Source organism: Caenibacillus caldisaponilyticus (genome assembly GCF_002003465.1).
Lineage (GTDB): Bacteria > Bacillota > Bacilli > Bacillales > Sporolactobacillaceae > Caenibacillus > Caenibacillus caldisaponilyticus.
In genome coordinates this window covers 1-57,052 of record NZ_BDDQ01000028.1, presented here as the reverse complement: position 1 = coordinate 57,052, position 57,052 = coordinate 1, and the positions used below count along the sequence as shown (strand labels likewise).

The window sequence follows — 57,052 nt, the reverse complement described above, 5'->3', positions numbered from 1 at the left end:
GGGAAGCCTCTTTTACGCGGCATCGCTTTTCAGTGTTAAAAGACCGCGTCCAATGATCGCACGGAGACTTCTCCGTGTTTTTTATTTTTTGCGGTGATTTCAATGTTTTAAGGAACGTTTTTCTTTAGAAAAGAACCATTTTTTGCAACATAGGACTTCCTTATCTCTGTGATGTGCTAAGATAGGGTTGATGGTTTGTGTTGACTTCGCTTCTTTGAGGTGAGAACATGTCAAGGTTCGATGCGGTGATCGATAGAAGAGGAACGAATTCGGTGAAGTGGGACGATGTCGAAAGAATTTTCGGCGAGCCCGATATTTTGCCGCTTTGGGTCGCCGATATGGATTTTTCCTGTCCGCCGGAAGTCGTGGAAGCCGTCGTGAAGCGGGCGCAACATCCGATTTATGGCTATCCCGGCAAACCTAAAGCCCTTTTTGAAGCGGCGAAAGGCTGGATTCGTCGGCGGTTTGGCTACGATCTGAAAACGGAGTGGATGACCGCGGTTCCCGGGGTGGTTCCCGCCATCCGGATGGCGATCATGGCGTTTACGAAACCGGGAGATAAAGTCGTCATCCAGCCGCCGATCTATCCGCCGTTCTTCTCAACCGTTGAAGACTTGGGTCGCCGGCTGGTCAAGAATCCGCTGAAAGTGGAAAACGGCCGCTATGTGATGGATTTCGACGATTTAAAGCGAAAAATTGACGAACGCACGAAGATGATTCTCTTGTGCAGTCCGCATAACCCGGTCGGTCGGGTATGGACGAAAGACGAGTTGCTTGAGCTTGGGGAGATCGCCATTCGCCACGACTTAATCGTCGTTTCGGATGAAATCCATTCTGATCTCGTTTATGAAAAAGGTGCGCATACGCCGTTTTACGCGCTGTCCGAAAGCCTCGCCGACCGATGTATCACATTCATTTCGGGGAGCAAAACGTTTAATCTCGCCGGGCTGTTTTCGTCGATCGCCATCGCGAAGAATCCGAAGATCATGAGGGCATTTAAAACCGCTGTCTCCCAAGCCGGTCTTGAACACATCAATTTGTTCGGCATCGAAGCGATGACCGCCGCATATCATCATGGTGACGCCTGGCTTGATGAATTAAACGTTTATTTAAAAGAAAACGCTGAACATATCAAACGCTTTTTATCGGAACGCGTGCCCGAAGTGAAAATGACGATGCCGGAAGCGACGTACTTGGCGTGGCTCGACTTTCGCGAATTGGGATTGGACAGCCGAAAGCTGCGGAATTTCCTCATTCGCGAGGCCAAGCTCGGTTTGAATAACGGTTATGATTTCGGCGAAGAGGGCGAAGGGTTCATGCGTTTGAATTTTGGTTGCCCGCGTTCGATCTTGGACGAGGCGCTCGAGCGTTTGGAAACAGCGGTCCACCGATTACGGGTGGAGAATGTGCGTTGAACCATTCGGATTTGTATACCCGCCTCCCGTTATTGGGGGAGACGATCGCAACGCAAGGCCGTGGTTCAAACCGGAGCGGGGCGTGTGTTTACGGCTGGGATTCTATCCTTGCGTGCATTCGGGTCTTGGGGCTCTACGGAAGGCGTGACGCGTGCGAAGGGCGGGCGCCGAGTGTGCGCCTCTTCTAGGTTTCATGGATGCGCGTCATGCCGTTAAATAACCGGGGAGATGAGGCATGCTCGATTTTTTGCTTTGGCACTTGCTGCTCGGGTTGATCATCGCCTTGCTGTTTGCCGTCATATTGTGGGACGATCCGCACGGGGCAAAGCGCTCCCGCCGTAAAGCCAAACTTCCTCGGTCGCCGGAAAGCGGGCAAGGGCCGCCCGGCACCGGGGACGAATTCGGAGAAGAGCCGTAGACGGGAAGCCGGGCCATCGGCCGATCTTGAATCGTGCTGTCCGGCCGCTTTGACGGCGGGCCTGTGTTTTGCCTTTTTGGATGGCGATGTTTTCAAACCCCGCTCAGCAGAAAGAGCGTTGGTGCGTTGTTTGACTGCGCGCAGGCTTGCTTTATCTTTTAGGAAAAGCGGTTTTGCAAGCCGTTTGGTTTCGAGACTTGAAAGGGGATGAGAATGGTAAAAAATTCCTTTAAATTTCTCCTTGCATTTTTCGAAGTGCTCGTCGTATAATATACCTTGTCATCGGGATCTGCGGACGTGGCGGAATTGGCAGACGCGCTAGACTCAGGATCTAGTGGTAGTCAAATACCGTGGAGGTTCGAGTCCTCTCGTCCGCACCATATGTAAATGGTATGGCCGTGCACGGGAAGCCGTGACCTATAACGGCTTCGTCGGAATGCGGCTTTGCTTGGAATCGGCGTCTCGTCGACCGTTGGCAAGCGTGACACAGCTTGCGAAGGGACAGACAGCCAAGCCAATTCAATACACAGATCGTCGGGAAGTGGCTCAGCTTGGTAGAGCACCACGTTCGGGACGTGGGGGTCGCAGGTTCGAATCCTGTCTTCCCGACCATTTTTATGCCCATTACAGCGCGGTTTTTCGGATTTCACCGAAATTCCGCGCTTTTTACGTGGGGCTCAATTGCAAACATTTTGCCAATCCAAATATATTCTCCATGACCAATAGTTTTTTAATTAATAGTATTATTGGTTTTCGTGATTGTACCCTCAATCATGCGGTCGGAAGTGTTCATTTTGGTGAATGCCTGAAGGCATTTGGAATGATGGGCAGAAACTTTCTTCACAGTTTTGGTCGGGAACGGTCCGATTCAACGATTGGCAGCAAGCAAATCGTTTGTATAAAATACCTTACGGGGGTATACTATTTACCAGCGAGGTGATGAACATGGCGCACCACCAAGCCCAAGAGGTTGACATGCAGCCGGAACGGAAGCCTTTGGTCCCGAGAACGGAGCAAGAGAAACAGCGTTTGCTCAACCGCCTCAAGCGGATTGAAGGCCAAGTGCGCGGCCTGCAAAAAATGGTTGAAGACGACCGCTATTGCGTCGACATTCTCGTGCAGCTTTCGGCGGTTCAGGCGGCGTTGCGGGAAGTCGGTTTCTCCTTGACGGAAAGACACGCGAAGATGTGCGTCGCCCATGCTATCCAAGAGGGTTCGGGTGAAGAACACATCGATGAATTGTTGAAAGTCGTCCGGCAGTTAACGAAATAAAGGCCGACCGGGGGTGAGAAGATGGGCAAAGCGTTGGAACTGTCGCTTGATATCACCGGCATGACGTGTGCGGCCTGCGCGAACCGGATTGAAAAAGTGCTCAATAAAATGGACGGCGTGACGGCTACGGTGAACCTTGCGGCGGAAAACGCCAAGATTACCTATGACCGGGAACAAGCCGAACCCAAAGCGATCATTGAAAGGATCGAGAAATTGGGCTACGGGGTGGCGCCGAAAAAAGCGATTTTCGACATCCGCGGCATGACGTGCGCGGCTTGCGCGAACCGGATTGAAAAAGTGCTCAATAAAATGGACGGCATCGAAAGCGCCGCCGTCAACCTGGCGACCGAAACCGCGGACGTGGCCTATCTGCCCGGTGTCGTCGAGATCGCCGACATCCGCGAGCGGGTGAAAAAGATCGGTTATGAGGCGATCCCGAAATCGGAAGGCGAAGAAGACGGCGCCTACAAGGAAAAAGAATACCGGGCGAAACGCGTCCGTTTCATGGTCTCCGCGGCGCTGTCCATTCCTTTCGTTTATATGATGATCGCGGATCGCACGGGGCTTTTCATGCCGATGATGCTGGAAAACCCGTGGGTTCAAGCCGTATTGGCAGGGATCGTGCAATTTTATATCGGGGCGCCGTTTTATGCCGGAGCGGTGCGCGCGCTCCTCAATCGGAGCGCCAACATGGACGTGCTCGTCGCGCTCGGCACCTCCGCGGCTTATTTTTACAGCCTGTACGGCACGATCCGCGCGCAAGCCCAACCGAGCTTTACGCCGGAACTTTACTATGAAACGAGCGCGATCCTGATTACCTTGATTCTTCTCGGCAAGCTCTTGGAGGCCCGGGCCAAGGGCCGGACGACCGAAGCGATCAAAAAACTCCTCGATTTGCAGGCGAAAGAGGCGACCGTTTTCCGCGACGGCAAAGAGATAAAAATTTCGGCGGAAGCGGTCGTGCCGGGCGATGTGCTCATCGTCAAACCCGGCGAAAAGATCCCCGTCGACGGCACCGTGATCAGCGGCGCTTCGAGCGTCGACGAATCGATGATCACCGGCGAATCGCTGCCGGTTGAAAAGGCGGCCGGCGACGCCGTCATCGGCGCCACCATCAATCAAACCGGCACGTTGAAAATTCGGGCCGATAAAGTCGGGAAAGATACGGTGTTGAGCGGGATCATCAAGATCGTAAAAGAAGCGCAAGGATCCAAAGCGCCGATCCAACGGCTCGCCGATGTCATTTCGGGCATTTTTGTTCCGATCGTCGTCGCGGTCGCGGCGGTGACGTTCCTGGTGTGGCTGTCCTTTGTCAGGCCCGGCGATTGGCCGGCCGCGCTCGATGCCGCCATTTCGGTGCTCGTCATCGCTTGTCCGTGTGCGCTCGGTCTCGCGACGCCGACATCGGTCATGGTGGGCACCGGAAAAGGCGCCGAACTGGGCGTCTTGTTCAAAGGCGGCGAGGCGTTGGAGACGGCCCACAAGCTCGACGTCGTCTTGCTCGATAAAACCGGTACCGTGACGAAAGGAAAGCCGGAAGTCGTCCGTTTTGTAGTCGAGGATGGTGAAGGCGACCGGATACTGAGAGCCGTCGTCTCCGCCGAAAACGCGTCGGAACATCCGCTCGCCCGGGCGATCGTCGCCTACGGCCTCGAGCGCGGCGTGGAGCCGCTCGAAGTCGATGCGTTTCGGGCCGTCCCGGGCCGGGGCATTGAAGCCGAGGTCGATGGCCGCGCCATTGTCGTCGGCACGCGTCGTTTGCTGAGTGACCATGGCATCCGATATGATTCATACCAACAAACCATCGCCGAGCTCGAAAGCGAAGGCAAAACGGCGATGCTCATCGCGGTGGACGGCGAGGCGAAAGGCGTCATTGCGGTGGCCGATGAATTGAAAGACACGTCGCGGCAAGCGATCGCCGATCTGAAACGGCTCGGCGTCGATGTCCGGATGGTCACCGGCGACAACGAACAAACCGCCCGGGCCGTCGCCGGGCAGGCGGGCATTGCGCATGTCTATGCGGAAGTGTTGCCCGAAGAAAAAGCGGAAATCGTCAAGGCGTTGCAGCGGCAAGGCAAGCGCGTCGCCATGGTCGGCGACGGGATCAACGATGCGCCGGCGCTCGCCGCGGCCGATATCGGCATGGCGATCGGCACCGGCTCCGACATCGCGATCGAAACCGCGGACATTACCCTCGTCGGCGGCGATTTGTCCCATATTCCGAAAGCGATCGCTCTAAGCCGCGCGACCATGCGCAACATTCGGCAAAATTTGTTTTGGGCCCTGTTTTACAATTGCATCGGCATTCCGATCGCCGCTTTCGGCCTGCTGTCGCCGTGGGTGGCCGGCGCCGCGATGGCATTCAGCTCGGTATCGGTGACGGCCAACGCGCTGCGCCTGAAACGCGTTCACATATAACGCGATCACCGGCGTCCGCTTCCGCTTGGCACCATCCTAAGGAGGTTCGCTGGTCAGCGGGGGCGAAAAAAGAGGATCGCCCTCCTGTTTCGATTCGGCGGGACGGCCGACGCCGGTGGGCGCTCAGCCGTTTGTTTACACCGCCAACCGATTGCTCTCTTGGGCAACGCTTATACTAATCAAAAAACTGAATGGAGGGTTTCATGATGGAAAATGTGGTCTTGGATGTGAAAGGCATGACGTGCGGGCATTGCGAGGCGGCGGTCTCCGGAGCGTTAAAAGCGCTCGACGGTGTGGCCGACGTCAAAGTCCATCTCGATACCGGTAAGGTGGATGTCCGCTATGACAAAGATAAAGTCAGCCTTGAACAAATGAAGGAAGCGATTGAAGAACAAGGTTACGACGTCGTATAAAAACGATGAACCCGTTCGGCGCACGTCCGGACGGGTTCATTTTCTATGATAAAGTTTCTTCGCGGGATCACTTCCTGATGTTGCTTTCTTGAATCTTTCGTCGGAGTGCAGGCAGCATGCCCAAAGCGGGCACGTGTCCGGTTGGGGATGTATTCATGAGCCAAGATTGATAATTATTTCAGAAAATATAGATATACTGAATGCCTGCCGTTTTTCATTGAATTCTTGGCGGTTTTCGTTGAATTCACCAGGATTTTTATTGAATAAGGGAAAGCAGGCGGCGCGGAAAAATATGATTCTTTTCATCGTAATGAAAACATTCTTTATTCATCGACGGCCAAGTTTGTTTATAATGGGGAATGAAAAGGTTTAGGAGGATCGAGATGAACAACGAACAATACCTTAGCAAGCGGCGATGGCGCTTGCTCATGCGAACCGCGCTCATCCTTCTCATCGCCGCGGCGGTCGGTTTTACCATTTATCAAGTCGTCAGGGACAAGCAAAACATTGATGTCGGCGATCAAGCGCCGGATTTCGCTTTGAAAACCTTGGACGGCAAAGAGGTCAAGCTTTCCGATTTTCGCGGCCAAGGGGTCTTGCTGAATTTTTGGGGATCATGGTGCGATCCTTGCAAAGAAGAGATGCCGTACATAAATGAAGTGTATGAAAAGCACTTGAAGAACGTTAAGATTTTGGCGGTGAACATCCAAGAGTCGCCGGTCGTCGTCCGCGGTTTTTTTGAACGCTACGGCTTAAAATTTACGACCGTTCTCGACCGGGACGGCGCGGTGACGCGGGCTTATCACATCGGGCCGATCCCGACGACCTTTTTGATCGACAAGAACGGGCGGATCGTGAAGAAGATTACCGGGGGCATGGATAGTCCCGAAGCGGTGGAAAAGAATTTGAAACTCGTTCAGCCGTAAGGTTCTCCGTTTGCCCGGACCGCCGTGGAGCGGTAGACTTCATATGATCAAACGGAGAGTGGACGCGCATGGAACCGGTGGGGTCCAGCACCGGTTGGCGGAAAAAAGGAGGTGCGCGCTTGGCTGCCAACGTTAATCTTTTTTTGGCTTTCGGAGCGGGATTCTTGTCGTTTGTATCGCCGTGCACGCTGCCGCTCTACCCCGGTTTTTTATCGTATATCACGGGGCTTTCGGTCGATGAACTGAAGGGGCTGAACGGCCGCCTCGAACGGCGTGTGATCGTTCATACGTTGCTTTTCATGCTCGGTTTTTCCGTCATTTTTCTCTCGCTCGGCGTGTCTACGACGGTCATCGCCCGGTTATTCGTGAATTACAGCGTTCTCATCCGGCAGATCGGCGCGATTTTAATCGTCGTTTTCGGACTCATGATCATGGGGGTGTGGAAACCCGGTTTTTTAATGAAGGATAAACGGGTGACGTTTCGCTCCCGCCCGGCCGGATACGTCGGTTCGGTGCTGATCGGCATGGGCTTTGCCGCCGGTTGGACGCCTTGCACCGGTCCGATCCTCTCCGCGGTCATCACGCTGGGCATAACGGATCCGGGCAAAGGGCTGTTTTATATGGCCGCGTACACGGCCGGGTTTGCTTTGCCCTTTCTCATTCTCGCTTTTTTCATCGGAAGGCTTGGTTGGATTCGCCGCCATCACGTGTTGATGACGAAAATCGGCGGCGTTTTGATGGTGGCGATGGGCGTTTTCCTCTATTTCGATTGGATGGCGAAGATTTCATCGTTTGTCAACCGCGTGTTCGGCGGGGTGACGGGATTTTAATACTAACACTCGCCGGTGCCTCCCGTCCGAATCCTTTGCGATCGCAGGCGAGGATTTTGGAAACCCGGGCCGGGCGATATATGGCGCCATGTGTCTTCCTGGTGGTAGGGGACTGTCGAATGCTCCAGGCAATAAAGAAAAGTGAACCCATCTATTCTCTCCGCTATGGCTAAACCCGTGCATGCTCCTGCACATGAAATCAAGTGTATTTCCGAGAAAACAGCGCTCCGCGGGCGACGCGGGGCGCTGTTTTGTCCGAAGCGCTGCTACTGAAGCATGGGCAGCGGCCGGAGAAATGTGCAGAAGGGTCGTCGAAATGATCGACGCCCGACGTCGCGGAAAGAAAAAAGTCTTTGTGCGGTGCGGGACGGCGGACCAGCTCGTCCTTTATTGTCAGGTGCGACGCTTGAAGGCGTGATGATGACCAAAAATCGCTGACTCTTCGACCGCATCTCCCTTCAAGCGACCGTTTGTGCGACGGTTGAGGCGGCGCTGGGAATCATGGGGTCGTATTTCGTGTTTAATTGTCAAACGATTTATACAAATTATTGAAAGGGTTTTCATAATCTTTTATAGAAATCCTTACTATCAATATTATGGGAGGGATGTTTCGTGGAACCCAACACCCTGGAGATCAGCAGGCGCTTGTCCGATTTCTTGACGGGAACGAAAAAGCTCTACATCGGCGGCAAATGGGTCGACTCGGCATCGGGAAAAACGTTTGATACCGTGAACCCCGCAACGGGTGAAGTGCTGGCGACGGTCGCTGAAGCCGGTCCGGAAGACGTTGACCGTGCGGTGAACGCGGCCCGGAAAGCCTTCGATGAAGGCCCGTGGTCGCGCATGAGCGCGGCGTCAAGAAGCCGCTTGATCTACAAGCTGGCCGATCTCATGGAAGAGCATAAAGAAGAGCTGGCGCAGCTTGAAAGCCTGGATAACGGCAAACCGATCCGCGAATCGCGGACGGCGGACATTCCGCTCGCGATCGAGCATTTCCGTTACTACGCCGGTTGGGCGACGAAGATCGTCGGGCAAACGATCCCGGTGGCCGGCCAATATTTTAACTACACCCGCCATGAGCCCGTCGGCGTCGTCGGACAAATCATCCCTTGGAATTTCCCGCTGCTGATGGCCGCGTGGAAACTCGGGGCCGCGCTTGCCACCGGTTGCACCGTCGTTTTGAAACCGGCGGAACAAACGCCATTGTCGGCCTTATATTTGGCGTCGCTCGCCGAAGAAGCCGGGTTTCCGGAAGGCGTCATCAACGTCATCCCGGGTTACGGGGAAACGGCGGGAGCGCCGCTCGTCCAACATCCTAAGGTCGATAAGATCGCGTTTACCGGTTCCACGGAAGTCGGCAAGCTGATCATGGCGGAGGCGAGCCACACTTTAAAACGCGTCACGCTCGAACTGGGCGGGAAGTCGCCGAACATCATCCTGCCGGACGCCGACATGTCGCGGGCGATTCCGGGGGCCATTTCGGGCATCATGTTCAACCAAGGCCAAGTGTGCTGCGCCGGGTCGCGTTTGTTCGTCCAGAAAAAAGCGTACGATAACGTCGTCAGCGATCTCGTCAGCTATTCGAAAAAAATCAAGCAAGGCGACGGGCTGAATCCCGAAACGGAAATGGGACCGCTCGTCTCTAAAGAACAGCAAGACCGCGTCGTTCGTTATATCGACCGAGGCAAAGCGGAAGGCGCGGAACTTCTCACCGGCGGGTCGTTCTCCGAACGCGGCTATTTCGTCGAGCCGACGGTGTTTGCCGACGTCTCGGACGACATGACGATCGCGAAAGAGGAAATCTTCGGTCCGGTCGTCTGCGCGATGCCGTTCGAAGACCTCGACGAAGTCATCGAACGGGCCAATAACAGTGAGTACGGGCTCGCCGCCGGCCTTTGGACGGAAAACATCCGCAACGCCCACTATGTCGCGAGCAAATTGAAAGCGGGCACCGTGTGGGTCAACTGCTACAACGTCTTCGACGCCGCCAGCCCCTTCGGCGGCTACAAGATGTCTGGCATCGGCCGGGAAATGGGCTCCTACGCGTTAAACAACTATACCGAAGTCAAAAGCGTGTGGATTAATCTCGCATAATAGAAGTGAGATGCGGTCCGCGGCAATACGCGCGCCCGTATTTCAGACGGACATCCGCCGGTAGGCGGATGTCTTTTTCGTTGAACGGGTCGTCCGGCTCCCGCAGCCTCTAAATGCGGCGTCAACGGCGTCAGGAAGGCCGGTGAGAGGGAAATCCCTTCAAACCCGTAAGACGTCATATCATTCAGCAGGATTATTCGTCCGCGTCACAATAAATGTATATTGACAATATACATATACTCATAATATACTTATAAAAAACGAATCAGAAAGGTTGGATGAACATGCCGAACAAGACGATTTATGTCACGGAAGATGATCTGCCGATTTTTGAACGGGCGCAGGAGCTTGCCGGCAACAACCTTTCGGCGACGATCGCCCAAGCGTTGAAGCGGTTTATCCGGGCGGAGGAGGCGAAGCGGGCGGGCTTTCAAGAAGTCGCCGTGAAAATCGGTGAAAACGGTACCTATGTACAAAAGCGTTTCATGGGCAAGGAGCTGGCCAGAACCCAGATCGCCGATCCTCATGAGGAAACGCTGACGGAGTATATCGTCTATGAGACGGCCAAACACCGCTATGCTCTCTACACGAAAACGCGCCATCATTCGCTCAGCGTTTTGATCAAATCGAAGGTAGAAGAAAAGCTGGCCGAAAAATTTAATTTTAATTTTAACCTGAACGATGGAATCGGGTTTTGGACGGTGCCCGACAGCTACCGCCTTGAAGTCTTTGAAACGAAGGAAGATTTGCGGGCCCACATTCCCGAGGTGCTTTATGAAACGTTAAACCAAAACATCTTCGGAGACGGAGACGACTTTCTCGATATTTAGCCCAATGCTTGCTAAGTGATCGTGTCGCCCTCAAGGACCGGATTTTTTCAACAGGACAAAGAGGAGAAACACGAGGCTGAGATAGCCGAACAAAGGGTAGAGGTTCGATAAAAGCGGGCCGTAACCGAATTGGCTGATGGGATAAATCAGCCCCAACAACAACGCGGTCAGCACCGGTTCCCGGATGGAAAAGCGTTGCGCCAAGTAGCGCTTGACGCCATAAATATTGCCGATCAAGGTCGTGAAAATTTCCCCGAAGATGACGGCGAGAAACAAAAGATGAATCCCCATTCCGAACGTTCGGATCACTTCGGCCATTGGGATTTGGAAAAACACCGTGTCCGGATGGCCGCTTAAAGTCCAATGGCTGACCAATAGTAAAACCATAAGGAGGAGGCCGCCGAGCCGGCCTCCGTTTTTGATGGCCTGTTTGTCGCGGATGTCGTGCCCGAGCGGGACGAGTACCGCCTGGGCGGCAAAAAGATTGAAGGAGGCGTACGACAGCGCGCTGATGAGCCAGGATAAGCGGCCGCTGTGAAAGGGAAAGGGCGGCGTGAGGGCGTTGTCGTGGGAGGCGGTCCATTGCACGCCCGCCGCAAATAACGTAAAAACGATCATCACCGGCACGACGAAGGCGTTGACCGCCATGACGCCTTTCAAACCGTTTAAGAGCGCGAGAAAACATAAAACGGTCGTGAGAAAGAGCCCCGCTTGCCACGGCCAACCGAGTTGTTCATGAAAGACGGCGCCGGCTCCCGAAAGCATGACGGCCGACGAACCGAACAAGACGAATAAGACGAGGCCGTTCATCACGGCCCCGAATACCGGACCGAAAAGGAACACGTTCAAGTCTTTATACGATCGGGCCCCGATGTTTTGCGCCGTGATCATCAGTTTGGAACCGGCAAAGATGAACAGGATGCCGCTGACCACAATGCCGTTCGTTCCCCAAGCGCCGTATTGCGTAAAAAATTGAACGATTTCCCTTCCCGTCGCAAAACCGGCGCCGACGACCGTTCCCACAAATGTCGCGGCGACTTGCAACGTCAGCCGTATATTCCCCATGCCCTTCCTCCTTCCGCCGCGGTGCCTTGAAGACGTTGGCGCCAGCGTGCATCGCTTTCCCGCGTCGTTTTAAAAAACGCCTGTCCACTGCAAGATGAGCACCGCCGCACCCAATACCCATACATAAACGGCAAAAATTCTTAAGGAATGCCTTTTTACGAAGTCGATCATCCATTGGATCGCGAGGTAGCCGAACAAGGCGGACGATAACGTCGCGATCAAAAGAGGAATGGGGGTGATCTGTTCGACGGTCCCCCGGAAAAGTTCGCGCGCTTGAAGGACGAGCGCGCCCGCGACCGCAGGCGTCGAGATCAAAAAGGAAAAATACGCGGCGGTATCGCGGTCGACTTTTCTCAACAAACTGGCCGCGAGGGTCGCACCGGAACGCGAAACCGCAGGAAAGATCGCCGTGGCTTGAAAGCAACCGATAAAGAGGGCATCCCATGCGGTCAGATCATCGATTTTTCGATGCCCTTCCTTCACGCTTTCCGAGAGCCAAAGCAGCCCGCCGGTGAATAAAAATTCCCAACCGATCGTTTGTCCCGTTTTCGAGAGCCCGTCAAAAAAGTCCTTAAATAAAAAACCGAAAACAATAGCCGGGATGGTGGCGACGATGATAAGGAGCGACTTTCGGCCGAACGGCCGGCGCAGGATGGCCAGCCACTCCTCTTTATAGAAGACGATGATGGCGATCAACGTTCCGAAATGAAGCATCGTGTCCAAAAACAGCCCCGCCTCATCCAATCCAAAAAAATGTCGCCCCAAATACAGATGCCCGGTGCTTGAAATCGGCAAAAATTCGGTGATTCCTTGCAACAGCCCGAGAACAAAAGCGGCGATTCCGTCCACTGTTCCCATCCCCTCCCGTTCGCGGTTTGACTGTCTGTCCTATATATATTTCTATGCCCGTACACTTATTAATGAGTGGACTTCTCTCCGCGGCGGGAAGCCAATCCGCACCCCTCTTGCCCGCGATTTCTTGCAAGCGCCAATCAAAGTTTCCCCGGGCCATGAGCCTTACGATCTTTATTGGAAAAACGGAGGCTTATCCTTCGCTTCGGCTAAACGCGGCGGAGGCAACCAAGCGCAGCCAAAACATTCAAAGCGGATAAAAACTTTCCAAATCGCGCATGTTAATGAATGAAATGGAAGCGTTTGGAGAGTAGGGGGCAATCATGAAAGGCATCGTTCTCGCCGGAGGGAAAGGCACGAGGCTGTATCCTCTTACCTTGGCAAACAATAAACATTTGTTGCCCGTTTACCAGAAGCCGATGATCTATTATCCGCTGTCGGTCTTAATGCTGGCGGGCATCCGCGACATTCTTTTGATCACGACGCCCGAAGACCGTCCGCGCTTTGAAAAACTGCTCGGCGACGGCCGCGCATTCGGCATCCGGCTCCAATACGCTGAGCAGGAAAAACCGAACGGGATTGCCGAGGCGCTGCTCATCAGCGAATCGTTCATCAACGGCGAGCCGGTCGCCTTGATTCTCGGCGATAATCTCTTTTATGGCCAAGGATTGACGACGTTGTTAAGACAGGCCATCCGCCGTCTCGACGGGGCGGTCATTTTCGGCTGCCGCGTGAAGGATCCCGAACGATTCGGCGTCGTCCGCTTTGATGAGCAAAAGCGCGTCCTGTCTTTGGAAGAAAAGCCGAAAAAGCCGCGCTCGGATTTTGCCGTCACCGGTTTGTATTTTTATGACCGGCACGCCGTGCGGTACGCCAAAACTTTGGAGAAATCAGCGCGCGGCGAATTGGAGATCACCGACTTAAACCGGATTTATATGCAAAAGGGAAAGCTGTCGGTCGAGCTGCTGGGCAGAGGCTTCGTCTGGATGGATGTCGGCACGCATCAAGCGCTGCACGAAGCGGCGGAGTTTATGAAGACGATCGAACTTCACCAAGGCTTTAAAGTCGCTTGCCTTGAGGAGATTGCTTATTATCTAGGGGCGATATCCAAAGAACAATTGCTCGTTTCGGCGTCCAAATATAAAAACAATGAATACGGCCGGTATCTCTTGGACATTGCCAAGCGCAAACACATTTACCCATATTGGGAGGCCCCGTTCGAGCCCCGCGCCGATGCTCGGGCGGAGTGACGGCGAAGCCGCCTTGGCCATTTGGTCAAAGCGAGCAAAGGAGGATTGGAGATGAACCGAACGGAACAACCATTGCTGTCGGTGGTCATCCCCGTTTACAAATGCGGGGAATGCCTTCCCGAATTAAACCGGCGGTTAAGGGCTGTGCTCGCCCGTTTGACCGACAACTATGAAATTTTATATGTCAACGACGGCAGCCCGGACGATTCGTGGACGACCATCGGATCGCTGGCGGCCGGTGACAAGCGGGTAAAGGGCATCCGGCTCTCCCGCAATTTCGGCCAACACATCGCGATTACGGCGGGAATCGACGCGGCATCAGGGGACTGGATTGTCGTCATGGACGGCGACCTTCAGGACCGCCCCGAGGACATTCAGCGTTTGTGGGAAAAGGCGAAGGAAGGGTATGACATCGTTTTTGCCCGCCGCGCCGTGCGCCGGGATCATTGGCTGAAACGATGGGGGTCGCGGCTGTTTTACCGGGTGTATGCGGGCATGACCGACGGCCGTTTCGATCCCGCGATCGCGAATTTCAGCCTTTGTTCCCGTCAAGTCGCCGACGAACTGTTGAAAATGCGGGAGCGGAGCCGGTCTTATCCCCTGTTTTTAAAATGGCTTGGCTTCCGATGGGCGGCGGTCGATGTCGTTCATGATCCGCGCGGCCACGGCCGATCCAGTTACAGTTTGCCGAAGCTCGTCAACTTTGCGGTTGACAGCATCGTCAGCCAGTCCGATAAACCGCTCCGGTTGTCCATCGCCTTCGGTTTTGTCACCGCGACGGCTTCACTCATCTATGGCCTTTATCTCATTTATAAGTACTTCTGCCTTTATCAGCCGGTGGCGGGCTGGACGAGCGTCATGGTATCGTTGACCTTTTTTTTTGGGCTCTTGTTTACAAACCTCGGCATCCTCGGCCTTTATATCGGGAAAATTTTCGATGAAGTGAAAAGGCGGCCGCTTTATGTGGTTCGCCAAACCGTAGGCTTTATGGAGATTTTTAGGACGGACAGGGCGGCGGGACCGATGGAGCTGACGCGGAATCCCCATGCGATGGCGGGAGCGCGGCGGGGCGCGCCCGCGCCTTAACGGCGATGACGCCGGCGGCGCTCGCTTCCTCTCCACGGCTCGCCTTGCATGAACAGCGCATACGAAGTTGTAGCGAATTCATCATTCGGCGGCGGCTCGGCACAAGGGGCGACGACCGGCCCGCCGCAGACGGATTGCGCGGGAGAAAAAGCGGCATCGCAAAGGAGGTTGGCCGATGACCGGGAGGACGTCCGCGCTCGACGGCTTGGTCGAAACGCCTTGGGACCGACGCGTTTTCGGCTTTGCCACCTATGAAATCACGAAGGCATCCGAATCGCTTTTCCAAACGATTCGCGCCATGCCCGGCCATTTCACCCTGCGCGTCGATCCTTTGACGCCGAAGGGCCTTTTGCATCAGTACGGGTTTTACTACTGCGACACGCTGATTGAGCCTTATTGCGCCAAGGAGAAGTTTCGCCCGGTGTTTGATGCGCGCGTCGCGGCCGAGCCGGGATTCGATCCCGAACGAGCCGCCGCCATGTGTCAAGGCGTTTTTCAATACGACCGCTTTCATCGCGACTTTCACATCGATCCGGCCAAAGCGGACGCCCGCTATGCCGCCTGGGTGCGGGAGATCGCCGCAAGCGGCCGGTTGTACGGGCTTTGGTTTAAAGGGGAAGCGGCCGGATTTTTCGGATGTCAGGGGAACAAACTCGCCCTGCATGCCGTTGTTCCGAGCTTTCAAGGGCGCGGGCTCGCCAAATTTTTTTGGAGCGCCGTTTGCCAGACGCTTTTTGAGGAAGGCCATGCCGAATTGGTGAGTTCGGTGTCCGCGGCCAATGCCGCCGTCGTGAACCTTTATCGATCGCTCGGTTTTTCTTTTCGTAATCCCCGCGACATCTATCATCTTTTCAATCCGCCGGATGGACCGATCGATCAAGCGACTTCGAGCCAGCGAATTTGCCCGGGCGATGGGCTGCAATACCAACAGATTTCAGGTTCCAAAACGGATAGGTACCAAGACCAAAATCGAACGATTCTTCGGCCATGAAGGAGGGGGATGGAATGGGCTATCTGTACATATTGGCGACGATCGCCTTGACCGTTTACGGCCAATTGGCTTTAAAGTGGCGCGTCAACCGGCTTGGGGAAGCGGGAAACGGCGGCTTGGATAAGATTGCGTTTCTGTTCAAAGCGCTGATGGATCCCTTTGTGCTGTCGGGATTGGCGGCCGCCTTTGCCGCTTCGCTCTTTTGGATGCTCGCCATGACGAAGTTTCAGTTGAGCTACGCCTATCCTTTCATGAGCCTTTCATATGTCGCCGTGCTGTTTTTGTCGGCGGTTTTGTTTCACGAAGCGGTCACGTGGCCGAAGCTTGCGGGTCTTGCGCTGGTCGTGGCCGGGCTTGCGTTGTCCAGCCAATCCGGATAGGAGGAATGGAGTAAATGATTCCGTTTAACTTACCGCCAGTGACCGGCAGCGAAGTCGATTATCTCCGGAAAGCCATCGAAAATCGAAAATTGTGCGGCGACGGGTGGTTCACGCAAAAATGCCAAGAGTGGCTCGAGCGCCATACCGGTTGCCGGCGGGCGCTCCTCACGCCTTCCTGCACGCACGCCCTGGAAATGTGTGCGGTGCTCTTGGACGTCAAGCCCGGTGATGAAGTCATCATGCCTTCTTATACGTTCTCATCCACGGCTAATGCGTTTTTGCTGCGGGGGGCGACCGTCGTTTTTGTCGACATCCGCCCGGATACGATGAACATGGATGAACGCGCCGTGGAACGGGCGATCACGCCGAGGACGAAGGGCATTGTCGTCGTCCACTATGCGGGTGTGGCTTGCGAAATGGATGCCATCTTGGCTTTGGCGGAAAAATACGGCTTGTTCGTCGTCGAGGACGCCGCGCAAGGGATGATGAGCGCCTATAAAGGCCGGCCGCTCGGTTCCATCGGACATTTGGGCTGTTACAGTTTTCACGAAACGAAAAACTTGACATCCGGCGAGGGCGGAGCGCTTTTGATCAACGACCCCGCTCTGTGCGAACGCGCGGAAATCATCCGGGAAAAAGGCACGAATCGCCGCCGTTTTTTATTGGGCGAAGTGGATAAATATACGTGGGTCGACATCGGGTCGTCTTTTCTGCCGAGTGAATTGAATGCGGCCTATTTATATGCCCAGTTTGAGAAGGCCGAAGCGATCCAGCAAAAACGCCTGTCCATCTGGCGGCGTTATTACAACGGACTGAAGCCGCTTTCGGAAGCCGGACGCTTGGAGTTGCCCGCGCCTCCGCCTCATTGTTCCCACAACGCGCACATGTTTTACGTCAAGGTCCGCGATCGAAACGAACGCGACCGTATGATCGCTTTTCTCAAAAAACGGGGGATCACCGCGGCTTTCCACTATATTCCCCTTCACCGCTCCGAGGCGGGCCAGCGCTGGGCACGTTTTCACGGGATCGACCGCTATACGACAAGCGAAAGCGAACGGCTCGTCCGCTTGCCGCTTTATTATGATCTGAAGGCGGAGGATGCGGATGTCGTGATTCGCGAAATTCATCGCTTTTTCGAAGGCGGCTGACGGCGTGGACCAAGAACGGACTGCGTTCATGCATAAAGGGAGAAGCCCTCTTCAATAATAAGGGTGAAATGATCGCCGTCCGTTTGAGACGGCCTACGAGGAGGAATGATGATGCCGGATTATCGGCCGAAGCCTGATGATCGCAGCGATAATGTCGAGAAACTCCAGGAAATGGTGCAAAACACGATCGAAAATTTGGAAGAAGCCCATAAAACGTTGCAGAACGAAGATTTATCAGGCAAGGAACGGGAAGCGATCCTCGCCAAAAACGAGCGGCGTGAGCAAGCGATTGCCGGCATGCGCCGCGAGATCAAAGACGAAGCGCATGATCATTGATGAAGCCAAGCCTTACGATTGGTCATGCCCTGCGTGAGCCGGACGATCGGTCCGGTTTTTTCGCGCGCTTTGCCTATTTTTCGACCGGTTGCGGGGGATTTTTAATAACGATCGGGGGCGGCCGTTCGGATTTCGTCGAGCCGCCATAGATCTTTAGAAAAATTGTTGGTTTAACACATGTTTTGTCAAAACAATTGAATTTTGTCCGAACACTTTGCATAATAGTTGGCAGGTATTTTTTAGAACATGAAAAAAGAGTAAGGGGTTAGGGAGAGTATGCTGAATCTGGAGTCCATCAGCGAAGCCGATTTAATGCGGTTCATCGCCAAGAAGAGAGACGAAATGGTGAAGGTGGCGGCCGTAAGGGGGATTAAAAACGGGGAAACCGTCAGACAAAGCCGGGAATTGGACACCTTGATCGTCCTTTATCAAAAGCGGTTCGTGGGACATTGAGCGGGGCAGCGATCGCGATAGGGGGACGTTTGCGCGCGATTTCCATGCGCCGACATGTCACACGGCGGATGGCATCCACGTGACCGGTTCGGCACCTGAAGATCTCCGCCTCATGGACGAAGCAGCTCTGGTGGACAAGGATGGGAAATCTTGATACCCGTCATATTGAGTAATTCTCCCCTTCAAGTCGGGGAAAAATAAACTCGCCACACACAGCTTTGCTTGAGAGGATGATGAACGAGTGGCGAAAGACGTTTTATGCGAAGTGAGGAACTGTTTCTTTTGGGAAGAAGGCAATCTATGCGGCGCGGACACCATTTATGTGGTGAGCCACGTCGGCAAAGAAGCAAAAAACAGTCGGGAAACCGATTGTAAAACGTTCCAGCCGGCTTAAGGGTAAGAAAGCCAAGACCTGCCGTCCAAATGGGAGAAAGGCATGAGGATCAAGCGCCGGCCAACCGGTGCACTGAAGAGCCATATCTTTCTCCCGGCAAAAGCGGGGCCAACCGGTAAATCTCCAGCGCAAAAAGGGACAACCTTGAAGGTTGTCCCTTTGCGCTTATTGGATTACGGCATTTTATTTGCATTGATTTGATGCGGCAAAGATAAAATATAAGCGTCCGAAAGGTTTTCCAACTCGATCACGCGTTCATAGTCGACGCGGTAATTTTTATAATCTTTCACCGGTTCGCCCGTCCATATATTATAGGCGGTGCCGTCGTCAAAATTTTTATTCGGTTGGAAGATGATGTGTTCATTGATAAATGAGCCTTTCGGCATATAGTAGCGCATGCCGATGGTGTTGCTGTCCGTATTCAACAAGTCTTGGCCGAAGTGAACAAGCCGGTTTTCGATTGGGATCCCGAGCAGGTTGGTCAATGTCGGCAGAAAATCCAACTGCCCCCCGATGATATTCCGTTCTTCCCCGTGCGTCACCCCCGGTATGGTGACGATAAAGGGGATGTTGTAACGGTCAACGTCCGTATAGGGGTGGCCGAGCAGCTCTTGCATCAATGCTCTTTCATTGCGGTTCAACATGTCGTTGTCGAGTCCGAAGTGATCGCCGTAGAACAGGAAAATGCTGTTTTTCCAAAGCCCTGCGGCTTTCAACTTGTCGATGAAACGGCCGAGCGCGGCATCCGTATAGTGCTGGGCTTGCAAGTAGTCCCCGACGATGGTGCCTTCGTAGCGTTTGGGCAGATCGAGCCCTTGTTTGTCCTCGGGGATTTTATAAGGGTGATGGCTCGACATGCTGATGAACATCGCGTAAAACGGCTGTTTGCTTTTTTTCAAAATGTCGATGCCCTTTGAATAAAGGACGTCGTCCGAAGGGCCGAGGCCGACGATATCTTTATTGCCGTACAGCGGTTGTTCATAAAAATGGTCAAAGCCGAGCGCGGGATAAAGCTCATCGCGGTTCCAAAATTTCAATTCATCGGCGTGAAAGGTCATCGTTTCATAACCTTCATCGCTTAACAACCGCGGCAAGGCATAGAAGTGGCGATTGCCGACGGCGATCGATGTCGCGCTGTACGATTGCGGAAACAACGAAGTATTCATGATGAATTCGGCGTCCGACGTGTTGCCCGGTCCGACCTGTTGGAAGACGTGCGGGAAGTACAGGCTGTGCTTGATCAATCGATTGAGATTAGGAGTGACTTCCTGGCCGTTGACCTTCAATCCGATGAGAAAGTTTTGGAACGACTCGCCTTGAACGATGATGACGTTGCGCCCTTTGGCCGCTCCGAACATGGCCTTCTTATGATCCGGTATGATGGTGTTGCCTTTAATCTTTGCGATTTTTTCATTGATTTCTGCCGGGGTTAAGTTCGGATCCAACGGTTTGACCGTCGCCGACGGGTTTTTGTATATGTTCAGCAGCTCATAATTCAAAATGCCTTTATTTTCGGCGGCGAGAACCGGGTTGGCGATGTCGACGCCTTTGTAGTAAACGAAAATGCCGAACGCCATGATGACGGCCACCGTCACCGATGTCCGCACCCATCTTTTATCGACCTTGGGCGTCGGGAACGGCAGCTTTTTGGACCATTTGAAAACGAGCAGGATGGCGATGTCCAAATACATTAACAAATACAAGGGATTGAGCAGCGAAATGACGCTGTCGCTGATGGCCGACACTTGGCCGAGCTGAAACAGGGCGAAGTAGGTCGGCACCGTGTTAAAGTAGGCGACGTACAAAATGATGCTGGCAAACAACGTCGTCATGATGACGTCGGCAATAAAATAACCGGCGCTTTTAAATCTCTGGGGGAGCAATTCGATCAGGCCAAGAATGAGAAAGATGTAGCATCCTTCCAGCAAAAAAGCCTTGATTAAAAAAAAAGTCGTGGAACAAAAACATGTGGATGAGAACGGCTTTAACCGTTAAAATGGTGGAAAAGGTAAAATATTGACTTTTCAAAAAGCGACGAAGGCTTTGCCAGATCGTATTCATCGGTCGAGACCTCCAAGAAAATGGGACGAATCCGTAAGCAGAAACGCCGCCATTTCTGGTTTTTAATACAGGGAGGGCCGGCTTCTTCGCTGCGGACGGGCCGACGCTTTGGCCGTTCGCTCCGAGCCGGCTGTACTCTTGAAACGGTTCTTCCGTATCCACGTTTTGCCGCGGAAATGGACAAAACTTCTAATCATATAAACTATCATTATTTTAATTCCACTATCTCCTACATACAAGGGATATTTTTTTGCGGCTTCAGGGCGGCTTGAAACAACTGTCCGTTTGCCCGCTTTTATGTTAAAATAACATATGGGTAAGTATATGGCCCCCGTCTTTTTCCTGAAGTTTTCGTATAAAATGGTCTTAACGGCTATTGGACAAGCTGAGTGGAACATATCCTAAAAAGTGAGGGCACGTCTCGTGGCGAACACAGGGGAGCCGGCCGCCGAAGCATTTTTCATGGATAGGAGGGGATCTTCGCCCCTTCGTCCGATCGGTCGAATCAAGGCTCACCCGCTGTCTCCCGCAAACCGCCGCTTGCCATATCACAACACCGGAATGCGACGAACCGCGCGGGGCGTGGGGTTTGCCGGCGCCCCGCTGCTCGGTTCATTTCGGTTATGTTGTTAGAATTAAAATTAAATAACAGAAGCGGAACGGATTGGCGAATAAAAGGAGCCATTCAATATGAAAATATTGTTTTTACCGTTGTTTAAGATGCCTAACGGCCATCACAAAGTGGCCGACGCATTGATCGACATCATTCAAAAGCGGACGAATAAAGTCACTTGCGAAAAGATTGATCTGCTCAGCTATTGCAGTGAAAAAATGGAAAAGGCGGTATCCAAGGCATACTTAAAATGGATCGATCAAACGCCTCAATCCTATGATTGGGTTTACAACCATTTTGCCTACACGAAATCGCACCGCCATTGTTCCTTTAAGGGATTGGAATTTTATTTTCTCAACCGGTTGACGAAGCTGTTGGAGGAAGTGCGTCCGGATACCGTTGTGTGCACGCAGGGATTTCCGTCACTATTGATGAGCCGGCTGAAACTCAACGGCGTTGTTCGGATCCCTGTTATTAATGTATATACCGATTTTTTCATCAATGATATATGGGGACGGGAAGGCATTGACTATCATCTCGTTCCGAATCTTGACGTCAAGCAGCGAATGGTCGAAGAGTACGGTTTGAAGGAACGAAACATCATTGTGACCGGCATTCCCATTCATGAAACGTTTTTGGCGCCCCGGCGCAGGACGGAACCCAATGATGTGAAGACCGTGCTGGTCGCCGGCGGTTCCAGCGGGCTTGGGGACATCCACGGCTTGCTTGAACAGCTCCAACGATCCGACCGCGATCATGGGTTCCATTATATCGTGTTGTGCGGCAAAAACGAACGATTGTTCAACGACTTGAAGGCGAAAGGCCATCCGCGCATCGAACCGTTGCCCTATATTTCGTCTCGGGAAAAAATGAACGAGCTGTATGATCGGGCCGATGCCATCATTACGAAGCCGGGCGGCGTAACCGTCAGCGAGGCGTTGCGCAAGCGGCTGTTGATCTTCATCCATTCGGCTTTGCCCGGTCAAGAGTATATTAATTTGCAATACCTAAAAGAAAAACATTTGGTGTATGAGATCCGCCGCGATGCCGATATTGAGCCCCAGTTGGCGCGGGTTTTAAACGATGATCTGGAGCGGCGCAAATGGGAGCGCGAGGTGGACCGCTACTTCAGTGAAATGCAGATGTATTCGACGCGGAGCCTTTACAATTTTCTGATGGCCAATGTGGCGGAAGGCGTTTATATCAACAGCATGACGGATGCCATCACGAAAAAACGCGGGTTCGTCAGCAAGATCAAAAAATATGCGAAGAAAATGTCGATGACGAGCAATTTGTATTAAAAAAGCGAACCGCTACGGTTCGCTTTTCCCGCGTTTTTATGCCGCTAGACCGCTTGTGGAAATCCGTCGGTCAATCCGCTTGCTGGCGGAACAAGAGGGCTTGCGCGATGAACCCGATGAGAAAGAGGAAGGCGAGAAGCGACAAGCCGACGGCGACATGGGCTGGGGTGAGCGCAAGCAATCGCTCGATCTTGTTCCCCACAAAATATCCGAGGGAAAGAAATGCGGTCGTCCAAACCGCTGCGCCGCACAGAGCAGCGGCGGCATACGGGATCAAGCGCATGCGGCTGATTCCGGCCATATAAGGGTTAATCTGTCGGATGCCCGGGAGGAAATACCCGACCGCGATCGCCCATATGGCATGCCGGGAGAAGGTGCTCGAGGCCTTTTGCCACCGCTTTGGCGTCAAGCCGATCCAAGGCCCGACCCGGTTCAGCACCGGCTTTCCGACCCAATAGCCGACGGTATAGGCGAACAACATGCCGCTGATCACGCCGAGAAACGACGCCAGAAGGGCGTCGGAAAATCGGAGCGTTCCGTTGGATGCGGCAATGCCGACGAAAACCATCAGGGACTCTTCGGGCGCGGGAATGCCGATGATGCCCATGACAAGGAAGAAATAGATGGCCAAATAACCGTATTCGGCAATATACATTTGAAAGTGTTCCATTCTGAATCCTCGTTTCTTCAGTCAAATGGTTTTGGCATGTCCAAGCGGCGGGGAAGACGCCGCCGTTTTTTTGACTCATAAGGGAAAAGGTTTTATCCCCATCCGGGGCATGATGATCTCCGCACGCCGGCATATGCCGAGCAGTCATACTGGGAAGCCCGTGTGAGTTTCAGCAGAAGTCGATGTGCGGAAATTGCCGATGATCAAAATTATGCAATAAAACGGGTGAAAAAAGAAGAGAAGGCGAAAAAAATGTTAATGATTCTCTACATTTTGTTGACAATTATAATGCTTATACTCGTTTACGGCGTATTGCCCACCGCGATCATGCGCATGTTTTCTCTCGGCATTTTTCGCAGCGCGGATGCCCAAGGCAAGGTCGCGCTCACTTTCGATGATGGGCCGCATCCGGTTTATACGCCGCGGCTTCTCGATTTATTGAAAAGATATCGAATCAAAGCGACGTTTTTTGTCGTCGGCGAGTATGCCGAGCAATATCCTCACATCATAAAAAGAATGGCGGAAGAAGGGCATGAAGTCGCCATCCATCATTATCGCCATGTGAGCAACTGGTTATTGACGCCTTTCGGAACGAAGCGGCAATGTGCGAAAACCGCCGCTGTCATCCGCCGGATCACCGGCCGGGAACCGGTCGATTATCGGCCGCCGTGGGGGCATCTGAATCTTGCTGTCTTTTGGGCGCGCCGCCCGTTCCGCCTCGTCATTTGGTCCGCCATTCTGGGCGATTGGAAGCGCACGCTCGGTAAAGAGCGTTTGCTCAAGCGCCTTCATGAAGGATTGCAGGACGGGGCGATCATCGTCCTGCATGATAACGACCGCACGCCCGGCGCCGACGAAGGGGCGCCATTGATCATGCTTGAAGCGCTGGAAGCGTTTCTCGCGGACGTTCATGATCAATACGACTTCGTCACCGTCGACCGGTTGGCCGCAGTCGACCGACGCGCGGGAAACATGTGAGGGCATTCCCCTTTTGTAAAAAAAGACGGGTTTTTGCCGTAGAAGGTTCATTTTTGATTCTATTTAGTAAAATGTGGTTTTTTCTCCTTGACGCCGGGTTTGTTTGTTTTCTGCCATTGGCTTAAGATCACACCCCCGGCAATGAACAGCCCGCCGATCCAAAAGCCGCCGCCGAGCGATTCGCCGAGAAAGAGCCGCCCGAAGAGTGCCGCTGTGAGCGGTTGCAAAAAGAAATACAGGCCGGCGTGATGGGACGGGGTTAGTTCCAATCCTCGGTTCCAAGCGAAGAAGGCGCCGGCGGTTGACACGATGCCGAGATAAAGAATGCCGAGCAAAATGGAGGGTTCGGCCAACATGCCGTGATCCCACGTCTGCCATTGGAAGGCGGCGAACGGAAAGGACAGGACGGTTGCCATCCAAATGCCTGCCGTCGTCATTTGCAGCGGCGTGTAAAATTTGGCGGCTTTTTTGGCGATCGCCGAATAATATCCCCACGAGGCGGCCGCAAACAATAGGATCAAGAGGCCGACGGTTTGGCCGGACGCGCGGCCGGGTCCCCCGACGATGAAAAACACCCCGGCGGTTGCGATGGCGAGCGCCGCCGCTTGTTTGGCCGTGATGGCTTCTTTTAATAAAATGACGGCGAAAAACGAGAGAAAAATCGGCGATAGCGTCGTGATCAACGCGCCGGTGTGGGCGTCGGCGAGATCGGTTCCGATGAACTGGGCGCTGATCGAGAGAAAATAGCCGACGACGCCGATTTGGACGAGGGATGCGATGTCTCTTCGCGACAGACGCCATTCCCTCCGGACGAGGCAAACGGCCGTCAGCACGACGCCGGCTATAAGGTAACGGATGAACAGCAACGTCATCGGGGGAATGGCGGAAAACGTGAATTTGCTTACGACGTACATGCCGCCCCAGATGGTCGCCGCCGCTGCCAAAAGCAGCGGTCCTTTTACTTTTGTCATACGAATCGACACCTTTTCCGCTTAAACTTTTCCAACCTAAGACTAACAAAAAGCGCCGCTTTTTAACCATCGTTTTTTTAGAAAAGTTTGCCTATGGAATCCCGTCACCGGCTGGTGTGTGCGGAACGGTGCGGCGCATGCCGAACATCCGAGCCGATGAAGAGGCCCGGCCCAAAAGTGAACAAATACATAGCGAGTTTCCCTCATGATGGCTTAATAGAATATATTGGATATGGGCGTTCGCGATCCCTTCGATACAGAAAACATTTCGGCATCCGATCGTCCCGTCCAATCGATGTTGGCGCGGGCGGCCGGCATTTCGCCCGCCTCTCGTGCGGCGCGCCGTGCCAGAGCGGACCATCGAAGAGAGGAGACGTTCGCGGGGAAACGGTCCGATAGGGTTTTTGCGAGAAAACTTGTTTGAATAATAGATAAACTGTACAACTGGGCAAACGTCTTATATCATAAACATATAAAACGAGCCTTCGCATCATGACCTTCTTTTCAAGAATTTGGAAATGATGCGAATTGGGGTTGGTGGGGTGTCCATATGTCGAAAGGAAAACGACCCGCAAGCAAAAAGACACAAGCGAAACACGGCAAATCGCAAACGTGGATCATCATGATCACCACCGTCGTCGTGCTGGTTTTAATCTTGGCGATTGTCGCCATTGTTTTTCAAAACCAAAAGCATTCTTCGGACGGCGCGAAAGGCGGGGGAGACGGCGCGATCCAATATGACCATCAGCCGGCTTTGGGCGCAAAAGACGCGCCCGTGAAAGTGGCTGAATTCGGTGACTACCGTTGCATGTATTGCCGGCAATTTGAGTTGGACGTGTTTCCGAAACTCAAAAAAGATTTCATCGATACGGGGAAAGTCCGGTTTTACTTCATGAACTACACGATTTTGGGCACGGGTTCGGTTTTGGCCGCGGACGCTGGCGAATACATTTATGCCAAACATCCCGAGAAATTCTGGGATTTTCATCGTTTGGTCTATGAAAATCAAGGGCCGGAAACGGAAGAGTGGGTCACGACGGACCTCCTCGTCAAATTGGCGAAACAAGCGGTGCCCGATCTCGATGTCAACGGCTTTAAATGGGCGTTGGATCAAGGAACATATAAAGACGCGATCAAAAAAGATATCGAAATGGGGAAGGCAGCCGGCGTTCAAGGCACCCCGACGGTTTACATTAACGGCAAAATGGCGTCCGACCCGCTGGATTACAATCAATTAAAAGCAGACATTCAAAACGCCCTGGAGGACGTCCATGATTAATAAAAGGCTTTACTTCGCGTGGGTCGTGGCGCTCGTCGCGACGTTCGGAAGCCTTTATTTCAGCGAAATCGCCGGGTTTATTCCCTGCAAGCTGTGCTGGTTTCAAAGAATTTTCATGTATCCGTTGGCGATCATTTTGGGCATCGCCTGCTTTCGCAACGACCGGAAGATTGCCGTTTATGTTTTGCCGTTGACGGTGATCGGTTCCGCCTTTTCCATCATTCATATCCTGGATCAAAAGGTGGGCTTGTTTCGGAGCATCTGTCAAGAAGGGGTGCCGTGCAGCGTCGATTACATCAATTGGTTCGGATTCATCACCATTCCCATGCTGGCGCTGACCGCGTTTGTACTGATCACCGTCACTTTAATCATCGATTGGAGAAAGAGTGGACGCGATGACGACTAGAACGCGGACGAGTCTCGTCATAGCCCTTGCTTTAGTGGTTTCAGCCGTATTCGGCGCGGTCTCTTCGGTGGCGGCGGCCGATAAAAGCGGAAAAAGCCGGGAGATCATGGTCACAAGTTTGGAAAATCAAGACCCGCTCGTCGCCGGAAAAACGATCCGCTTTACCGCGCAAGTCCAAAGCGACGATCCGAAAAATCCGACGAAAACCGTCAAGGACGTCAATGACGCCATCGTGTACGCTTTTTTTACCAAGGGGAAAGAATCGCGCCAAGTTTCGCTCGTCTTTTCCAAAAAGGGGCTTTATGAAGGCGAAATCAAACTGCCCAAGCCCGGCACGTGGAAAGTCAACGTGATGGCGCTTGCCGCGGCGGGCGACGCCAATTCCCGCGGCGTGGGGACGATGGAAACGACGTGGGAAGTAAAGAAGGCCGGCCTGTCCCCGTGGATGATAGGGTTGATCGGTGTGGGCGTTCTCATCCTTGTTTTGCTCATCGCCTATGCCGTCATCAGGATCCGAAAAAATAAGCCATCCGGATCGAGAAAGCCTAAGGGTTCTGCGACCGCCGCGGGGAAGCAAAAACGAAAAAAGCCTAGAAAACGCTGACAAATGATTTTCAAACGGTTATCATAGAGTTAAAGGGAGAGGGGGTTCCCTCTCCCAATTTTAATGAATTGGAGAGACGTCTATGTTTGCTTTTGCTGTCGCCATCTGCACGATGATCCATTCATAATCAAGCGGGTGCGACAAGCCCCCGCAAAACTGATGGGGGAATCAATCATTGATTACACAAAGGCTTTTTCATGGTACCAAAGTCCGCTTGACCGGACGCCGTCCTGACGACGCCGCGATCATGGCGGCGTGGATGGAGGACGATTTTTACCCGCGCTTGGTCGACACGGATTTTGCCCGTCCGGTTTCCGCTGACAGTCTCGCTGCACGGGAATCCGACGCGGACGCTTCCCACGTTTCCTTTCGCATCCGGACGGTTGCCGACGACCGATTGGTCGGGTTTTGCGCGCTTTTCAACATTGAATGGAATAACCGCTCGGCCACCCTCGCCATCGGCATCGGCAAGGCGGAAGACCGGGGCAAAGGCTTCGGAGCCGAGGCGCTTCAGCTGCTCCTTCGCTATGCTTTCATGGAGCTCAACCTCCATAGGCTGAGCCTCGACGTGATTTCTTATAATGAACCGGCGATTCGGGCATACCGCCGCGCCGGATTTAAGGAAGAAGGGCGGATGCGGGAAGCGGTTTATCGGGAAGGAAAGCGTTATGATCGGTTGATCATGGGTCTGTTAAAAAGTGAATGGCAGCCGTGTTGATAGGGTTTGAGCTCCGCGTTCCGGCGCGGGGCTTTTTTGTTTGCTTCTTTTCACCGGTGTTTTTTCGTTAAAATGCAATTTTGATCTGACAGGATACGGAAAAATTTGTTAGTATTATAAGTAAACAGGGTCAACGCGGCCGGGCTTTGATCGGTGCGGCGGAAACCTTTCTGTCGCTCTGTGCTTGTTATCCTTAAATAATTTCTGTTGTGCGTCGATATAGGTTAATAGGAACCGTAAACCAGGGGAGGGTCATGATGCAAAAGAAGAAATTATTGCCGGTAGCGGTCGCTGGCGGTCTTTTGTTGACGGTGAACGGTCAGGCGTTGGCGGATTCCGGGTCCGATATCGTCAATATCGCTTATAAATACATAGGCAAACCCTATGCATGGGGAGCGGTGGTTGGCGATACGTCCCGTTTTGATTGCTCGTCTTATACGGCGACGGTGTTCAAACAGTACGGAATAGACCTACCGCGCACGTCCCTGCAGCAATCGCGCGTCGGCGTGGCGGTGAACCGCAACCAATTGCAGTTGGGCGACCTCGTCTTTTTTGATACGGATGGCGATGGCGTCATCAACCACGTCGGCATATACATCGGAAACAACCAGATGCTCAACGCCACGGAATCCGGCGTCACGGTTTCCAACATCACCTCGTCCTACTGGGCCCCTCGGTATGTCACGGCTCGCCGCGTGTTGAACCAATCGGATACCGGCCAATCGAAAGGGCAAAGCGCAAGCGTTTATACGGTAAAGCCAGGGGACTCGCTCTGGAGCATCGGCGTGAAATTTGGCGTATCCGTTTCCACCCTTAAATCGTTGAATCATCTGTCTTCCGACATCATCTATCCCGGACAAAAGTTAAAGGTTTCCAATGGACAAGCCTCTCCCTCGGGACAAAGCGACAAAGACGGCGACGCCGGATCGGCTTCCGAATATGTCGTGAAATCGGGCGATACCTTGTGGGATATCGCGCAAACGCATCATTTGACCGTCGCTCAGCTGAAATCGTTGAACGGATTAACTTCGGATCGGATTTATCCCGGACAAAAGCTGAAATTAACGTCCGCGCCGGCTTCTTCCGGGTCTTCAGCAACGAAGACCGCCAGCAATGAGAATCCGCGCGCATCGGTTTCATCGAACGCGACCTATTACACCGTCCAAAAAGGCGATACCTTATGGGACATCGCCGTAAAATTTGGCCTTTCCGTTGCGAAACTGCAAGAAATCAACCAATTGAAAAGCCCCATCATCTTTCCGAATCAAAAGTTGAAGGTGAGCGTGGAAAGCCCCAAACCGGCCGCCGTCAAAGAAGCACGCCCCGTTTATACCGTGAAATCGGGCGACACGCTTTGGGAAATCGCCTTGTTGAACGATACGACCGTCGGCCAATTGATGAAAACGAACAACCTCAGTTCCCCGATCATCTATCCAGGTCAAAAGCTCGTCATCCCGAATTAAGACGTTTCCCGCCGCGATTCTAGCGGCGGGTTTTTTACGGCCTTTTAAGCCTCCGTCCTTTCCTCTTTGTCGTGACGATTTGCGATAAAACGCCTTAAAAATGGAATATCCCCGAACAAAATTGCATAAATACATATAAAAAAATAAATTTTTATATATAAAAACGCATAAACTTGCTATAATAAATAAAAAAATGCAAAATCACGAAGGAAGTTGTTGCGCATGTTTGCAGAAGAGAGGCAACAGGCCATTTTACAACGATTAAGGGAAGAAGGGCGCGTCTTGGCCAAAGCATTGGCCGAGTCGCTGGGCGTCTCCGCCGATACGATTCGCCGCGATCTGATCGCCCTTGAAAAAAAGGGATTTTTGAAAAGAACACACGGCGGAGCCATTCCCGGAAAAAAGGTCAGATCCGGACCGCTTTCGCCGGCGCTGCGCTATTCGGAAGGTTCGGCGGCCGAAAAAGCCATCGCCAAAAAAGCGGCGGGTTTCATTGGCCGGGACGATACCGTGTTCATCGGTTCCGCACGATTGCATTATGTCATGCTTGATGAACTGCCGACGTCGTATCATTTTACGGTGGTCACCAACAGTACGGTCATCGCCGAAAAGTTGAAAGCGAGAGAAAACATCGATACCTATGTGGTCGGCGGGCGGCTGCGGCCGTCCGGTACCATTGCCGACGCCATCGCCGTCGATTTTTTGCGCGGGTTAAGATTAGACATTTGCTTCTTGACGGGTGGAGGATTGTCCGCGGAGCACGGCGTCAGCACGGCGACCGGCGATGTCGCGGTCCTGCACCGCACGGCCGCGGAAGTGGCGCGCCGGGTGATTTGTTTGGTCACGCACGATAAGCTGGGGAGCGAAATGTTTGCCCGCATCATTCCCATACAGGAAGTCGATGTCATTTTGACGGATGCCGACGCGCCGGAGGATGAAATCCAGCTGTTGCGGGAAACCGGCGCGGAAGTCATCGTTGTCGATCCGGAAAAAGCGGGTTTGGAGGCGTGAGACCGATGTTTTACCGAAAAAAGACGTATGAGATTGATCCCGATCGACTGGAGATGTTCAATGACTTTTTTCATCAGTATTTATTGCCGAATCAATTGAAACACGGCGCCGAGCTCGTCGGCCGCTGGACGACGGAAGATCGCCGGAAGATCCACGCGATCTGGGCTTATAAGAGCCGGGAGGATTATGAGCGGATCGAGCGCCGGGTTCGCCATGACGAACTCCATGCGCGTGCCCAGAAACGGCGAGCTCAATTGCCGCCTTTCTTTCATTCCAGCCGGGAGGAATTTTTGACGGCTACGGGGGACTACCATCGGCCGAAACATATCGTCTCGGCGGCAGGGGTGATCACGAATGACGAGGGCCACCTCTTGCTCGTCAAAACATTTTGGCGTGCCGATACTTGGGAGCTGCCGGGCGGACAAATCGAACTCGGCGAGGCGTTGGAGAACGCGGTCAAAAGGGAAATCTTCGAGGAGTCGGGGATCGTGGTCGCCGTCGACGGATTGACCGGAGTGTACAAGAATCTCAAAAAAGATATTCTTACGCTCGTCTTTCGCGGTCGGCAAGTCGGCGGGCGTTTACGGATATCCGAGGAGACGCAGGACGTCGGTTTCTTTCCGAACGATCCGCATGTGCTCGACCAGCTGGTCACCCGGCCGCATCTGCGCGCGCGCATCCGCGACGCCTTTGAAAGACCGCCCATTCCGGCCATCTCGTTTCATCCGTCCTCACCTTGACTCGCCTCCTTTTGCCCGCACTTCGATAAAAGCTCAAGACTTTGGTCATCCCTAGAAGTTTTGGCGGGAAGAGCCGCCCTCCCCGTATCGCGCCGGCCGTTCGAAAGGGTTCGAAACCGTGGTGAGAGTGTAAAAAAAAGCCTTTTAGATCGGTACTCTTGTTCCCGACCCCAAAGGCTTTGGTCGCGGCAAAGGCTACTCTTGTTCACCATTCGCGCGCGCATCCGTTCTTTTTTGTTAGACGGCGTTTAAGCAAGAAACACCGGCAAGCGCCCGGCAGTCGGTGACGTACGTGCGGGTCACTTGTCCTGTCCCGACGGTTTCTTGGTAGGTCAAAACGGCGCAGCATGACTTCGGATCGTATCGAACCAAGGAGAAAAGGGTCGGCGTCGTCGTTCCGCCCAAGGCTAAGGGTACATCCGTGCCTTTATTGACCAGCAACAATTGGGGCGTCTGACCGAGCGCACACAAAGAGCCGACGCGTTGGTTGGCCAATTGGTTTAAAAGCTCACAGACGCCCCCTTTGCATTTCGTTTTGCCGTCCCCATCCGAATGGCACGGGAGGCAACCGTCATCAAACAGGCTGCTCATTTTACCAGCCTCCTCGTATTTTTTTCAGGTACCTGAAAGAACATCAGGTTACTATACTTTATTGCGCCGAATGACTTTCCGCATCGGCCAGGCGTCCAAATCGGTTTAAAAATGATGAAAAAACATAGAATCGGCTGGAACCATGTTTAAAAGATCATGGTATTCGCATAATCAAGTTACGGTAGAAGTCCGTATAGATAAAAGAGGCCGTCTGAGGTCTTAACATCATATTAGGGAGGTCGTCCATATGCCATTGACACAGGTGGGGAGAGTCAATCTTCGCAGTGAACTGATTGCGCTCGCCAACCAAGGTGTGACCATCAATGAAGTATCCCTTTCCAACGGACAAAGTTTGTTCGGTGTGACGATATTGGCCGTTGAAGGCGATTTTGTCGTGTTTAGTGAGGCCGGATCCGCCGGCATAACCAACGTCATTGTTGACCTTGCAGACATCGTCTTCATCGACACGACCAACGCACCCATACCGCCGAATATCTGAATAAGCAGAAAGGGCTCTTTACGGGCCCTTTTTTCCTGAGTCAAATGGGACAGCACTCGCGCTTGGAGATGCCTTTTTACCAAGCCGACATCCCACAGGGATCCCCATCACCGAGGGGAAGGAAGGTTTTGGACTAAATGTAAATGGATTGGAGAATAAACGGTGGATAGGATTAAGTTGTTGTTTATTACGAAGGATTTTTCCAATCATGTGGAACGCAGCAGCTATTACTTATCACAGGAGTTGGCCAAAAGGACCGATTTAATGCTTTGGTCGAAAGACGGCGGCATTCTGGACATTCTCGAACGCATTCCCAAGCGCCCCGATTTTATCCTCGTCAATGATTTTAAACCCGATTATTCCCCGTTTATCCGCAAGCTTCGGCAGTCGCCGGTGCCGACCGGCATCATCATGCACGACTTGAAATATAAAATCCGACAGCGTAAACGTTTTATAGAACAAGAGGGCATCCGGCACATCTTCAGCATCTACCGCGATCCTTTTTACCGCTATTACCCCGAATATGCCGAACGCATGATCTGGCTGCCGCATCACGTTCCGCTTTCCATTTTTAAGGATTACGGGGAAGAAAAGACGATCGATTGGCTCATGACGGGGGCGATTTATCCGCACATCTACCCGCTGAGAAATAAAATGTATCACGCTTTGATGCGCGAGTGCGGTTTCCGGTACATTCCGCATCCGGGCTATCGCAATATCGGGAAAAGAGAGACCGGCGTGTACGTCGGACAAAACTACGCCCGTCTGCTCAACCGTTCCAAAATCGTCCTGACGTGCGCGAGCGTCGAACAATTCCCCGTGTTAAAGTATTACGAAGCGGCGGCATGCGGGGCGCTGTTGCTCGCGACCGTAAATCAGGAAATCAGCGACCTCGGCTTCATCGACGGGCAAACGATGGTGGCGATCAATGAACATAATTTCGTGGAAAAGGCAAAGTATTATTTGCAACACGAAGACGAGAGGCGCCGGATTGCGGAAAACGGCATGGCGCTCATCCGCAGCCGGCATTCGACGGCGAAGCGCGCCGAAGAGCTCGTTCAAGCCATCCATAACATCATCGAAGAAGGAAAATCACGATGAGCGCTTGTCTATGAATGGGATGGTTTGGCGCTGAAAGAAGGGGCGTTTATCCGCCCCGCCGGAGATTATGAATGGAACTCGTCCTACGGCGCGGTATGGGAAGCGGCTGAGCGCCCTTTTTCGTTCGACCGGCCAGCGATTCAGAACGATAGGGCCTGTTTCGATCGAATTGCCGCCCGGCGCTTGACCATTATGACAAAACGATGACACGCGCCGAAGGATCCTACTAAAACGGCAAGGCATCCGAAGCGCGGTCTGTAATGTAATTGTAAGATATGAAACCGAAATCGGGTCATAAAAGTAGTTATAGAACAAGAATTTGTTCCAAGGGGAGGTAGGAGGATTGAGTGTGAATCATGCGGTCGTAAGAAAAGCGACGGTGACCACGGCGTTAACGGGGACGTTTTTATCCCTACCGGCCTTGGCGAGCGCCCATTTCGGCAATGAACTCCTTTACAAGGGAATGCGCGATGAGCACGTCACGAATGTCCAGAACGTCTTGATGCATGAAGGCTATTATAAGCCGTTGAAAGCGACGGGTTACTTCGGGACGGCCACCGAAAAGGCGGTATTGAAGTTTCAACGAGACCATGGGCTGCGACCGGACGGCATCGTCGGACCGAAAACGAAAGCCAAGTTGAGCCATTACGTGAAGTTCGACGGAAAGTTGTTGGCGTACGGTTCCCGGGGAGAAGCCGTCAAAGACGTCCAATATCATTTAAAGGACCTCCGCTTTTACAACGGCGAAATCGACGGCATCTTCGGGAAGTTGACGCGCCTTGCGGTGTTGAGGTTTCAAAAGTCAAGAGATTTGTCAATCGACGGCATCGTCGGGCCCGAAACGTTTAAAGCCCTTCATGACGCTGAGCCGTCGGCCGGGGCCCGATTGCAGGCGAGCGTTCAAGCGAAAAACGGCGTTCAAACAAGGCGTGTCGTCGGCTCCGCGACAAAGGTTTATTATATGAACGCGACCGCGTATACCGCCTATTGCACGGGGTGTTCGGGCGTGACGGCGACCGGCATCGACCTGCGCACGAATCCCGATGCGAAAGTCGTCGCCGTTGATCCCGACATCATCCCGCTCGGCACAAAGCTTTATATCGACGGTTACGGGTACGCCGTCGCGGGCGATACGGGCGGAGCGATCAAGGGGAGGCGCATCGATCTTTTTATGCCGGACCGTTCCGATGCTTTAAAGTGGGGGCGGCGCACGGTGAAGGTGACGATTTTGGATTGAGCTCTTTAATCTGCCGATTCCGAAAGCATCCCTTTTTGAGCGCGTTTCAAAAAGGGATTTTTATTTGTAAAAACGAATATTTAATTAAAAGCGGCAACGGCATCGCGCCATGCCGTCCGGCGGCGGAGGCGCCGGCCTGACGGATGGTGTTTTTGAACGGTACATTGGCGCGTTTGTCATTGGGAAACCGATGAGACGAGGAGGCGCTTGGGTGGAACTGATTGAGATTACGCCGTCTTGTTTTTATTTTGCCAATCCGACCAATCTCGGATATGTGAGAAAAGAGGACACCGGCTTGCTCATCGATGCAGGGCTCGACGCCTCGATCGCCAATAAAGCCTTGCGTTTATTGGATGAGAGGGGCTGGCCCTTGACGCACGTTTTCATCACCCACGCCCACGCCGATCACTACGGCGGGCTTCATCAGATACAAAAAAAGCGCGCGATGATGACGGCGGCGCCGGCGGTCGAAGCGGACGTCCTCCGCTATCCGAAGTGGGAAGCGCTCTATTTGTTCCAAGGCAATGAGCCTCCACAGGCCATGCGCAATAAATTCATTGAAGGAAAAGCCGCTTCCGTCGATGTCGTCTGCGGCGAAGGTCGCCACCGCTTCGGCGATCTCGATGTCGAGCTGATTCCGCTGCCCGGCCATGCCGACCATCAGATGGGGGTGCTCGTGGACGGCGTGTTATACGCCGCCGACAGTTATGTGTCGCTGGATTATTTGTTCAAGCATAAAATCCCGTTTTTCACGGATTTGGACAAGTTGCTCGCTTCACAAGAAAAGCTGTTAAGCCTCGCCGATGATCTGTTGGGGGCGGTGCCGAGCCATGGCGTTTTTGAAAAGGAATTTAAAAACACGGTCTGGGGCAACATCGCGTTTCACAACAAAATGTTGGATGAAATCTTGGCGCTCGTGGAACGGGAGAGCTTGCCGGCGGGGATCGACCGTTTGGTGAAAACGGTGTGCGATGCCTGTGAGGTCGAGCTTTCTGACGTCGCGATGTGGGCCCTTTATCGGACGGCCGTCGTCGGTTATTTGATGGCGGCCGTGCGCCGGGGACATTTGGAGATGGCCATCGAAGAAAATGTTTTGGTATTCAAAAAGGCGTGAGCCCACGGCGAGGTCGCCGCTCCGACAGCATCCGACGGCCCATGCGGCCGTCTCTGATGGGACGATGGGGTCATCAATGGCATTCGTTCAAGACGTCGCGCCGCCGCTTTCCGCGGGTGAACCGCTCAGGTTACGACCCGATGGAACGCCTCGCGAATTCGCCACGTTGATCGAATGCTTCTCCGCCGCCACCGTCTTTTTTACCAACGCAGCAGGAGATGAACGCAAGAGATGATCGGACCGACGGTGAAAACATGGGAAGATTGGAAGAATGTCTACCATCAACGCAAAGCCTGGCTCGGGATCGTCGCGAAAGTGTTCCGAAGGGAAGGCATCGTTTACAATAAGATTGAGAACGCCACGCCCGGGACGAGCGCGGTGTTCATCGCCGACCGCACTTATGTTTTGAAAATTTATCCCGGACCGTTTATGCGCGATCACGACCGTGAATGGCCGGTTTTGCGCCTGCTTGAAAAGGCGGTCGGCCGCAAGTTGTTGATCGCTTCGGGCGTGATCCGGGACGGAGAGATGACGTGGCCGTACGCGATCTTTCCTTACATAGAGGGAACGCCTTATCGGGCATTGGTGGGTCGTTTGAGCGAAGCGGAGGCGCAGGCGTTCCACACCGCTCTTGCGTCGCTGTTGCGCAAGGTTCATCATCTGCCCGCCGATCCCCTTCAGGGAGATCCCGTTTATGCGTGGTGCCCGAAAGAGGAGAAGGAACGGCGCTTAAACAAAGCCGCGGTGCAACTGGGCGAGCGAATCCAAAATGTGACCGATGGACTGGCCGATTTTGTCGAACGGGGTTGGGCTGACCTTAAGGGGGAACCGTTGCACCTGGTACACGGGGATTTGACGGCCGATCATTTGCTGTTTCGCCGCGTGGACGGACGTTGGACGTTCGAAGCGGTGATCGATTGGGGAGATGCCCATCTCGCTCCGATCTATTATGATTTCGTCGTGCTGTGGGCGGAGGTGTTTTGCGATCAACCGTCCGCATGGCAAGCATTCATTCGCCGGTACGACGAGCGGCTGGATGCCTTTTGCGAGGCCTTTCGCCGCCGCTTCATCACGGCGCTTTTTCTGCATCCCTACGCGCCCGACTTGCTTCGCATCATCCATGAAAAAAGAAAGCTTGGCCCGACGGAAACCTTTTCGGCCTTTGAAACGTATGTCGATTGGATGTACCCGGCGGGCAGGGCACAATAAAAAGAGCCCTGTTATCATGTGATGGTTTAAAGCGTGAAGCGTTAACGGCCACGTCGCCTTCCCTGCGCCCCGATTCTCCATCGGACAGCGCTCGGAGTCAGGGCGCGGAAGTCAAGCGCGGCCGTACGGAAAGGGTTCATCGCACCGGGTTCAATCTTCCAAGCACGTTAAACTTTTAAGGGGTTTTCCATATGCAGAATGTCAACAAGGGACAAAGACGCACGATCAGCGGCGTATTGGTGGCCGCCGGGCTCTTGATTTTATCGAAATTGAAATGGGTTCTGGCGCTTCTTAAATTCAGCAAATTGGGCGGCACATTGATCAGCATGATCATTTCCCTGGGCGCTTACGCCGTCTTTTATGGTTGGCGGTTTGCCGCCGTCCTCGTCTATCTCCTGTTCATCCATGAAATGGGCCATTTGATCGCTGCCAAGCAAAAGGGCATTAAAACGTCTCCGGCGATTTTTATCCCTTTTGCTGGCGCGGTCATCGGGATGAAAGAAACGCCGAAGGATGCGGCGACCGAGGCTTTTCTCGCCTATGGCGGACCGCTGGCTGGTTTGCTTTCCACCTTGCCGCCGCTCGCGATTTACGCGTTCACGCATGACCCGTTTTGGGCGTTGGCCGTCATGCTTGGCGCCATGATCAATCTGTTCAATTTGTTTCCCGTCTCCCCGCTTGACGGCGGCCGCATCGTCGGCGTGCTTTCGCCGCACCTGTGGTTCCTCGGATTGATCGGGCTCGCGGTCTATGCGTTCTTTTTTCCTTCGCCGATCATTATCTTGATCATCATTCTCGGCTTTTTCTCCTGGTGGCAGCGCGTCCGCGAAGACTTTACCATCAAAAGTCTTCAGCTGCACATTCAAGCGAAACGGGACATTTTGCCGCGCATCGCCGAACTGAAGCATGACATTTTTTATCCGCTCCACACCGATGAAGAAGACGGTCCCATGGTGAATGAAGCGATGAAAGGGTACTTGAAATGGCCGGCTGAAGCCGAACGCCGCGAGCTGATCGAGCAATTGCGCGCCATGAAGGGTTGGTACTTTCCGTTCATTCAAGATAAAAAGAAATTGGAAAAACGGGAACGGGAAGCCCGACTTGAAGCGCTGGACGCCTGGCTTGAAGTCCTCGATCGAGCCAATGAACCGCGCGATATCGACACGGCCATCGAGCGCGTGAACCGTGAAATTGAAAAGCTGGAAGCGGAAATCCGGAAGATGAATCAGTATTATAACGCGCCGGCCAAGACGAGGGCGGTCACTTTTGTTGCCTATATCCTGCTTGCGGCCGTTTTGGGGCTGATGTATATTTACGCCAAAGATATTTTGGATAACTATTATTGGTACAACAATCCGCTTTCATAAAAACATCCCGCCGTTCGGTCACGGCGGGATGTTTCATTCGTTTCAAGGGTATGGTTTTCGGACAGCCGCTTGTCCGTTCGCGCGCGGGCATGGTGCCGTCCGAAAGGTTTACTTATGGAAGAAATCCCGGTTCAGCTGAATGTAGATTTTTTCTTCTTCGGGGACTTCTTCTTCCGGATAGATGGCTTCTACAGGGCAAACGGCTTCGCAAGCGCCGCAGTCGATGCAAATGTCCGGATCGATGTAATATTGATCAGGCCCTTCGTGAATGCAGTCGACCGGGCAGGTTTCGACGCACTCGGCCGCTTTTTCATCTCTGCAAGCCGACGTGATGACAAATGCCATATGTGATGTTGCTCCTTTCTGATCCTGTCAGATGCTCTATATTATAAAACCGTACGTCAAAGGCAATGAGTGTAAAACCAACGCGACGCCAACATAAGTTCATATCAAACTAATATATATCACAACGGGATGTGAAAGGCAAGGCGGAGCGCGCATGCGAGTGTTTTTCCGCTCAGCTTGAATCAACCGCCACGCCTTGAAATTAGTATTGCCGTAAGAAGGATGGAAAAGGCCGTCCCATGGAAAGGACGGCCTAGATCATCAGTCAATAAAATGGATTATATTAGGCGGCGGCACATCGTTAATGGCTTGTTCATTTACGCCGGACGCCCCAGCATATAAAGCGAGGGACATTACTACGACTAATACTCCGAATAATACTTTTTTCATCTGGATGCCTCCCTAGCTAGCGTATCTTTTTGCGGGCTTCATTGGCCAATTGGTACATTTCGCCCGCTTTTTTATAAAATTTAAGTTTAAAATAATAATTACCTAGATCTTCAGCATACATAGCGACAAAATCCCATGTTTTATTTTTTTCAAAATATGGAAGTGCTTCATTTAGGATGAAATGTTCATAGGTTTCATCTTTAATGTCCAGTGCATCGAATTTCAAAATGCTCAAAAGATAGTAACATCTTTTGTCTTTGATCGTCTTGGAAATCTCGAGTCCTCTTTCAATTTGCTCGAGGCATTCCTTTTTCATCGAAAGTCTGTGATATTCTTTGGCTAATAAATAAACGGTCAATATTATCGATTCATTCTTTCCGACTTTTTCTTTGTATTCAAGGCTGCGTTGATAACAGCTGATCGCTTCCTCTGAAGCGCCTTGATCGGATTTTACAAATCCGAGATTATGGTAGATGACGCCCAGGCGAACCGGATCGTTCATCACTTTGGCGAATTTCAGCGCTTGGCCATAATGGTATTCGGCCTTGCTGTAGTTTTTGATTTCTCGGTTAGTGATCCCAAGGATTGTTTGGCAGTCGGAAATTCTTGTAATGTTGTAGTCTTTGTTGAAGGTGGCCAACGCCTTTTCTGCGTAATTCATACAGTCGGAAAGACGCTGAAATTTACAATAAAGATTGGCGAATTGATAATTTAAGTGCGCTTCTTCCGTCTCGCTGTGGGATATCTTTTTGAGTTCTTCCTCAGCCATTTTTAAGTATTTGATGGCATTAGTATAATCGTTCATCATGTTATAGTAAATACCGGAAAAATGATGGAAATAATATTGCAATTCGGTATCCAAGATTTCCTTGAATTGATTGAGGTGTTGGATGAGCCGTTTCGATTCTTTCAAATCCGCGCGGTATATTTCATAGCGGAGCTTGAATACATCAAATCTCAAATGGATGAGCGGCTGTTGAATGGACGACTGCTTCAGTTTATCTTCGATTTCCTTGGCGCGCTCCTCCAGGCTGCGCGGGTCTTCATAGTTGACGATCATCCGGTACCAATCGTCTATAAGCCACTTAATCTCCTCGATCTTGCCGCTATCGTCCACATCCGAAAAAGAGATGCCGAGCCGTTCGCAGAGGTGAATCAAGATGTCGTCGCTCGAATGGCCGCCGTTCTCGATTTTGCTGAGATAAGATACGGAACAAATGCCTTCCGAAAGCGTTTCAAGCGTATAGCCCTTGAGCTTTCTGTAATACCTTATTCTCGTTCCGATCATGCTTTCCCTTCTTTCGGATTTGGGAAAATCGCACGTTTTTACCATGACCAAAGCAGGACTAGGATGTCCCGTTTTCCCAATATCGGTGGACTAACAATTTGTTATGATGAGAGTAACTTACACGTTTTCCTCTATTGTAAAACATAGGTTGGAAAATGTTAATAAGATTTTGTCAACCTGTTCGTGAGAGCGGTCCGGCATTTTGATCCGGAATGAATAAAAGGAGGAATGCGGCTGTGAACAAGCGCATCGGCGTCACGTATCGCGACGGACACGAGGGAAAGAACCGGCTTTCTTTTCAACGCGTTTTTTATACAAAAGACATAAAGGACCTCCATCATTCGACCGCATGCGACTTTGATCAGTTTCTCATCGATGATCGGGGATGCGGATGGTTTACTGAAAAAACGCCGTCCAATCAAACGACTTCTCGGATTTTTATTTTTAGTGCCAAGGGCGATCTCCTGAAGACCCATGTTGTCGTCGGAAAGCCGACCTTATATGAGTGCGACGGACAAGCCGTTATTGCCGCGTGCGAAGGAACGGACGGCAAAGGTTATATTTACCGGTTTGATAAGGAGTGCTTGGAACCCGTCGCCCAATGGGTCATCGATGGGTTTTTATGGGATTTGGAATGGGTGAACGATGTCTTATATATCACTTCTTACCGGGCGCGCGATGGTCTGGCCGTTTTATCCATCGCGAATCGCGACAAGATAAAGGACATCGCGCTCGGACGCGGAATGTTTCCGGTCGGTGTGCTCCGAAAGCCCGACGCCCTTTATATTGCGTTCAGTTTTATTGCGTCCGGAAAGACCGGCAAAGTCGCGCGGTATGACGACACCGGATGCTTGGTCGAAGAAACGATGATCGATTCCGCGCCGAGGCAAATGTTCGCCTATAAAGAGTGGTTGGTTTTGCACGGCATGGACATGACCAAAGGGATCGCCGATGAACTGGTCTACGTTAATCCGAAAGACGGAAGCCAAAAGGCCTACAAAATCCCCAAAGCGATCGACCTCCGCGCCCAGGGGCGGCATTTGCTCCTGTATCATCGCGACGGCGAAACCGTCCTCTATTGGAGTCATGAAAAGCGAAAGATCATCCGCATGATGCACTTGCCGCCGCGCATGGAAGCGCACGACGTCAAAGGATTGCAGGAATACCGCTGATCGTTACGGTCGGCGGTATTCTTTTTCCGGGCGGAACGCGAGCGCTATTTGAAGCGAGACGTCCGTCGCGCATAAGCCCTCCTTTTATGCGGAAACTAAGCGAAGAGACTGATCACAAGGGGATGGGCCTATGCCTTATTTGTTGTCTGTCGGAACGTGGACGCCCCCGTTTGCGGTAGAACAAAAGGACGTACTCGCTTTTGCCCGGGAGTGGTTTAAAAACGATTTTTCGGATGTCGACCGGTTGTTGTCCGTCTTTAAAAACGCAGAAATCGAGCGCCGGCATTTTTCCGCGCCTATGGATTGGTTTAAGAAACCGCGGGGATTTGCGGAAAAGAATGACCTTTATGTGCGGACGGCTCTCGAAGGCGGTGTGGCCAGCATACATCGCTGCATGGAAAACGGCTGTTTTCTCAGCGAGGCGGTCGATCCGCGGGAAATCGACGCCCTGTTTTTCATTTCGTCAACCGGTTTGGCCGCGCCGAGCCTCGATGCCCGCATCATCAATCAACTGGCGTTTCGCTCCGACATCGTGCGCCTGCCCGTTTGGGGATTGGGATGCGCCGGCGGGACCAGCGGGCTGTCGCGCGCGGACGATTTTTGCCGCGCTTACCCTGAGAAAGCGGCGCTCGTCGTGGCGGTTGAGCTTTGCAGCTTAACCTTCCAATACAACGACCGTTCGAAAAGCCATTTCATCGGGACGTCGCTCTTTGCCGACGGGGCGGCGGCCGTCCTAGTCGCCGGCGACCGTTCCCCGCTTCTCAAAAAAAGCCGCCGGGACGTTTTGCCGAAAACGGTCGCGTCCGCATCATGGCTTGTGCCCAGGTCCGAAGAGGTCATGGGCTGGGATGTTCGAGACGACGGGCTGTACGTCGTTTTTTCCAAAAGCATTCCCGAGTTGGTCAAACGCGAGTTTCGTCCGGCCGCGCAAAAATTTCTGGACGCCCATGGCTGGCAGCCCGAGAAATTGGATTACTTCATCGCCCATCCAGGCGGCAAAAAAGTTCTTGATGCGTATGAACAGGCGTTGGGGCTGGAGGGAGAATCGCTCCAAGACGCCCGCGACGTTTTGCGGCTCTTTGGCAACATGTCGTCGCCAACGGTATTGTTTGTATTGGAAAAGGTGATGCCGAAACCGTCCCACCCGGGGGTCACCGGGCTCTCGGTATCCCTCGGCCCCGGCTTCAGCGCCGAAATGCTCATGTTGGAGTGGGTGAATCCATGACGCTGTTTGTTGTCCTCCTTGCTTTTGTCATCGGTGAACGGATCGTCGAGCTGTTGATCGCCAAAAGGAATGAAAAAATACTCAAACGCCAAGGCGCTTTTGAAGCGGGGGAAGACCATTACAAATGGATCGTGCTTTTGCACCTCCTTTTTATCGTGACGCTGACGTGCGAGGTCGTTCTGTTGCATAAAAGACCGACGCCCTGGTCTTGGGCGCCGCTTTCCGTCTTTTTGCTCGCCCAGCTCGCCCGCTATTGGGCGATCCGTTCCCTCGGCGTCTTTTGGAATACGAAGATCATAATTCTCCCGGGCGCGCGGATTGTGGCCAAAGGCCCTTACCGCTATTTGCGCCATCCGAATTACTTGATCGTCTCCGTGGAAATCCTCACCTTGCCGCTCATCTTTCATGCGTATTTCACCGCCATTGTCTTTACGCTCTTAAACACGATCATGCTGATCGGCGTTCGCATTCCCGATGAAGAAAAAGCGCTCGGACAAGCGACGAACTATCGGGACGTCATGGGGCGGCGCCGGCGATTCATCCCGAAACGTCCCGAATAGCGCTTCTAAGCGAAGAATGTCCTAACGGAAACGTCTCGCGGAGATTCGTCCGCATGTTCAGGGCGGCGCGGCCGGCAGCGGCAGTACGCGCCGCTTTCCTTTTGAAAAATTTGGGATGGACGACAGCCGGAGCCCCGCACCGGAAAAATCGAACGAGCCCGCCATTTGAGAAAAGCTTGCGCAGCGTCACCGCAACAGTTCGAGAACAAAGCGTTCAAAGCGGCGCGCGCGGGCGGTCGCTCGATGTTTTAACAGATAGGTCCGTGTCGTCGGCAGATCGAACGGGTGCTCATCGACAATAGCCAACCGTCCTTCAGCGATTTCGCGGCGCACCGCGCTGTGGGGTAAAAAGGAAAAACCGATGCCTTCTTCGATAAACCGTTTGGTCGTGCTCACTTGGCTGACGACCATCGTCTTGAACGTGTACCGGGCGCGGAGGTCTCTTAACAAATCGTCCCAGTATTCGGGATGATTATGGGTGATGAGCGTATATTTGTGGAATATCGATTCGAGATCGATCGACGCCCCGGAATCCGAAAATCCCTCTTCATAAGGGATGACCATGACGACGGGATCTTCCGAGATGACGGTTTGTTCGACGTTTTTGCGGACGGCGCCCGCTCGGGACAAACCGACGTCCGCTTTGCCCTCCACGACGGCGCTTTCGATGTCGTGGGATTCCATGACCTGGACGGCCACTTCCACGTTCGGATAGCGATGGATAAAACGCCGGATGATGTACGTTAATTGCGTCGAAGCGACGAGCGGCGAGGCGGCGATCGTCAAATGCGTGCGGTATCCCTTTTTATAAGCGGCCAACGCTTCCAGCGCCTGCGAATAGTCATTCAGGATTTGTTCAGCATATTTTAGAAACAACTCGCCCGCTTCGGTCAAGGCAATCCGGCGGCCGTTTCGTTCAAACAAACGGAGGCCGATTTCTTTTTCCAACTGTTTAATTTGGAAAGTGACGGCCGGTTGAGTGATGAATTGTTTGTCGGCGGCGATGCGGAAATTTTCATGGGTTCCGGCGATGACGAAGGTCTTCAGCCATTCCAATTGCACGGCAGTCCCTCCTAATAAATAAATTTAATTAATAAAATAAATATAATTAAATTCTATTTATTTTATTAATGGTGTACATTAATGTCAAGCCAATGAATCTGTCAAAGGAGGGAACGGTGCGCGACATATCGGAGCGCGCCGAAACGCATGAACGGATTGGAAAACGTCGTCGCTCTTGAAACGGCCTTATCCGAAATCGACGGGGAAAACGGACGGCTTCATATCCGCGGCATGCCGATCGAAGCGATCGCCGCAAGCCGTCCATTCGAAGAAGCGGTTTATTTTTTGTGGACGGGCAAATTCCCGAATGCGGATGAAAAAGAAAGATTCATAAATGAAATTTTTGCAGGGATGAGGCTGGCTGACGCATATCGGCGCTATCTGGATGCCATTCCAGCCGACGGCGATGCTACGGCTTTCTTGATGGCCGCGCTTGCGGGCCTCGACCGCGGCGCCTTTCCTTGGCCGCCCGATTGGCAGCAAGGGGCGCGGCTCATCGGCCTCGTGCCCGCCGTGATCGGCCATCTCCAAAGCAGGCGCCAACAGCGGCCGCCCCTTCAACCGGACCCTGCGCTCGGTCTAGCGGGAAATTACTTGTATTTCATAAAAGGAAGCCGGCCGGCGGCTGAGGAAATCCAAGCTTTAAACGGTTATTTCACGTTGACGATGGAGCATGGATTGAACGCTTCGACGTTTGCCGCCCGCGTGATCACGTCGACGCAATCGGATCTCGCCTCGGTTGTGGTGGGGGCGATCGCCGCTTTGCGGGGACCGCTGCACGGCGGAGCGCCCTCCGGAGTCATCGCCATGTTGGAGGCCATCGGTTCCGAAGAAAACATCGAGCCGTGGTTGACCGAGCAATTGCGGAAAGGCAAAAGGATTATGGGATTCGGGCATCGCGTTTACCGCACGCTCGATCCGCGCGCCAAAGTTCTTAAAACGCTGGCCGAACCGCTGGCGCAGGGCGGCGGATGGTTTGCCCTGGCCTTAAAAGTCGAGGAGACCGCCCTTCGGCTGCTCAGAGCGCATAAACCGGAGCGCTCATTAAATACCAACGTGGAATTTTACGCTGCCGCCTTGTTCAAGGCGCTGGGGCTGCCGCCGGACTTCTATACCGCGACGTTTGCGACGAGCCGGCTTGCCGGATGGTGTGCGCACGCCATCGAGCAGGCGCAGAACAATCGGATCATTCGCCCGCTTTCCCGCTACGTCGGCCCTGTGCATGAGTAAAATGGGGAAGCGCTGTATTTTAAGGCGTTTCTTTCGCCGTCGGTCAGGCGGGGATTTATGAATTGAAGGGAGAAGGCCGCATGGCAGCGGCCTCTTTTTTTGATGACGGTCTTCTTTCGCCCGTTTCACGCGGAGAAGGACAACTTCATACGCCGAGTTTTGGCGGCACGTCCAGCCGACGGCCGCTTTTTTGCGTTTTTCTTGTCGAGAGCTTGCGGCGCATTAATAACCCCGGTACCAGTTGGGACGCGTGCGGAACAGGAGAATCGGGCCGAGGACGAACCCCGCGAGGAGGCCAAATAAATGGCCCAAAACGTCGACGCTCGGGAAAAGGAACGTCCAGGCGAGGTTGGCCAGCAAAATAACGGTGATGATCTGCGAGCTTTGCCGATCGATCAAATGGCGCCGCAAAAGAACGATGAACAAAAAGATGCCGAAAAGGCCGAACATCGCCGCGGAGGCTCCGACATAAGGCAGCTGATCCGGGCCGCCGAAAAACAACGACAACACGTTGCTTAAAATCCCGGAACCGAAATAGGCGATGCAAAATTTCCATTTCCTCAGCATGAGTTCCAGAGGCGGCGCAAACAAAAAGATGGAAACGCAGTTGAAAAAGAGGTGCGAGAAAGAAAAATGCAGGAACATCGGCGTGATGAGGCGCCACCATTGGCCGTCCATCACGGCAAGATTCCATCCGTAGGCGCCCGCGTAGAGGATGAGGATCGAGCGGATGTCCAACCATGATGCGATTTGGTAAATGAGATACAGGGCGATATTTATGGTCAAGATAAAGGTGACGACGGGATAAAGCCGCACGAAGGTTCGGAAATTTTCCGTTCGGATAAACAAGTGACCGCCTCCTTTTATACAAGTATACTAATTAATAGTATAAATTATAGTACGAGTAAAGGTGTGGACAAATTCGGATGATCGTCGGAACGGGTTTGGATTTGATCGAAATCGACCGCATCGCGCGTTTGGTGCATAATAAAAAATTTGTCTCCCGGATTTTAACGGCATCCGAAAAGGCCGTTTTTGACGGGTTGGCGAAAGACCGGCGCCGGGCGGAATTTCTGGCCGGCCGCTTTGCGGCCAAAGAGGCTTATGCGAAGGCGCGGGGGACCGGCATCGGCGCCGGGCTGTCTTGGCAAGACATAGAAATTTTAAGCGATGCCGCCGGCCGACCGCGGCTCAAGGAACGGCGCCCCACTCAAGATATCGTCCACCTGACGATCACGCACGCGAAAGACTATGCCGCCGCCGTGGTGGTCATTGAAAGCCTGTCAGGCTCGGGCGCATAACCCGGAGGGTCGTCTCATATATTCTTAGTACGCTGGGAGGGACTATTGTGCAAATCGTATCAGGAGAAGAAATGGCGGCCATCGATCGCTACGCGATCGAAGCGATCGGTCTGAAAGGATCGCTTCTGATGGAAAACGCCGGCCGTGCAGTTTCTGAACGGCTGTTTTCTCTCTTGAATGAGGAAGACAGGATCGGGGTGATCATCGGAAAGGGGAACAATGGCGGCGACGGCTTCGTCATCGCGCGCTACCTGATCGATAAAGGGTATGACACCGAGGTGTGGCTGATCTCTGAGGAGGCGGCGATCAAGGGCGATGCCCTGGAACATATGCGCATTTACAAAAACGCAGGCGGCTCGCTCCGTTCCTTGCCGATGGAAGGCTGGGAGGCGTTCAAAAACGCGACGGAGCGATGGACGGTCCTTGTCGATGCGCTTCTCGGCACGGGAGTCAAGGGCGCGCCGCGCGCTCCATATGACGAAGTCATCCGGCTCATCAACCGCTCTCCGGCGAAAGTGGTCGCCGTCGACTTGCCGAGCGGCGTGCCGGCCGACGGCGGCGCCTTTGAACATGAAGCGGTGCAGGCGGATCATACGTTTACCCTCCAGTGCCCGAAGCTCGCTCAATACACTTTTCCGGCAAGGCATTTCTACGGCCGAACCGAGGTGGTCGATATCGGCATACCTAAAGCCGCGCTTGCGGCCGTCCTCGGCGGAGAAAAAAGAATCCTCTGGACATGGCGCGATGTCGAACGCACCTTTCCGATCCGAGCGCGTGCGGCGCATAAGGGTGATCACGGAAAAGGGTTGATCGTCGCCGGGTCGAAGAACATGCCAGGAGCAGCGGCGCTCGCCGTCCGCGCGGCTTCCCGCGCCGGGGCGGGGTTGCTCACGGCGTCCGTGCCCGAAAGCGTCCGCGCGATCATCGGTGCCCAAGCGCCGGAAGCCATGTTTGGCGATATCGATTGGGAACGGCCATCCGAAGCGGAACGGCAATTATCTCGATATGATGCCGTCGCGTTCGGCCCTGGACTTGGCCGCAGCGAGGAGACGGAACGGCGGCTGCTCACCTTGCTCGGAGCTTATCACGGCCCATTGATCATCGATGCCGACGGCCTTTATTTTCTGCACGCGCATCTCGACCGGCTGACGAAAAGGGGGGCACCGGTCATTTTGACGCCGCATGCGGGTGAGATGGCGCGATTGATCGGCGGATCCATTGATGAGGTGGAAAACGACCGCTTTGGTCTGTCCCGGCGATTTGCCGCCGAGTATGGCGTCCATCTCGTTTTGAAAGGGCCATACACGATCGTCACGACGCCGGAAAGGCGCCAATTCGTTAACGCCACGGGCAATCCGGGCCTTGCCAAGGGCGGATCGGGCGATGTGTTAACGGGCATTCTTTTGGGCTTTGTGATGCAGCACGCACGTCTCCACGAAGCCGTCTGCAACGCCGTCTTTCTCCACGGCGCCGCGGCCGATCGGTTGGTTGAGAGGCGGCACGCGATGTCCGCCATCCTGCCTTCGGATCTCATCGCCGAGCTCGCGAATGTGATCCCCGCCCGCTAAACGGATACGATTTGCTAGAATAGCATCCCTCCTTTGTCACTGACTCGAGACAAAGGGGTTGGATGAAGTGAAACAGCGGTTTTCCATCGTTTTTTTAAGCCTCCTGCTGCTGATCGTCGCCGCGGCATGCAATCAGTCCCGTGAAGACATCGTCGAAGACTTGACGAAAAAATTGGACCGTCTCGACGGCTATACCGCCAATGCGGTCATGACCTTTAAGCACGGCGAAAAACAGCAAAAATATTTGGCGGAAATTTGGTATAAAAAGCCCGATTTTTACAGAGTGGTATTAAAAGACGAAGACGGCAAGAATCCGCAAATGATCATCAAGAACAAGGACGGCGTGTACTTGATCACGCCGGCGTTGAATAGAAAGTATCACTTTGAAAGCGACTGGCCGAACAACCGAAGCCAATATTATTTGTACCAATCCTTGGCCAAAGACATCATCCATGACGGCAACGCCAAGTTCGAGGCGAGAAATGACGATTACGTCTTCACGACGAAAACCAACTATCCGACCAAGCTGTTGGCGTATCAGAAAATCACGCTGAAAAAGAAAAAATTGGCCCCCGAAAACGTCAAAATCATGGATGAAGACATGAACGTCGTCATCGACATTACGTTTAAGAACTTTAAATTCGGCCCGAAGTTTGACTCCGACGCCTTTGACGTCGACAAGAACGAGCTGAGCATGAAGTTTGACGCGCACTTGCCGACGATGGCCGCTCAACATTCGTCTTTCAAAATTTATAAACCGACGATTTCCTTGACCGATACGAAGCTTGCCTATTCCAAGGACGTCACCGAGGACAGCGAACGAAAGTTCATCTTAAAATACGAAGGCAAGAAACCTTTTACTCTCGTTGAAACTCAAAGCCAAGTCACCGCCAAGAGCGCTTCCGTATCGATGGAAGCCGATCCGGTCGACCTCGGCTTTACCGTCGGGATCATCACCGACCATTCGTTGTCGTGGTCCTATGACGGCATGGATTTTTACTTGGCATCCGACAAGCTCTCCGCTGAGGAAATGCGGGATGTCGCGCGTTCGGTCGTCGGCATGATCAACAAATAAGCGAACACGGCTCAGGGTCACAACTGAGCCTTTTCTTTTGCGTTCGGATGGCGCCTTCGTCGGCCTTCCGGAATGGCGTTCCGCCGGTTGGAATAAACAAGGATTACCGCACTCGGGTTGACAACCTTTTTCTCACGGTTCGATAATGGAGTGAATGAATGTGTTGCCGGAGGGACCAAATCATGTCGGAAAATTTTTATCGCGAAACGTGGGCGGAAATCGATTTGGATGCCGTTGAGCATAACGTCCGCCGCATGAAACAGCATTTGCCGGAGGGGACGCAGCTCATGGCGGTTGTCAAAGCGGACGGCTACGGACACGGAGCGGAACCGGTAGCGCGCACCGCGTTGGAAGCGGGGGCGACGTGGCTCGGCGTTGCCCTTCTGGATGAAGCGATCGCGCTCAGGAAAGCCGGCGTCCATGCGCCGATTCTCGTCCTCGGTTGGACGCGTCCACAAGATGTCGGCTTGGCGGCCCGCCACCACATTTCCCTCACCGTTTTTCAAAAAGAATGGTTGGAAGAAGCATCCCGCTACTACAAAGACGCGTCTCCCGTTTTCTTCCATATCAAGTGCGATACGGGCATGGGCCGGATCGGGGTGCGGACGCCTGAAGAACTCTCGGAAGTCGTTCGCGCGTTGCAAGCCGATTCCCGGTTTGTCGCCGAAGGCTTTTTTACGCATTTCGCCACGGCCGATGAAGCGGATGAAGCATATTTTCGCCGGCAATACCAACGGTTTGTCGACATGACGGAGCAGCTGAAAAGCCTCGGCATCAACCCGAACCTCATCCATTGCGCGAACAGCGCGGCGGCTTTGAAGTATCCCGAAAAGATGTTTAACATGGTGCGCTATGGCATCGCGATGTACGGCTTAAGCCCGTCGCCGGAAATGAAGGACAGGCTGCCGTTTGAATTGAAAGAGGCGTTTACGTTGAAAAGCCGGCTCGTGCACGTCAAATTAATCGAACCGGGTGAGGGGGTCAGCTACGGGGTGGCTTTCCGCGCGGCGGAGCCGACGTGGGTCGGAACCGTGCCGATCGGTTATGCCGACGGCTGGCAGCGCGCCCTGAGCGGCAAGGCTTCGGTTCTCGTCGCCGGCAAACGGTGTCCGATCATCGGTCGAATTTGCATGGATCAACTGATGATCGCCCTCGATGGCCCGGTGCCGGTCGGCGAATTGGTGACCTTGATCGGCGAGGACGGGGCGGAACGCATCGGCATCGACGACATCGCCGCCATGCTGGGCACCATCAATTATGAAATCCCGTGCATGATTAGTAAACGGGTTCCGAGGATATACTTTAAAAACGGGAAAATCGCCCGCACGGCCAATCTGATTTTATAAGCAGCGTCCGCATCTTGCCCACGGAGGCGGGCGGAAGGCGCCGTCTTCATGTTTCTTTTTTATGTAAAGGGGTTTCGAACCCGGATGCGGGCATCATGATGGCGATGATCGTTTACTTGCGCCGCAAAATACGGATTTTCGTGCAAAATGAATGAAATTTCCGTTTTACAAAGCCTCCCTTGTAATGCTAATATAATTTTTGGAACCATTCGAGCGTATGATTGGTGGAGGTGCAGCCATGCCTGAGTCCCAATTGAGAGAAATCGTGGTCACATTGCCTCAACAAATCGTGCAAGAAATCGACGGGCTTGCCCGCATGGACAACGTCAATCGCGACGAATTCATGTTGCGCGCGATCAGCACGTATTTAAGAGAGCGCAACAGACGGCAAATACGCGAATCGATGCGTCAAGGTTACATGGAAATGGCAAAGATTAATTTAAACATCGCTTCCGAAGCGTTCCTTGCTGAGGAGGAGGCCGAAAACACCTTGGAGCGCTTGGTTAGCGGGGTGTAATCGGGTGATCGTAAAACGCGGCGATGTTTACTTTGCCGATCTCTCACCGGTCGTCGGTTCCGAGCAGGGCGGCGTGAGGCCGGTTTTAATCATCCAAAATGACATAGGCAACCGTTTCAGCCCGACGGTCGTGGTCGCGGCGATAACCGCACAAATTCAAAAGGCGAAGCTTCCCACCCACGTGGAAATCGATGCGAAAAAATATGGTTTCGACCGTGATTCGGTGATTTTGCTTGAGCAAATCCGAACGATCGATAAGCAACGCCTAACGGATAAAATCACGCATTTGGACGACGACATGATGAATCTCGTCAACGAGGCGATCCAAATCAGCCTGGGTCTTGTTGATTTTTAAGAAAAGTTGCTCGGCGGCGGGCGGCTTTTTCTTTTTTCGGGGAAAAACGGTTTGCCTTTCCACGGCGCGCATCGTCATCGGATGGGGGCCGCACTTTTTCCGTTCAATCATGCCAAGCGTGAATAGTGGCTTCCGCGGGCTGTGCGGGCGCATCCGGCTTCCATACCCGCGCCATGGGTTTTTTAATCAAACGTTTAATCAAGATCGTTTTTTTGGCATATCGGTTAAAAAGTTAAAAGAGGCGGGGGCGGTACGATTGAGTCTCAGCGCGGAAGATCGCATGCGATATATCAAACGCATCGCGAAGGAATTGGGATTGAGCGAACGGCAAGTGCATAACGTCATCGAACTGTTAGAGAACGACAACACGATTCCGTTCATCGCCCGATACAGAAAAGAAATGACGGGCGGTTTAAATGAAGTCGAAATCAACGCCATCCATGAAAAATGGACGTATGCCGTCCATTTGCATGCGCGCAAAGAAGAAGTTTTGCGCCTGATCGGTGAACAGGGGAGGCTGTCGCCCGAGCTTGAACAGGCGATCCGGAACGCGGATAAACGGCAGGACGTCGAAGATCTCTATTTGCCGTATAAGCAAAAAAGGCGGACGCGCGCCACCGTCGCCAAAGAAAAAGGATTGGAGCCGTTGGCTGACTGGCTTTGGCGGCTGCCGACGGCATCTCCGGAAGCGGAGGCCAAAAAATACGTTTCAGAAGAAAAAGGCGTGGCGACACCCGAAGAGGCGCTCCAGGGCGCGTGCGATATCATTGCGGAGCGGCTGTCCGATGACGCCGACATCCGGAAACACGTCCGGGCCGTGACGTTTGACAAAGGCGTATTGGTCGCCGAGAAAAAGAAGGATGCCGAAGACGAACGCGGCGTTTACGAAATGTATTATCAATTTGAGGAAAAAGTGAACCGCATTGTGCCTCACCGGGTTTTGGCCATCAACCGCGGGGAAAGCGCAGGGGTGCTGAAAGTTTCCGTGCGCGCGCCCGAAGACGAAATCATCGGTTGGATAGCGCGTCGGTTGTTGGGGAACAAGGCGGGACAAACGCCGGCGGTAACGCTGTTGACGGGCGCCGCAAGAGACGGTTACAAACGCTTGATCGCGCCGGCGATCGAACGCGAAATCCGGCAGCGTCTGACCGAGACCGCCGAAGCCCAAGCCATTCGCGTGTTTTCCGAAAACCTGAAGCAGCTTCTCATGCAGCCGCCGATGAAAAATAAGACCGTTCTCGGCATTGATCCCGCCTACCGGACCGGTTGCAAGCTCGCCGTCGTCGATGAAACCGGAAAAGTGCTCCACATCGACGTCGTCTATCCGACGCCGCCGCACAATGATGTCGAAGGGGCGAGAAAGAAAGTTTTGGATCTCATCGCGCGCTACGGCATCGATATGATTGCCATCGGCAACGGCACGGCGTCGCGGGAAACCGAGCGATTCGTCGCGGACACCATTCGCGAAGTGGAAGGCCGTTCGGTTTATTATGTCATCGTCAATGAAGCGGGCGCCAGCGTCTACTCCGCTTCCGAACTCGCCCGCGAAGAGTTTCCGAATCTCGCGACGGAAGAACGGAGCGCGGTCTCCATCGCCCGCCGCCTTCAAGACCCCCTTGCGGAATTGGTCAAAATCGATCCGAAATCGGTGGGTGTCGGCCAATACCAACACGACGTATCGCAAAAAGAGTTGTCGGAATCCTTGCGGTTTGTCGTCGAGACGGTCGTCAACCGCGTGGGGGTGAACGTCAACACCGCTTCGGTCGCCCTTCTTCAATACGTCGCGGGATTGACGAAAACGATTGCCAAGAACATCGTGAAGCGGCGGGATGAAAACGGGCGCTACAAAAATCGAAAAGAATTGCTGGCCGTGCCCCGCCTCGGCGAAAAAACCTTTGAACAATGCGCCGGCTTTTTAATCATCCCTGACGCGGAAAATCCTTTTGACCGCACGCCGATTCACCCGGAAAGCTACGGCGACGCCGAAGCGCTTTTGAGGCTCATCGACGCCGCTCCGGAGGACATCGGAGCGGAGGAATTGAAGAAAAAATTGACCGCTTTGGATATCAAAGCGGTGAGCCGCAAGCTCGGAATCGGCGAACCGACCTTAAAGGACATCGTTGACGCGTTGATCCGCCCCGGCCGCGATCCCCGAGACGAGGTGCCCAAGCCGCTGCTTCGCACGGACGTTTTGGACATCACGGATTTGCGCGAAGGCATGCGGCTGGAAGGGACGGTGCGAAATGTTGTCGATTTTGGCGCGTTTGTCGACATCGGGGTCAAGGAAGACGGGCTCGTCCATATATCGAAATTGGCCAGCGAATATGTCCGACATCCGCTCGACGTCGTTCACATCGGGCAGATCGTGACGGTTTGGGTCGACGGGGTGGATGTGAAAAAAGGCCGGATTTCCTTGACGATGATTCCGCCTGAAACCAAAGGCCAGGATTCTTGAACAAAGCGGCATTGAATGATGACGGCACGTTTTCAGTGCCGTCGTTTTTACGGCTGGCGCGACCACTCGCGGATCGGCCGCGCACGCATGGGGGAGGGGAAAAGCTGTGGATCAGCTGGAGTTGCAACGCTTGGTCGAGCGGATATCATTAGAATTTTTCGGCAAGCCGTTCCGGCATGGCGCACGTTTTAATCATCGGCTGCGGACGACCGGCGGCCGCTATTTGCTCAAGACGCACGATCTGGAATTCAATCCGAAACAATTGGAAGTCTATGGATTGGAAGAGTTCATCAAAATCATTAAGCATGAATTGTGCCATTATCACCTGCATTTGGCCGGCAAGGGCTACCGGCACGGCGACCGCGATTTCAAAGAGCTTTTGAAAAAAACGGGCGGATCGCGCTACTGCAAAGCGCTACCCGGACAAACCCGCCGTTCCAACCGGGTTTATTTGTATACTTGCACGGCTTGCGGCAAAGAATATGTGCGGAGGCGGAAGGTGGACTTGAATAAATATGTCTGCGGCGCTTGCCGCGGCCCCCTCGTGCTGTCGGAAATGTTCAGCCGGCCTTAAAATTTGCCGAGGCAGGGGGATTGACAAGCGCGCTTCGGCAAGGTAATCTTTTTCCTGTATTTCACAGATCGCCTTCGCCCGACATTGGGCGCGCGGCCGGCTGTGATGGCGGTCTTAGCCAAGCTTTTTATGAGCTGCGTTAAAAGCAAATTGGAAGGCCGGGCAGAAGGGCTTCCGATTGCTTTCGGATGAGGGCTGACGTGAGAGATCTTCTCAACCGTGTTGACGAGCCCCGCGGTTTTATGCTAAATTTATAAGGCCGCGATGAATGGCGGGAAGTTTCTTCCGACGCCGGTTCATCCAAAAATACATAAATTACCAATTGACATTAAAAAACAAATCGGTTATTATACTGAATGTCGCTGTTGAGCGAACGGATTGAAAAGAGATAACCTCCTAACGACATTCCGCAGTAGCTCAGTGGTAGAGCGATCGGCTGTTAACCGATTGGTCGCTGGTTCGAATCCGGCCTGCGGAGCCATTGAGGAGAAGTACCCAAGTAGGCTGAAGGGGCTCCCCTGCTAAGGGAGTAGACGGTGTAAACCGTGCGAGGGTTCGAATCCCTCCTTCTCCGCCATCGAAAAAATTTCCTTCATTTCTTTGGCCCCTTGGTCAAGTGGTTAAGACACCGCCCTTTCACGGCGGTAACACGGGTTCGAATCCCGTAGGGGTCACCATTTTTGGACCCGTGGTGTAGCGGTTAACATGCCTGCCTGTCACGCAGGAGATCGCCGGTTCGATCCCGGTCGGGTCCGCCATCGAACTTTTGGCCCATAGCCAAGCGGTAAGGCAGCGGATTTTGGATCCGCGATGCGCTGGTTCGAATCCAGCTGGGCCAGCCACTTTTAATTTTCTTTAAAGAAACGCTCCGATGCCGTTCATCGGACGAGCGATCGAATAACGCGTTGGGTTGCTGCGGTTTTCGCATCGAACAAGAAATGGCATCAGTCAAGCACTAAGCTCGTCATCAATTAATCAAATGAGCCATTAGCTCAGCTGGTAGAGCAACGAGCGGGGCATCAGCCGAGTATGCTGCGAGTTGCGAAAACAAGCTATGCTGCCTGAAATGCTACGGTTTTCGCATCGAACAAGAATCGGCATCAATCAAGCACCAAGCTCATACATCATTTATCCATATGAGCCATTAGCTCAGTTGGTAGAGCATCTGACTTTTAATCAGAGGGTCGAAGGTTCGAATCCTTCATGGCTCACCACTTTCAAAATTATATGCGGTCGTGGCGGAATGGCAGACGCGCTAGCTTGAGGGGCTAGTGGGGGTGACCCCGTGGAGGTTCGAGTCCTCTCGACCGCACCATAATCCTGCGCCCTTAGCTCAACTGGATAGAGCGTCTGACTACGGATCAGAAGGTTAGGGGTTCGACTCCTCTAGGGCGCGCCATCTTTTTTATTTGCCTCGCGCGGGTGTAGTTTAGTGGTAAAACAAGAGCCTTCCAAGCTCTGGTCGTGGGTTCGATTCCCATCACCCGCTCCATTTTATTTTGATAGCTTTGTTTTGGGCCTGTAGCTCAGTCGGTCAGAGCGCACGCCTGATAAGCGTGAGGTCGGTGGTTCGAACCCACTCAGGCCCACCATAATAAAAGTAGTTTTTAGAGTTTCAACGGAGTCTAAACGTTTCGGGCGCTTTTTGCTCGTTATTATAACCGTTGATAAACAATAGGCAACGTGTTATAATTTAATAGTTGCCGAAAGGTTTTCGTTCCTTGAAAACTGAACAAAAGCCAAGCGCGAGTGAAAAGGGCAACCTTTTCCGGACGCCACGGATGAAACGGATGTAAAGGTTACGATGGACCGATGCGATCGGTCGTCGTTTTCGAGACGCCGGAAGGCGTCAACTTTTACGGAGAGTTTGATCCTGGCTCAGGACGAACGCTGGCGGCGTGCCTAATACATGCAAGTCGAGCGCGGGAAGCGGACGGATCCCTTCGGGGTGACGTTCGTGGAACGAGCGGCGGACGGGTGAGTAACACGTGGGCAACCTGCCCGTAAGACCGGGATAACTCCGGGAAACCGGGGCTAATACCGGATAGGCTTTTGCCCCGCATGGGGCAAAAGGGAAAGATGGTT

General features: G+C 53.2%; 56 protein-coding genes, 12 tRNA genes and 1 rRNA gene. 58 read left to right on the top strand and 11 right to left on the bottom strand.

Annotation, left to right across the window (positions count from 1 at the left end; genetic code table 11):
- Positions 1–227 precede the first annotated feature (227 nt).
- The 11 genes from CCB157_RS09245 (at position 228) to CCB157_RS09195 (ending at position 10,616) form a co-directional block, all read left to right on the top strand.
- Positions 228–1,415, top strand: coding sequence for a MalY/PatB family protein (locus CCB157_RS09245; RefSeq protein WP_077615618.1), 1,188 nt, complete (start codon positions 228–230; stop codon positions 1,413–1,415).
- A 235-nt stretch (positions 1,416–1,650) separates the two neighbouring features.
- Positions 1,651–1,833, top strand: coding sequence for a hypothetical protein (locus CCB157_RS09240; RefSeq protein ID WP_077615617.1), 183 nt, complete (start codon positions 1,651–1,653; stop codon positions 1,831–1,833).
- Between the two features lie 291 nt (positions 1,834–2,124).
- Positions 2,125–2,213 (top strand) — tRNA-Leu (locus CCB157_RS09235).
- Between the two features lie 155 nt (positions 2,214–2,368).
- A tRNA-Pro gene (locus CCB157_RS09230) sits at positions 2,369–2,445 on the top strand.
- A gap of 333 nt (positions 2,446–2,778) precedes the next feature.
- A complete protein-coding gene (locus tag CCB157_RS09225) occupies positions 2,779–3,105 on the top strand; it encodes a metal-sensing transcriptional repressor (protein WP_077615616.1) in 327 nt (108 codons plus the stop codon).
- 21 nt (positions 3,106–3,126) lie between these two features.
- A complete protein-coding gene (locus CCB157_RS09220) occupies positions 3,127–5,523 on the top strand; it encodes a heavy metal translocating P-type ATPase (protein ID WP_077615615.1) in 2,397 nt (798 codons plus the stop codon).
- Positions 5,524–5,729: 206 nt separating this feature from the next.
- Positions 5,730–5,936 carry a copper chaperone CopZ gene (gene copZ, locus CCB157_RS09215; RefSeq protein ID WP_077615614.1) on the top strand — a complete coding sequence of 69 codons (207 nt, stop codon included), beginning with the start codon at positions 5,730–5,732 and terminating at the stop codon, positions 5,934–5,936.
- Between the two features lie 383 nt (positions 5,937–6,319).
- Complete coding sequence (resA, locus tag CCB157_RS09210) at positions 6,320–6,862, top strand: thiol-disulfide oxidoreductase ResA (RefSeq protein ID WP_077615613.1); 543 nt, start codon at positions 6,320–6,322, stop codon at positions 6,860–6,862.
- 68 nt (positions 6,863–6,930) lie between these two features.
- Positions 6,931–7,692, top strand: coding sequence for a cytochrome c biogenesis CcdA family protein (locus CCB157_RS09205; protein WP_077615612.1), 762 nt, complete (start codon positions 6,931–6,933; stop codon positions 7,690–7,692).
- 612 nt (positions 7,693–8,304) lie between these two features.
- The gene (locus CCB157_RS09200; RefSeq protein ID WP_077615611.1) at positions 8,305–9,786 is read left to right on the top strand and encodes an aldehyde dehydrogenase family protein; all 1,482 of its coding nucleotides are present in this window, start codon (positions 8,305–8,307) and stop codon (positions 9,784–9,786) included.
- A 284-nt stretch (positions 9,787–10,070) separates the two neighbouring features.
- Positions 10,071–10,616, top strand: coding sequence for an EXLDI protein (locus CCB157_RS09195; RefSeq protein ID WP_158077258.1), 546 nt, complete (start codon positions 10,071–10,073; stop codon positions 10,614–10,616).
- Between the two features lie 30 nt (positions 10,617–10,646).
- On the opposite strand, the gene CCB157_RS09190 is transcribed toward CCB157_RS09195, so the two are convergent.
- Complete coding sequence (locus CCB157_RS09190) at positions 10,647–11,681, bottom strand: YkvI family membrane protein (protein WP_077615609.1); 1,035 nt, start codon at positions 11,679–11,681, stop codon at positions 10,647–10,649.
- A 69-nt stretch (positions 11,682–11,750) separates the two neighbouring features.
- Positions 11,751–12,530: an undecaprenyl-diphosphate phosphatase gene (locus tag CCB157_RS09185; RefSeq protein ID WP_193432281.1), complete on the bottom strand. Its 780-nt coding sequence runs from the start codon at positions 12,528–12,530 to the stop codon at positions 11,751–11,753.
- Between the two features lie 326 nt (positions 12,531–12,856).
- Here CCB157_RS09185 and rfbA point away from each other — a divergent pair, with 326 nt between their 5' ends.
- The 8 genes from rfbA to CCB157_RS09145 all read left to right on the top strand — a co-directional run bounded on the left by rfbA (position 12,857) and on the right by CCB157_RS09145 (position 18,571).
- Positions 12,857–13,783 carry a glucose-1-phosphate thymidylyltransferase RfbA gene (gene rfbA, locus CCB157_RS09180; protein ID WP_077615607.1) on the top strand — a complete coding sequence of 309 codons (927 nt, stop codon included), beginning with the start codon at positions 12,857–12,859 and terminating at the stop codon, positions 13,781–13,783.
- 51 nt (positions 13,784–13,834) lie between these two features.
- Positions 13,835–14,869 carry a glycosyltransferase family 2 protein gene (locus CCB157_RS09175; RefSeq protein ID WP_077615606.1) on the top strand — a complete coding sequence of 345 codons (1,035 nt, stop codon included), beginning with the start codon at positions 13,835–13,837 and terminating at the stop codon, positions 14,867–14,869.
- Positions 14,870–15,044: 175 nt separating this feature from the next.
- Positions 15,045–15,860: a GNAT family N-acetyltransferase gene (locus CCB157_RS09170; RefSeq protein ID WP_077615605.1), complete on the top strand. Its 816-nt coding sequence runs from the start codon at positions 15,045–15,047 to the stop codon at positions 15,858–15,860.
- Positions 15,861–15,874: 14 nt separating this feature from the next.
- Positions 15,875–16,240 carry an EamA family transporter gene (locus tag CCB157_RS09165; RefSeq protein WP_077615604.1) on the top strand — a complete coding sequence of 122 codons (366 nt, stop codon included), beginning with the start codon at positions 15,875–15,877 and terminating at the stop codon, positions 16,238–16,240.
- 14 nt (positions 16,241–16,254) lie between these two features.
- The gene (rffA, locus tag CCB157_RS09160) at positions 16,255–17,388 is read left to right on the top strand and encodes a dTDP-4-amino-4,6-dideoxygalactose transaminase (RefSeq protein WP_077615603.1); all 1,134 of its coding nucleotides are present in this window, start codon (positions 16,255–16,257) and stop codon (positions 17,386–17,388) included.
- Between the two features lie 111 nt (positions 17,389–17,499).
- A complete protein-coding gene (gene tlp / locus CCB157_RS09155) occupies positions 17,500–17,724 on the top strand; it encodes a small acid-soluble spore protein Tlp (protein WP_077615602.1) in 225 nt (74 codons plus the stop codon).
- A 276-nt stretch (positions 17,725–18,000) separates the two neighbouring features.
- Positions 18,001–18,177: an aspartyl-phosphate phosphatase Spo0E family protein gene (locus tag CCB157_RS09150; RefSeq protein WP_077615601.1), complete on the top strand. Its 177-nt coding sequence runs from the start codon at positions 18,001–18,003 to the stop codon at positions 18,175–18,177.
- Between the two features lie 241 nt (positions 18,178–18,418).
- Positions 18,419–18,571, top strand: a complete 153-nt coding sequence (locus CCB157_RS09145) for a DUF1540 domain-containing protein (RefSeq protein ID WP_077615600.1) — start codon at positions 18,419–18,421, stop codon at positions 18,569–18,571.
- Positions 18,572–18,744: 173 nt separating this feature from the next.
- Here CCB157_RS09145 and CCB157_RS09140 read toward each other — a convergent pair whose 3' ends face one another.
- Complete coding sequence (locus CCB157_RS09140; RefSeq protein ID WP_077615599.1) at positions 18,745–20,499, bottom strand: LTA synthase family protein; 1,755 nt, start codon at positions 20,497–20,499, stop codon at positions 18,745–18,747.
- An 823-nt stretch (positions 20,500–21,322) separates the two neighbouring features.
- Here CCB157_RS09140 and CCB157_RS09135 point away from each other — a divergent pair.
- Complete coding sequence (locus tag CCB157_RS09135) at positions 21,323–22,546, top strand: MGDG synthase family glycosyltransferase (RefSeq protein ID WP_077615598.1); 1,224 nt, start codon at positions 21,323–21,325, stop codon at positions 22,544–22,546.
- A gap of 70 nt (positions 22,547–22,616) precedes the next feature.
- Here CCB157_RS09135 and CCB157_RS09130 read toward each other — a convergent pair whose 3' ends face one another.
- Complete coding sequence (locus tag CCB157_RS09130; RefSeq protein WP_077615597.1) at positions 22,617–23,216, bottom strand: DedA family protein; 600 nt, start codon at positions 23,214–23,216, stop codon at positions 22,617–22,619.
- Positions 23,217–23,468: 252 nt separating this feature from the next.
- On the opposite strand from CCB157_RS09130, the gene CCB157_RS09125 reads away from it, so the two are divergent.
- On the top strand, positions 23,469–24,194 hold the full coding sequence (locus CCB157_RS09125) for a polysaccharide deacetylase family protein (protein ID WP_238594644.1): 726 nt from the start codon (positions 23,469–23,471) through the stop codon (positions 24,192–24,194).
- 59 nt (positions 24,195–24,253) lie between these two features.
- Here CCB157_RS09125 and CCB157_RS09120 read toward each other — a convergent pair whose 3' ends face one another.
- Positions 24,254–25,165, bottom strand: a complete 912-nt coding sequence (locus CCB157_RS09120; RefSeq protein WP_077615596.1) for a DMT family transporter — start codon at positions 25,163–25,165, stop codon at positions 24,254–24,256.
- 550 nt (positions 25,166–25,715) lie between these two features.
- Here CCB157_RS09120 and CCB157_RS09115 point away from each other — a divergent pair.
- From CCB157_RS09115 to CCB157_RS09085, 7 genes are all read left to right on the top strand, one after another.
- On the top strand, positions 25,716–26,444 hold the full coding sequence (locus CCB157_RS09115) for a DsbA family protein (protein ID WP_077615595.1): 729 nt from the start codon (positions 25,716–25,718) through the stop codon (positions 26,442–26,444).
- Positions 26,437–26,850, top strand: a complete 414-nt coding sequence (locus CCB157_RS09110; protein WP_077615594.1) for a disulfide oxidoreductase — start codon at positions 26,437–26,439, stop codon at positions 26,848–26,850. The genes CCB157_RS09115 and CCB157_RS09110 overlap by 8 nt, the downstream gene beginning before the upstream one ends.
- Positions 26,840–27,454, top strand: a complete 615-nt coding sequence (locus CCB157_RS09105) for a FixH family protein (RefSeq protein ID WP_143286987.1) — start codon at positions 26,840–26,842, stop codon at positions 27,452–27,454. Before CCB157_RS09110 ends, CCB157_RS09105 begins: the two co-directional genes overlap by 11 nt.
- A gap of 178 nt (positions 27,455–27,632) precedes the next feature.
- Positions 27,633–28,172 (top strand): GNAT family N-acetyltransferase, encoded by a 540-nt coding sequence (locus CCB157_RS09100; RefSeq protein WP_077615631.1) that lies wholly within the window; start codon positions 27,633–27,635, stop codon positions 28,170–28,172.
- Positions 28,173–28,429: 257 nt separating this feature from the next.
- Positions 28,430–29,635 carry a LysM peptidoglycan-binding domain-containing protein gene (locus CCB157_RS09095; protein WP_077615592.1) on the top strand — a complete coding sequence of 402 codons (1,206 nt, stop codon included), beginning with the start codon at positions 28,430–28,432 and terminating at the stop codon, positions 29,633–29,635.
- 222 nt (positions 29,636–29,857) lie between these two features.
- Positions 29,858–30,646, top strand: coding sequence for a DeoR/GlpR family DNA-binding transcription regulator (locus CCB157_RS09090; RefSeq protein ID WP_077615591.1), 789 nt, complete (start codon positions 29,858–29,860; stop codon positions 30,644–30,646).
- Between the two features lie 5 nt (positions 30,647–30,651).
- Positions 30,652–31,386 carry an NUDIX domain-containing protein gene (locus tag CCB157_RS09085; protein WP_077615590.1) on the top strand — a complete coding sequence of 245 codons (735 nt, stop codon included), beginning with the start codon at positions 30,652–30,654 and terminating at the stop codon, positions 31,384–31,386.
- Positions 31,387–31,623: 237 nt separating this feature from the next.
- Here the strand turns inward: CCB157_RS09085 and CCB157_RS09080 are convergent, their stop codons facing one another.
- A complete protein-coding gene (locus tag CCB157_RS09080) occupies positions 31,624–31,977 on the bottom strand; it encodes a hypothetical protein (protein WP_077615589.1) in 354 nt (117 codons plus the stop codon).
- A 247-nt stretch (positions 31,978–32,224) separates the two neighbouring features.
- On the opposite strand from CCB157_RS09080, the gene CCB157_RS09075 reads away from it, so the two are divergent.
- The 7 genes from CCB157_RS09075 (at position 32,225) to CCB157_RS09045 (ending at position 38,504) form a co-directional block, all read left to right on the top strand.
- Complete coding sequence (locus CCB157_RS09075) at positions 32,225–32,476, top strand: hypothetical protein (RefSeq protein ID WP_077615588.1); 252 nt, start codon at positions 32,225–32,227, stop codon at positions 32,474–32,476.
- A 162-nt stretch (positions 32,477–32,638) separates the two neighbouring features.
- Positions 32,639–33,577, top strand: coding sequence for a glycosyltransferase family protein (locus CCB157_RS09070; RefSeq protein WP_077615587.1), 939 nt, complete (start codon positions 32,639–32,641; stop codon positions 33,575–33,577).
- A gap of 24 nt (positions 33,578–33,601) precedes the next feature.
- Positions 33,602–33,784 carry a hypothetical protein gene (locus CCB157_RS09065; RefSeq protein ID WP_077615586.1) on the top strand — a complete coding sequence of 61 codons (183 nt, stop codon included), beginning with the start codon at positions 33,602–33,604 and terminating at the stop codon, positions 33,782–33,784.
- Positions 33,785–33,926: 142 nt separating this feature from the next.
- Entirely contained in the window at positions 33,927–34,814 is an 888-nt protein-coding gene (locus CCB157_RS09060) for a peptidoglycan-binding protein (RefSeq protein ID WP_077615585.1), read from the top strand.
- Between the two features lie 211 nt (positions 34,815–35,025).
- Complete coding sequence (locus CCB157_RS09055) at positions 35,026–35,928, top strand: MBL fold metallo-hydrolase (RefSeq protein WP_158077257.1); 903 nt, start codon at positions 35,026–35,028, stop codon at positions 35,926–35,928.
- A 231-nt stretch (positions 35,929–36,159) separates the two neighbouring features.
- Entirely contained in the window at positions 36,160–37,137 is a 978-nt protein-coding gene (locus tag CCB157_RS09050; RefSeq protein WP_077615583.1) for an aminoglycoside phosphotransferase family protein, read from the top strand.
- A gap of 191 nt (positions 37,138–37,328) precedes the next feature.
- The gene (locus tag CCB157_RS09045; protein WP_077615582.1) at positions 37,329–38,504 is read left to right on the top strand and encodes a site-2 protease family protein; all 1,176 of its coding nucleotides are present in this window, start codon (positions 37,329–37,331) and stop codon (positions 38,502–38,504) included.
- A 108-nt stretch (positions 38,505–38,612) separates the two neighbouring features.
- Here the strand turns inward: CCB157_RS09045 and CCB157_RS09040 are convergent, their stop codons facing one another.
- The 3 genes from CCB157_RS09040 to CCB157_RS09035 form a co-directional block, all read right to left on the bottom strand.
- Entirely contained in the window at positions 38,613–38,849 is a 237-nt protein-coding gene (locus CCB157_RS09040; protein ID WP_077615581.1) for a ferredoxin family protein, read from the bottom strand.
- Between the two features lie 261 nt (positions 38,850–39,110).
- A complete protein-coding gene (locus tag CCB157_RS18225) occupies positions 39,111–39,239 on the bottom strand; it encodes a hypothetical protein (RefSeq protein WP_274519626.1) in 129 nt (42 codons plus the stop codon).
- Positions 39,240–39,255: 16 nt separating this feature from the next.
- Positions 39,256–40,527, bottom strand: coding sequence for a helix-turn-helix transcriptional regulator (locus CCB157_RS09035; protein WP_158077256.1), 1,272 nt, complete (start codon positions 40,525–40,527; stop codon positions 39,256–39,258).
- 236 nt (positions 40,528–40,763) lie between these two features.
- Here CCB157_RS09035 and CCB157_RS09030 point away from each other — a divergent pair, with 236 nt between their 5' ends.
- From CCB157_RS09030 to CCB157_RS09020, 3 genes are all read left to right on the top strand, one after another.
- Complete coding sequence (locus CCB157_RS09030; RefSeq protein ID WP_077615579.1) at positions 40,764–41,699, top strand: hypothetical protein; 936 nt, start codon at positions 40,764–40,766, stop codon at positions 41,697–41,699.
- Positions 41,700–41,829: 130 nt separating this feature from the next.
- A complete protein-coding gene (locus tag CCB157_RS09025; RefSeq protein WP_077615578.1) occupies positions 41,830–42,924 on the top strand; it encodes a type III polyketide synthase in 1,095 nt (364 codons plus the stop codon).
- The gene (locus tag CCB157_RS09020) at positions 42,921–43,484 is read left to right on the top strand and encodes an isoprenylcysteine carboxyl methyltransferase family protein (protein ID WP_077615577.1); all 564 of its coding nucleotides are present in this window, start codon (positions 42,921–42,923) and stop codon (positions 43,482–43,484) included. Before CCB157_RS09025 ends, CCB157_RS09020 begins: the two co-directional genes overlap by 4 nt.
- A gap of 186 nt (positions 43,485–43,670) precedes the next feature.
- Here the strand turns inward: CCB157_RS09020 and CCB157_RS09015 are convergent, their stop codons facing one another.
- Complete coding sequence (locus CCB157_RS09015; protein ID WP_077615576.1) at positions 43,671–44,546, bottom strand: LysR family transcriptional regulator; 876 nt, start codon at positions 44,544–44,546, stop codon at positions 43,671–43,673.
- A 147-nt stretch (positions 44,547–44,693) separates the two neighbouring features.
- Here CCB157_RS09015 and CCB157_RS09010 point away from each other — a divergent pair, with 147 nt between their 5' ends.
- The gene (locus tag CCB157_RS09010; protein ID WP_077615575.1) at positions 44,694–45,776 is read left to right on the top strand and encodes a citrate/2-methylcitrate synthase; all 1,083 of its coding nucleotides are present in this window, start codon (positions 44,694–44,696) and stop codon (positions 45,774–45,776) included.
- Positions 45,777–45,998: 222 nt separating this feature from the next.
- On the opposite strand, the gene CCB157_RS09005 is transcribed toward CCB157_RS09010, so the two are convergent.
- Positions 45,999–46,625: a rhomboid family intramembrane serine protease gene (locus tag CCB157_RS09005; RefSeq protein WP_077615574.1), complete on the bottom strand. Its 627-nt coding sequence runs from the start codon at positions 46,623–46,625 to the stop codon at positions 45,999–46,001.
- Positions 46,626–46,702: 77 nt separating this feature from the next.
- On the opposite strand from CCB157_RS09005, the gene acpS reads away from it, so the two are divergent.
- The 19 genes from acpS to CCB157_RS08910 form a co-directional block, all read left to right on the top strand.
- Positions 46,703–47,077, top strand: a complete 375-nt coding sequence (acpS, locus tag CCB157_RS09000; RefSeq protein ID WP_077615573.1) for a holo-ACP synthase — start codon at positions 46,703–46,705, stop codon at positions 47,075–47,077.
- A 47-nt stretch (positions 47,078–47,124) separates the two neighbouring features.
- Positions 47,125–48,645, top strand: a complete 1,521-nt coding sequence (locus CCB157_RS08995; RefSeq protein ID WP_077615572.1) for a bifunctional ADP-dependent NAD(P)H-hydrate dehydratase/NAD(P)H-hydrate epimerase — start codon at positions 47,125–47,127, stop codon at positions 48,643–48,645.
- A 67-nt stretch (positions 48,646–48,712) separates the two neighbouring features.
- On the top strand, positions 48,713–49,720 hold the full coding sequence (locus CCB157_RS08990; protein ID WP_077615571.1) for a LolA family protein: 1,008 nt from the start codon (positions 48,713–48,715) through the stop codon (positions 49,718–49,720).
- 182 nt (positions 49,721–49,902) lie between these two features.
- A complete protein-coding gene (gene alr, locus CCB157_RS08985) occupies positions 49,903–51,066 on the top strand; it encodes an alanine racemase (RefSeq protein ID WP_077615570.1) in 1,164 nt (387 codons plus the stop codon).
- A 238-nt stretch (positions 51,067–51,304) separates the two neighbouring features.
- Entirely contained in the window at positions 51,305–51,583 is a 279-nt protein-coding gene (locus tag CCB157_RS08980) for a ribbon-helix-helix protein, CopG family (protein WP_077615569.1), read from the top strand.
- 4 nt (positions 51,584–51,587) lie between these two features.
- Positions 51,588–51,938, top strand: coding sequence for a type II toxin-antitoxin system PemK/MazF family toxin (locus CCB157_RS08975; RefSeq protein ID WP_077615568.1), 351 nt, complete (start codon positions 51,588–51,590; stop codon positions 51,936–51,938).
- Positions 51,939–52,218: 280 nt separating this feature from the next.
- A complete protein-coding gene (locus CCB157_RS08970; RefSeq protein ID WP_077615630.1) occupies positions 52,219–54,393 on the top strand; it encodes a Tex family protein in 2,175 nt (724 codons plus the stop codon).
- A 106-nt stretch (positions 54,394–54,499) separates the two neighbouring features.
- Positions 54,500–54,967: a SprT family protein gene (locus CCB157_RS08965; protein WP_077615567.1), complete on the top strand. Its 468-nt coding sequence runs from the start codon at positions 54,500–54,502 to the stop codon at positions 54,965–54,967.
- 406 nt (positions 54,968–55,373) lie between these two features.
- Positions 55,374–55,448: transfer RNA gene (locus CCB157_RS08960), tRNA-Asn, on the top strand.
- Positions 55,449–55,452: 4 nt separating this feature from the next.
- Positions 55,453–55,544: transfer RNA gene (locus CCB157_RS08955), tRNA-Ser, on the top strand.
- Between the two features lie 25 nt (positions 55,545–55,569).
- Positions 55,570–55,644: transfer RNA gene (locus CCB157_RS08950), tRNA-Glu, on the top strand.
- 5 nt (positions 55,645–55,649) lie between these two features.
- A tRNA-Asp gene (locus tag CCB157_RS08945) sits at positions 55,650–55,725 on the top strand.
- A 9-nt stretch (positions 55,726–55,734) separates the two neighbouring features.
- Positions 55,735–55,809: transfer RNA gene (locus tag CCB157_RS08940), tRNA-Gln, on the top strand.
- A gap of 296 nt (positions 55,810–56,105) precedes the next feature.
- Positions 56,106–56,181, top strand: a tRNA-Lys gene (locus CCB157_RS08935).
- Between the two features lie 15 nt (positions 56,182–56,196).
- Positions 56,197–56,282, top strand: a tRNA-Leu gene (locus CCB157_RS08930).
- A 7-nt stretch (positions 56,283–56,289) separates the two neighbouring features.
- A tRNA-Arg gene (locus tag CCB157_RS08925) sits at positions 56,290–56,366 on the top strand.
- 19 nt (positions 56,367–56,385) lie between these two features.
- A tRNA-Gly gene (locus CCB157_RS08920) sits at positions 56,386–56,459 on the top strand.
- Positions 56,460–56,482: 23 nt separating this feature from the next.
- Positions 56,483–56,559 (top strand) — tRNA-Ile (locus CCB157_RS08915).
- A gap of 263 nt (positions 56,560–56,822) precedes the next feature.
- Positions 56,823–57,052 (top strand): 16S ribosomal RNA (locus tag CCB157_RS08910); the annotation flags it as partial.

Coding starts and splice junctions, on each gene's coding strand:
- CCB157_RS09010 (WP_077615575.1), top strand. CDS start 44,694: ATGAACGGATTGGAAAACGTCGTCGCTCTTGAAACGGCCTTATCCGAA.
- CCB157_RS09225 (WP_077615616.1), top strand. CDS start 2,779: ATGGCGCACCACCAAGCCCAAGAGGTTGACATGCAGCCGGAACGGAAG.
- CCB157_RS08980 (WP_077615569.1), top strand. CDS start 51,305: ATGCCTGAGTCCCAATTGAGAGAAATCGTGGTCACATTGCCTCAACAA.
- CCB157_RS09240 (WP_077615617.1), top strand. CDS start 1,651: ATGCTCGATTTTTTGCTTTGGCACTTGCTGCTCGGGTTGATCATCGCC.
- CCB157_RS09190 (WP_077615609.1), bottom strand. CDS start 11,681: ATGGGGAATATACGGCTGACGTTGCAAGTCGCCGCGACATTTGTGGGA.
- acpS (WP_077615573.1), top strand. CDS start 46,703: ATGATCGTCGGAACGGGTTTGGATTTGATCGAAATCGACCGCATCGCG.
- CCB157_RS09150 (WP_077615601.1), top strand. CDS start 18,001: ATGCTGAATCTGGAGTCCATCAGCGAAGCCGATTTAATGCGGTTCATC.
- tlp (WP_077615602.1), top strand. CDS start 17,500: ATGCCGGATTATCGGCCGAAGCCTGATGATCGCAGCGATAATGTCGAG.
- CCB157_RS09020 (WP_077615577.1), top strand. CDS start 42,921: ATGACGCTGTTTGTTGTCCTCCTTGCTTTTGTCATCGGTGAACGGATC.
- CCB157_RS09175 (WP_077615606.1), top strand. CDS start 13,835: ATGAACCGAACGGAACAACCATTGCTGTCGGTGGTCATCCCCGTTTAC.
- resA (WP_077615613.1), top strand. CDS start 6,320: ATGAACAACGAACAATACCTTAGCAAGCGGCGATGGCGCTTGCTCATG.
- CCB157_RS18225 (WP_274519626.1), bottom strand. CDS start 39,239: ATGAAAAAAGTATTATTCGGAGTATTAGTCGTAGTAATGTCCCTCGCT.
- CCB157_RS09090 (WP_077615591.1), top strand. CDS start 29,858: ATGTTTGCAGAAGAGAGGCAACAGGCCATTTTACAACGATTAAGGGAA.
- CCB157_RS09165 (WP_077615604.1), top strand. CDS start 15,875: ATGGGCTATCTGTACATATTGGCGACGATCGCCTTGACCGTTTACGGC.
- CCB157_RS09195 (WP_158077258.1), top strand. CDS start 10,071: ATGCCGAACAAGACGATTTATGTCACGGAAGATGATCTGCCGATTTTT.
- CCB157_RS09205 (WP_077615612.1), top strand. CDS start 6,931: ATGGAACCGGTGGGGTCCAGCACCGGTTGGCGGAAAAAAGGAGGTGCG.
- CCB157_RS09115 (WP_077615595.1), top strand. CDS start 25,716: ATGTCGAAAGGAAAACGACCCGCAAGCAAAAAGACACAAGCGAAACAC.
- rfbA (WP_077615607.1), top strand. CDS start 12,857: ATGAAAGGCATCGTTCTCGCCGGAGGGAAAGGCACGAGGCTGTATCCT.
- CCB157_RS09025 (WP_077615578.1), top strand. CDS start 41,830: ATGCCTTATTTGTTGTCTGTCGGAACGTGGACGCCCCCGTTTGCGGTA.
- CCB157_RS09085 (WP_077615590.1), top strand. CDS start 30,652: ATGTTTTACCGAAAAAAGACGTATGAGATTGATCCCGATCGACTGGAG.
- CCB157_RS09080 (WP_077615589.1), bottom strand. CDS start 31,977: ATGAGCAGCCTGTTTGATGACGGTTGCCTCCCGTGCCATTCGGATGGG.
- CCB157_RS09170 (WP_077615605.1), top strand. CDS start 15,045: ATGACCGGGAGGACGTCCGCGCTCGACGGCTTGGTCGAAACGCCTTGG.
- CCB157_RS09035 (WP_158077256.1), bottom strand. CDS start 40,527: ATGATCGGAACGAGAATAAGGTATTACAGAAAGCTCAAGGGCTATACG.
- copZ (WP_077615614.1), top strand. CDS start 5,730: ATGGAAAATGTGGTCTTGGATGTGAAAGGCATGACGTGCGGGCATTGC.
- CCB157_RS09095 (WP_077615592.1), top strand. CDS start 28,430: ATGCAAAAGAAGAAATTATTGCCGGTAGCGGTCGCTGGCGGTCTTTTG.
- CCB157_RS09050 (WP_077615583.1), top strand. CDS start 36,160: ATGATCGGACCGACGGTGAAAACATGGGAAGATTGGAAGAATGTCTAC.
- CCB157_RS09045 (WP_077615582.1), top strand. CDS start 37,329: ATGCAGAATGTCAACAAGGGACAAAGACGCACGATCAGCGGCGTATTG.
- CCB157_RS09075 (WP_077615588.1), top strand. CDS start 32,225: ATGCCATTGACACAGGTGGGGAGAGTCAATCTTCGCAGTGAACTGATT.
- CCB157_RS09245 (WP_077615618.1), top strand. CDS start 228: ATGTCAAGGTTCGATGCGGTGATCGATAGAAGAGGAACGAATTCGGTG.
- CCB157_RS09130 (WP_077615597.1), bottom strand. CDS start 23,216: ATGGAACACTTTCAAATGTATATTGCCGAATACGGTTATTTGGCCATC.
- CCB157_RS09125 (WP_238594644.1), top strand. CDS start 23,469: ATGTTAATGATTCTCTACATTTTGTTGACAATTATAATGCTTATACTC.
- CCB157_RS09105 (WP_143286987.1), top strand. CDS start 26,840: ATGACGACTAGAACGCGGACGAGTCTCGTCATAGCCCTTGCTTTAGTG.
- rffA (WP_077615603.1), top strand. CDS start 16,255: ATGATTCCGTTTAACTTACCGCCAGTGACCGGCAGCGAAGTCGATTAT.
- CCB157_RS09120 (WP_077615596.1), bottom strand. CDS start 25,165: ATGACAAAAGTAAAAGGACCGCTGCTTTTGGCAGCGGCGGCGACCATC.
- CCB157_RS09135 (WP_077615598.1), top strand. CDS start 21,323: ATGAAAATATTGTTTTTACCGTTGTTTAAGATGCCTAACGGCCATCAC.
- CCB157_RS09220 (WP_077615615.1), top strand. CDS start 3,127: ATGGGCAAAGCGTTGGAACTGTCGCTTGATATCACCGGCATGACGTGT.
- alr (WP_077615570.1), top strand. CDS start 49,903: ATGTCGGAAAATTTTTATCGCGAAACGTGGGCGGAAATCGATTTGGAT.
- CCB157_RS09040 (WP_077615581.1), bottom strand. CDS start 38,849: ATGGCATTTGTCATCACGTCGGCTTGCAGAGATGAAAAAGCGGCCGAG.
- CCB157_RS09110 (WP_077615594.1), top strand. CDS start 26,437: ATGATTAATAAAAGGCTTTACTTCGCGTGGGTCGTGGCGCTCGTCGCG.
- CCB157_RS08970 (WP_077615630.1), top strand. CDS start 52,219: ATGCGATATATCAAACGCATCGCGAAGGAATTGGGATTGAGCGAACGG.